51 protein-coding genes are annotated in these 57671 nt (G+C 41.7%); 22 read left to right on the top strand and 29 right to left on the bottom strand.

Going from position 1 to position 57671, the window contains the following annotated elements:
- Positions 1-126 precede the first annotated feature (126 nt).
- The 4 genes from crtO to F8R90_RS22390 form a co-directional block, all read right to left on the bottom strand.
- Positions 127-1821 (bottom strand): beta-carotene ketolase CrtO, encoded by a 1695-nt coding sequence (gene crtO, locus F8R90_RS22405; protein ID WP_196512514.1) that lies wholly within the window; start codon positions 1819-1821, stop codon positions 127-129.
- Between the two features lie 108 nt (positions 1822-1929).
- On the bottom strand, positions 1930-2688 hold the full coding sequence (locus F8R90_RS22400; RefSeq protein WP_196512513.1) for an LmeA family phospholipid-binding protein: 759 nt from the start codon (positions 2686-2688) through the stop codon (positions 1930-1932).
- 102 nt (positions 2689-2790) lie between these two features.
- Complete coding sequence (locus F8R90_RS22395; RefSeq protein WP_196512512.1) at positions 2791-4167, bottom strand: cytochrome P450; 1377 nt, start codon at positions 4165-4167, stop codon at positions 2791-2793.
- 489 nt (positions 4168-4656) lie between these two features.
- A complete protein-coding gene (locus tag F8R90_RS22390) occupies positions 4657-6039 on the bottom strand; it encodes a cytochrome P450 (protein ID WP_196512511.1) in 1383 nt (460 codons plus the stop codon).
- A 187-nt stretch (positions 6040-6226) separates the two neighbouring features.
- Between F8R90_RS22390 and F8R90_RS22385 the strand changes: the two genes are divergently transcribed.
- Positions 6227-8440, top strand: a complete 2214-nt coding sequence (locus F8R90_RS22385; protein WP_196512510.1) for a phosphoketolase — start codon at positions 6227-6229, stop codon at positions 8438-8440.
- A 440-nt stretch (positions 8441-8880) separates the two neighbouring features.
- On the opposite strand, the gene F8R90_RS22380 is transcribed toward F8R90_RS22385, so the two are convergent.
- A complete protein-coding gene (locus F8R90_RS22380; protein ID WP_196512509.1) occupies positions 8881-9717 on the bottom strand; it encodes a hypothetical protein in 837 nt (278 codons plus the stop codon).
- A gap of 69 nt (positions 9718-9786) precedes the next feature.
- Entirely contained in the window at positions 9787-10761 is a 975-nt protein-coding gene (locus F8R90_RS22375; RefSeq protein ID WP_196512508.1) for a hypothetical protein, read from the bottom strand.
- A gap of 271 nt (positions 10762-11032) precedes the next feature.
- Between F8R90_RS22375 and F8R90_RS22370 the strand changes: the two genes are divergently transcribed.
- The 8 genes from F8R90_RS22370 to F8R90_RS22335 all read left to right on the top strand — a co-directional run bounded on the left by F8R90_RS22370 (position 11033) and on the right by F8R90_RS22335 (position 18211).
- Entirely contained in the window at positions 11033-11392 is a 360-nt protein-coding gene (locus F8R90_RS22370) for a CopG family transcriptional regulator (RefSeq protein ID WP_196512507.1), read from the top strand.
- The gene (locus tag F8R90_RS22365) at positions 11389-11790 is read left to right on the top strand and encodes a type II toxin-antitoxin system VapC family toxin (RefSeq protein WP_196512506.1); all 402 of its coding nucleotides are present in this window, start codon (positions 11389-11391) and stop codon (positions 11788-11790) included. The genes F8R90_RS22370 and F8R90_RS22365 overlap by 4 nt, the downstream gene beginning before the upstream one ends.
- Positions 11791-11846: 56 nt before the next feature.
- Entirely contained in the window at positions 11847-12089 is a 243-nt protein-coding gene (locus tag F8R90_RS22360; RefSeq protein WP_196512505.1) for a hypothetical protein, read from the top strand.
- 285 nt (positions 12090-12374) lie between these two features.
- Positions 12375-12962 (top strand): LemA family protein, encoded by a 588-nt coding sequence (locus F8R90_RS22355; RefSeq protein WP_196512504.1) that lies wholly within the window; start codon positions 12375-12377, stop codon positions 12960-12962.
- Between the two features lie 6 nt (positions 12963-12968).
- A complete protein-coding gene (locus tag F8R90_RS22350; protein WP_196512503.1) occupies positions 12969-14900 on the top strand; it encodes a M48 family metallopeptidase in 1932 nt (643 codons plus the stop codon).
- A 336-nt stretch (positions 14901-15236) separates the two neighbouring features.
- Positions 15237-15956, top strand: a complete 720-nt coding sequence (locus F8R90_RS22345) for a hypothetical protein (RefSeq protein WP_196512502.1) — start codon at positions 15237-15239, stop codon at positions 15954-15956.
- Between the two features lie 179 nt (positions 15957-16135).
- Positions 16136-16903 (top strand): DUF1350 family protein, encoded by a 768-nt coding sequence (locus F8R90_RS22340; protein ID WP_190890694.1) that lies wholly within the window; start codon positions 16136-16138, stop codon positions 16901-16903.
- A 153-nt stretch (positions 16904-17056) separates the two neighbouring features.
- Entirely contained in the window at positions 17057-18211 is a 1155-nt protein-coding gene (locus tag F8R90_RS22335; protein WP_190890691.1) for a SpoIIE family protein phosphatase, read from the top strand.
- Here F8R90_RS22335 and F8R90_RS22330 read toward each other — a convergent pair.
- The 4 genes from F8R90_RS22330 to F8R90_RS22315 form a co-directional block, all read right to left on the bottom strand.
- The gene (locus F8R90_RS22330) at positions 18194-18520 is read right to left on the bottom strand and encodes an STAS domain-containing protein (RefSeq protein ID WP_196512501.1); all 327 of its coding nucleotides are present in this window, start codon (positions 18518-18520) and stop codon (positions 18194-18196) included. The genes F8R90_RS22335 and F8R90_RS22330 overlap by 18 nt on opposite strands.
- A 534-nt stretch (positions 18521-19054) precedes the next feature.
- The gene (grpE, locus tag F8R90_RS22325; protein ID WP_196512500.1) at positions 19055-19708 is read right to left on the bottom strand and encodes a nucleotide exchange factor GrpE; all 654 of its coding nucleotides are present in this window, start codon (positions 19706-19708) and stop codon (positions 19055-19057) included.
- Between the two features lie 88 nt (positions 19709-19796).
- Positions 19797-20288, bottom strand: a complete 492-nt coding sequence (locus tag F8R90_RS22320; protein WP_190890685.1) for a Dps family protein — start codon at positions 20286-20288, stop codon at positions 19797-19799.
- 86 nt (positions 20289-20374) lie between these two features.
- Complete coding sequence (locus F8R90_RS22315; protein WP_012410090.1) at positions 20375-20638, bottom strand: ParB N-terminal domain-containing protein; 264 nt, start codon at positions 20636-20638, stop codon at positions 20375-20377.
- 115 nt (positions 20639-20753) lie between these two features.
- Between F8R90_RS22315 and F8R90_RS22310 the strand changes: the two genes are divergently transcribed.
- The gene (locus tag F8R90_RS22310) at positions 20754-22421 is read left to right on the top strand and encodes a SpoIID/LytB domain-containing protein (protein ID WP_196512499.1); all 1668 of its coding nucleotides are present in this window, start codon (positions 20754-20756) and stop codon (positions 22419-22421) included.
- Positions 22422-22693: 272 nt separating this feature from the next.
- Here F8R90_RS22310 and F8R90_RS22305 read toward each other — a convergent pair whose 3' ends face one another.
- Positions 22694-22993 carry a ferredoxin gene (locus tag F8R90_RS22305; RefSeq protein WP_190890680.1) on the bottom strand — a complete coding sequence of 100 codons (300 nt, stop codon included), beginning with the start codon at positions 22991-22993 and terminating at the stop codon, positions 22694-22696.
- Between the two features lie 773 nt (positions 22994-23766).
- On the opposite strand from F8R90_RS22305, the gene F8R90_RS22300 reads away from it, so the two are divergent.
- Positions 23767-24777: a Gfo/Idh/MocA family protein gene (locus tag F8R90_RS22300; RefSeq protein WP_196512498.1), complete on the top strand. Its 1011-nt coding sequence runs from the start codon at positions 23767-23769 to the stop codon at positions 24775-24777.
- 10 nt (positions 24778-24787) lie between these two features.
- Positions 24788-25573, top strand: coding sequence for a type I methionyl aminopeptidase (map, locus tag F8R90_RS22295; RefSeq protein ID WP_196512497.1), 786 nt, complete (start codon positions 24788-24790; stop codon positions 25571-25573).
- 457 nt (positions 25574-26030) lie between these two features.
- Here map and F8R90_RS22290 read toward each other — a convergent pair whose 3' ends face one another.
- Positions 26031-26462: a hypothetical protein gene (locus F8R90_RS22290; protein WP_196512496.1), complete on the bottom strand. Its 432-nt coding sequence runs from the start codon at positions 26460-26462 to the stop codon at positions 26031-26033.
- Positions 26463-26818: 356 nt separating this feature from the next.
- The gene (locus F8R90_RS22285; RefSeq protein ID WP_196512495.1) at positions 26819-28171 is read right to left on the bottom strand and encodes a pentapeptide repeat-containing protein; all 1353 of its coding nucleotides are present in this window, start codon (positions 28169-28171) and stop codon (positions 26819-26821) included.
- A 93-nt stretch (positions 28172-28264) separates the two neighbouring features.
- Here F8R90_RS22285 and F8R90_RS22280 point away from each other — a divergent pair, with 93 nt between their 5' ends.
- Complete coding sequence (locus F8R90_RS22280; protein ID WP_196512494.1) at positions 28265-29716, top strand: FAD-binding oxidoreductase; 1452 nt, start codon at positions 28265-28267, stop codon at positions 29714-29716.
- 105 nt (positions 29717-29821) lie between these two features.
- On the opposite strand, the gene chlP is transcribed toward F8R90_RS22280, so the two are convergent.
- A complete protein-coding gene (chlP, locus tag F8R90_RS22275; protein ID WP_196512493.1) occupies positions 29822-31042 on the bottom strand; it encodes a geranylgeranyl reductase in 1221 nt (406 codons plus the stop codon).
- A 182-nt stretch (positions 31043-31224) separates the two neighbouring features.
- Here chlP and yidD point away from each other — a divergent pair, with 182 nt between their 5' ends.
- Entirely contained in the window at positions 31225-31749 is a 525-nt protein-coding gene (gene yidD / locus F8R90_RS22270; protein WP_196512492.1) for a membrane protein insertion efficiency factor YidD, read from the top strand.
- Between the two features lie 94 nt (positions 31750-31843).
- Positions 31844-32860, top strand: coding sequence for a sulfate/molybdate ABC transporter ATP-binding protein (locus F8R90_RS22265; protein WP_190890660.1), 1017 nt, complete (start codon positions 31844-31846; stop codon positions 32858-32860).
- A gap of 188 nt (positions 32861-33048) precedes the next feature.
- Here the strand turns inward: F8R90_RS22265 and F8R90_RS22260 are convergent, their stop codons facing one another.
- The 6 genes from F8R90_RS22260 to F8R90_RS33040 form a co-directional block, all read right to left on the bottom strand.
- Positions 33049-33783, bottom strand: a complete 735-nt coding sequence (locus tag F8R90_RS22260) for an HAD family hydrolase (protein ID WP_196512491.1) — start codon at positions 33781-33783, stop codon at positions 33049-33051.
- Positions 33784-33950: 167 nt separating this feature from the next.
- A complete protein-coding gene (locus F8R90_RS22255; RefSeq protein WP_196512490.1) occupies positions 33951-35078 on the bottom strand; it encodes a 30S ribosomal protein S1 in 1128 nt (375 codons plus the stop codon).
- Between the two features lie 295 nt (positions 35079-35373).
- Positions 35374-35481: a photosystem II reaction center protein T gene (locus F8R90_RS22250; RefSeq protein ID WP_012409025.1), complete on the bottom strand. Its 108-nt coding sequence runs from the start codon at positions 35479-35481 to the stop codon at positions 35374-35376.
- A 112-nt stretch (positions 35482-35593) separates the two neighbouring features.
- Complete coding sequence (gene psbB / locus F8R90_RS22245; RefSeq protein ID WP_196512489.1) at positions 35594-37123, bottom strand: photosystem II chlorophyll-binding protein CP47; 1530 nt, start codon at positions 37121-37123, stop codon at positions 35594-35596.
- A 475-nt stretch (positions 37124-37598) separates the two neighbouring features.
- A complete protein-coding gene (locus tag F8R90_RS22240; protein WP_196512488.1) occupies positions 37599-37925 on the bottom strand; it encodes a hypothetical protein in 327 nt (108 codons plus the stop codon).
- The gene (locus F8R90_RS33040) at positions 37922-38098 is read right to left on the bottom strand and encodes a hypothetical protein (RefSeq protein WP_230966611.1); all 177 of its coding nucleotides are present in this window, start codon (positions 38096-38098) and stop codon (positions 37922-37924) included. Before F8R90_RS33040 ends, F8R90_RS22240 begins: the two co-directional genes overlap by 4 nt.
- Before the next feature lie 406 nt (positions 38099-38504).
- Here F8R90_RS33040 and F8R90_RS22235 point away from each other — a divergent pair, with 406 nt between their 5' ends.
- Both F8R90_RS22235 and F8R90_RS22230 read left to right on the top strand, forming a co-directional pair.
- On the top strand, positions 38505-40157 hold the full coding sequence (locus F8R90_RS22235) for an ABC transporter substrate-binding protein (protein ID WP_196512487.1): 1653 nt from the start codon (positions 38505-38507) through the stop codon (positions 40155-40157).
- Between the two features lie 136 nt (positions 40158-40293).
- Positions 40294-41319, top strand: coding sequence for an ABC transporter permease (locus F8R90_RS22230; RefSeq protein ID WP_196512486.1), 1026 nt, complete (start codon positions 40294-40296; stop codon positions 41317-41319).
- Between the two features lie 131 nt (positions 41320-41450).
- On the opposite strand, the gene F8R90_RS22225 is transcribed toward F8R90_RS22230, so the two are convergent.
- Complete coding sequence (locus tag F8R90_RS22225) at positions 41451-42566, bottom strand: ABC transporter permease (RefSeq protein ID WP_196512485.1); 1116 nt, start codon at positions 42564-42566, stop codon at positions 41451-41453.
- A 98-nt stretch (positions 42567-42664) separates the two neighbouring features.
- Complete coding sequence (locus F8R90_RS22220) at positions 42665-43546, bottom strand: Npun_R2479 family HD domain-containing metalloprotein (protein ID WP_196512484.1); 882 nt, start codon at positions 43544-43546, stop codon at positions 42665-42667.
- Between the two features lie 570 nt (positions 43547-44116).
- Between F8R90_RS22220 and F8R90_RS22215 the strand changes: the two genes are divergently transcribed.
- From F8R90_RS22215 to F8R90_RS22205, 3 genes are all read left to right on the top strand, one after another.
- Entirely contained in the window at positions 44117-45574 is a 1458-nt protein-coding gene (locus tag F8R90_RS22215) for an efflux RND transporter periplasmic adaptor subunit (RefSeq protein WP_196512483.1), read from the top strand.
- 145 nt (positions 45575-45719) lie between these two features.
- Positions 45720-48848: an efflux RND transporter permease subunit gene (locus F8R90_RS22210; protein WP_196512482.1), complete on the top strand. Its 3129-nt coding sequence runs from the start codon at positions 45720-45722 to the stop codon at positions 48846-48848.
- A 112-nt stretch (positions 48849-48960) separates the two neighbouring features.
- The gene (locus tag F8R90_RS22205) at positions 48961-49437 is read left to right on the top strand and encodes a hypothetical protein (protein ID WP_196512519.1); all 477 of its coding nucleotides are present in this window, start codon (positions 48961-48963) and stop codon (positions 49435-49437) included.
- Positions 49438-49857: 420 nt separating this feature from the next.
- Here F8R90_RS22205 and F8R90_RS22200 read toward each other — a convergent pair whose 3' ends face one another.
- Positions 49858-50274 (bottom strand): cupin domain-containing protein, encoded by a 417-nt coding sequence (locus F8R90_RS22200; protein WP_196512481.1) that lies wholly within the window; start codon positions 50272-50274, stop codon positions 49858-49860.
- 382 nt (positions 50275-50656) lie between these two features.
- Positions 50657-51250, bottom strand: coding sequence for an EF-hand domain-containing protein (locus F8R90_RS22195; RefSeq protein ID WP_196512480.1), 594 nt, complete (start codon positions 51248-51250; stop codon positions 50657-50659).
- A 574-nt stretch (positions 51251-51824) separates the two neighbouring features.
- Between F8R90_RS22195 and F8R90_RS22190 the strand changes: the two genes are divergently transcribed.
- Both F8R90_RS22190 and F8R90_RS22185 read left to right on the top strand, forming a co-directional pair.
- Positions 51825-52292 carry a DUF29 domain-containing protein gene (locus F8R90_RS22190; protein ID WP_196512479.1) on the top strand — a complete coding sequence of 156 codons (468 nt, stop codon included), beginning with the start codon at positions 51825-51827 and terminating at the stop codon, positions 52290-52292.
- A 622-nt stretch (positions 52293-52914) separates the two neighbouring features.
- Complete coding sequence (locus F8R90_RS22185) at positions 52915-54582, top strand: MBL fold metallo-hydrolase (RefSeq protein ID WP_196512478.1); 1668 nt, start codon at positions 52915-52917, stop codon at positions 54580-54582.
- Between the two features lie 77 nt (positions 54583-54659).
- Here F8R90_RS22185 and F8R90_RS22180 read toward each other — a convergent pair whose 3' ends face one another.
- From F8R90_RS22180 to F8R90_RS22160, 5 genes are all read right to left on the bottom strand, one after another.
- Positions 54660-54971 carry a DUF6679 family protein gene (locus tag F8R90_RS22180; RefSeq protein WP_012408115.1) on the bottom strand — a complete coding sequence of 104 codons (312 nt, stop codon included), beginning with the start codon at positions 54969-54971 and terminating at the stop codon, positions 54660-54662.
- A 218-nt stretch (positions 54972-55189) separates the two neighbouring features.
- A complete protein-coding gene (locus tag F8R90_RS22175; RefSeq protein WP_196512520.1) occupies positions 55190-55342 on the bottom strand; it encodes a hypothetical protein in 153 nt (50 codons plus the stop codon).
- Positions 55343-55579: 237 nt separating this feature from the next.
- On the bottom strand, positions 55580-55798 hold the full coding sequence (locus F8R90_RS22170; RefSeq protein WP_190890622.1) for a hypothetical protein: 219 nt from the start codon (positions 55796-55798) through the stop codon (positions 55580-55582).
- A 233-nt stretch (positions 55799-56031) separates the two neighbouring features.
- Positions 56032-56820, bottom strand: a complete 789-nt coding sequence (locus tag F8R90_RS22165; RefSeq protein WP_196512518.1) for a Nif3-like dinuclear metal center hexameric protein — start codon at positions 56818-56820, stop codon at positions 56032-56034.
- Between the two features lie 32 nt (positions 56821-56852).
- Positions 56853-57602 carry a hypothetical protein gene (locus tag F8R90_RS22160; RefSeq protein WP_196512477.1) on the bottom strand — a complete coding sequence of 250 codons (750 nt, stop codon included), beginning with the start codon at positions 57600-57602 and terminating at the stop codon, positions 56853-56855.
- Positions 57603-57671: the final 69 nt, after the last annotated feature.

The raw sequence follows: 57671 nt of genomic DNA, 5'->3' as shown, positions 1-57671 counted from the left end.
CTTCAGCCAACTCAAACACAACTTTCAACTGCACGTTGGGCATGATGCAACAAAGAAACTGATGTAAAAACACAAAGAGGCAAAGCCTTACTTCGCGCCTTTGCCTCTTTCCTCTTTACATAAAACCTAATTAATGCCAAATACCGACTCTACAGTTGATTTAATCGAATCCCGCGCATCCTTTAAAGTTTGGCTAATAGGATGTTTTGCCTGCAAAAACACGCGGGCACAATTACGTCCCGGCATTCCCGAAATGGAACCACCTGGATGAGTTCCTGCACCAGTCAAAAATAGATTCTCAATTGGCGTTTTGTAGTTGGCTATTTCTGGCAAGGGACGGAAAAATACCATCTGATCTAGGGTCATGTCAACATGGTAATAATTCCCTTTATACGCACCTAATCTTTCTCCTAGTTCTGCTGGACTTTCTACACGCCGGGCGATCGTTGCATTCTTGACATTCGGTGCATAATCTGCCAATTTCTCAACCACCCTATCTGCAACTTTGTTTTTCAATTCATCTGTCCAACCAGTACCTTTTAAACCAGTGCCTTCTGCACCTGCAATTTGATAAGGGGCAAAATATTCAATCCATACAGTGTGCTTACCTGGTGGTGCTAATGTGGGGTCTAAGTAGCTAGGCATCACCACATACATTGATGGGTCAGCATCAGGAATTTCTCCTAAGCTACATTTACTATGAGCCTGTTCTACATGAGCCACGGAATCGGCAATCAAGATGGAACCAACGAGGTATTCGTCTTTGTGCGCATGGTATGGAAAACGCAGTGGTTCGTCTAAAGCCAAATCTATCTTGAGGATGGTTTCGTTGTTGTTAACGATACGGCGTTCTAATCTTTCCCATAAGTCAGGATCGGCTCCATCGATATCACTTTTATCAGTCATTTGTAAAAATAACCGCTTGGCATCAATATTAGAAATAACGCCGTATTTAGCGCGATATTCGGTGTTACCAGCCACTCGTACACCAACGGCTTTTCCATCATCAATTAAAACTTTTTCAACATGCTGGTCTGTGAGAATAACGCCACCTTTGCTTGTGACTAAATTCACCAAAGCTTGCACAAGTGCGCCAGTTCCGCCGCGCGGTCTTGCCATTCCAGGGTTGTGACGCATCGCCATCATAATTGCACCAATGGCAAGGGTTTTTTGCGATGGCGGTGCACCAAGTTCTGATGCTAGTCTAGCTAGTGGCGCTTTCAGAAATTCCTCATCAAACCACTCGTTAAGTAAATCCTCGGCGCTGGTTAACATGGTGCGAATAAAGTCCAGCGTTTTGTTTGGCGAACCAATAACCGAAAATAAATCTTTGAATTTTTTGATATCGTAGTTGCCAACGATATCTATAATTGACTTTGGCGGTGCATTAAACATAGGAATCATTGCACCGATCGCTCGCTGCCAATAGTCTACAAATTCTGCGTATTTTTTGGCATCACGTTCATTGTAACGGGCGATTTCTGCACAAGTCTTTTCCACTGACTTATGTCCTAAAAAATACTTACCATCAGGGTGAGGGCAGAAAACAACTGGATCACATTCCAGATAATGTAAGCCGTATTTTTCTAGTTCTAATTCTTCAACAACTGGCCCCAAGTGAATAAATTCATGGTCAATTGCACACAAGTTAAATTTAAATCCAGGAGCCTCTTGCGGTAAACATTCTTCAGTTGTTGCTGCGCCACCTGGAACAGAACGCTTTTCCAGTAACAGGACGCTATAACCAGCTTTTAGCAAATAAGCTGCACAAACTAACCCATTGTGTCCAGCACCGATAAGGACAACATCATACTCTTGCATAGTTGGAATTTAGAAATAAGTAGCTTTCTAAATAGTAGAAACATTTTACTACTTTTACATCATCCTCTAGTAACAAAAATTATCTTTAATTACTGCCAATACTACTAACTAAAGAGATGCTAAATTTGACGATGATGGTATTTGCTTTACTTGAGTTTCTATCATCAGGATTAAACTACCAGTTTCTACTTTGATATCTTTAATATGAAACACCATATCTTCCCATTTAAAATATGGTATATTCATCAATTCTTTGGCTTTCTGCATTATAGCTGTAACTACTTCTATGGAAATTCCCCCTCCCTCAGTGCAGTTAAAACTTTCCAGCATCGCGGGTTGTGAATGAGTCCGTGGACGTGCGATCGCAGTGTAAGCCAAAGGGCGAGTATTTCCCATTTCCTTTAAAAACACTCTTCCCCTACATTCTATTTTGCCATCACCAGGTAAAAATACCTCAATTTTTTGTGCCTCAAAACTCACAATTTTACCATCTACATCCAAATCAAAATCTTGCATCTGGCTGCTAACAAAATCTGATGCCAAGGCGCGGTTCATATCTACTTCTGTGAGTACAATGCGAGCAATGGCATTTACTGGGTCATTGAGTTCTATTTGACCAAAAATAGCGCTTAATGGATTGATAGCAATACTATCTGTTTGTAGTTTTATTTCCTGTATGCGGATGTCTTCTTGGATTACTAATCCTTTTCCTGCAACCGAAACTCCATCCGCTTGTCCCTGAACTATTTTTAACAGATCGGTTTGTACATCTATTTCTATTTTTTCTGCTTCATCTAGCTTTTCAGATATTCTTCTTTCAGCTTCCTGGGATAGAAATTGTTCCTCCAACCGATGCTCATCAGGCATGAATTAGTAAGCTCCTAAATGTCGTCTTACTAGTTACTGTAAAGGCTAGATGCTAAGGAGCGGATCTACATTACGGTATATGCAAATTGGAGGATTGAGTAATCAAGTAGAAAGTATTGTTTGTCTTTTAAGTTTTGCTTTTTCGGTAACAACCATTTTTACACCACCGCTAGGGACAATCGTAATACCACGACGGACTGGATGCACTGGACGTTTATCAGTAAGGGTTAGTTGAAAATTCGATAATATTATGGCTGTTACTAATTTTAGTTCATACATGGAAAAGGCTGCACCAATGCAACCGCGATAACCTCCACCAAAGGGTAAATATTCATAAGGTGAAAATTTGTGGTTGAGGAATCTTTCTGGACGAAACTGTTCTGGTTCTGGGTAAGTATCGGCTCGGCGATGTGCTAAATAAATACAAGGAACTAAAACTGTTTCTGATGTAAATTTCTGTCCCATAATTTCCACTCTATCTTTTACCATTCGCGGTGTGCAAATTAAAGCAATAGGATGAATTCGCAGTGTTTCTTGACAGACGGCGGTGAGATAAGGTAATTGTGTAATTGCTTCAGGGTTTGTGAGACCATTTAAAGTGTTTAGTTCTTGCATTAGCCGATGTTTCACCTCTGGGTGAGAGTGAATTAGATAAAATATCCAGGCTAATACGCCAGATGTAGTTTCATAACCCAACAGCAATAATGAAACTAGTTGGTCGCGTAATTCTTCATCTGTCATCTGTTGTCCATTTACGTCACGCGCTGACATCAGCATAGTGAGAATATCTGTACGCGTAGCATCATTTTGCGAACGTCTTTCAGAAATTTCTGCATAGATGAGTTTGTCAATTTGCTCTCGTCTCTTGAGGAATATTCCCCAAGGACTCCATGTACCTAAATCTTGTTGAAGCGAAGGAAAGAAAAACAAGCTGGAATACCAAGGTTTAGTTATATCTTCTAACAAAGAACTCAATTTTTCTTTTAATTCTTGGTAACGCGCACCATGAGTAATACCAAATACTACCTGTAAAATAATGTCTAATGTGATATTTGACATTAAATTGTGTATACAAATATCTGTACCTGATGTCCAGGTTTGTGTAATTTCTTCAGTTATTTTACAAATGGCTTGTCCATAAGATTTTAAATTATCGCCATGAAAGGCTGGTAGTAATAACTGTCTCTGTTGTTGGTGCGATCGCGCTTCTTGAAATACAATAGAATTTTCTCCAAACAAAGGTTTAAATACATGGGTTGCTTTCTTAAAATCTAACTTTTGTGCAGGTATAGCAAAACAATCACTAATTGCTTGGGGATGGCTAAAAAATACTATTGGTGGTGACTTTAAACCCATTACCCGCATTGTAAAAACGTCACCATACTTGGCAGAATGCTTTTCTAGAGTTTTTGTGGGTTGAGCAATTAATTGCAGAGTTTGTAGCAATTCTAGTGTGCTTATCTTCTCAAGTACTTTCATTGTTTCTTCGATACTTTTATAATTTACTAAGCTGCGATTAATCCAATATGCTTGGTATAAGAATTAATCATCCCTAGCCCTCCTTAAAAACTAGGGAATTAGAGCAAGCTTGGAAAAGTGTTTTTGGTATTTTTCTAGAGTAGAATACCACTAGTTAAATCGTCTTAATAAATAAACGCCATTAGCTTTTACAATGATAATAATAATATTCTTGCTGAATATTTGGACGCATTTATGGAAAAGTTCCCTAAAAATATTTAGAGTGCACACCCACTGAAATTACGTCTTTTGGTGATGTAAAAGTGCCCTATATTGGTATACGTATTCAGTTTTAAAAGCCATTCTTTTTACAGTTGCAATATATTAAAATCCCCTATAGTCCTGATTAAAAGAGGACTATAGGGGATTATGTAAAAACATTGAAAATCTATCTAAATGTATAGATGGAAGTTTAAAATTTGCTCAACGCAACCATTAAACCCCCCAGCATCAAGCAGTGGTTGTCTGGAGAATGGGAGACTTCACCTGACGTTGACTCGTGACAACCATCTCAATAGGACGATCTGGCCCTGTCACCAAACCACGGCGTTTAGGTCGCACTTCACCATTATCAATTAGCTCTAATTCTAGGCTAGAAAGGATTTCGGCAAGTGCTAGCTTCATTTCCAACTGGGCAAATGCTAGACCAATACAACGCCTAGCACCACCTCCAAATGGCAAATATTCATAGGCAGAAAATTGCCGTTCTAAAAAACGTTCTGGCTTAAACTGCTTAGGTTCTGGATAAATATCTTCCCTTTGGTGGGTCAGGTAAATAGAACCAAGTAGGACTGTACCCGGTTCTAGTTCATAACCGCCCAGCGATATCGGGGTTCTTACTTTTCTGGGAAAAGTTAGCATAGCAACTGGGTAAATCCGCAATGTCTCAGAACAAACAGCGTTGAGATAAGGTAATTTGAAAACGGTGCTGGGGTCTGGGTCATCGCCCAAGCCATCTAATTCTTGGAGTAGCTTTTGGCGTACTGATGGTACTTTGTGAATCCAATAGAATGCCCATGCTAAGGCTGTCGCTGTGGTTTCGTGACCGGCGACTAACAGAGTCATCAATTCATCGCGCAACTCTTCATCAGTCATGGGTTGGCCTGCTTCATCTCTAGCAGCCATGAGTAAGCTAAGAATATCTGTGCGTGATGAATCTGGTTGTTCTCGACGTTCCCGAATTTCCTCATAGATAAGTTCGTCAGCTTCTTGCTGAAGGCGCATCTGGTTTCCCCAGACGTTAATCGGGCCAAAATCTCTTTGCAAAGCGGGGAAATAAAGCAAAGCCACACTTAACCGAGAACTAGCTTTTTCTAAAAGATCGCCCAAAAATTTCTGTAGTTTTTCGGCGCGAGACCCTTCATATAGCCCAAACACAGCTTGCATAATCACTCGCAGGGTAATAGCTTGAGTAGCAGACCGAATATTAAAGGGCTTACCTATCTGGTATTGGCTGATAACTTGCTTGGTGACATCGGTAATTACTTGGCTATAATTCCGCATTCTTTCGCCGTGAAAGGGAGGCATTAACAACTGGCGTTGACGCTGGTGTTCTGCGCCGCTAATGCTAATCACAGAACGCTTGCCCAGCAAAGGTTCAAACACCTTATTCAGATCGCCAGGGGCTTCTAATTCCTTGGTATCAGTTGTCAAAATTTGCTGTTGCGCTTGGGGGTTGCTGACAATCACCAAAGGAGGAAGATTTTTATCTAATCTGAGAGTAAAAATCTCGCCATAGCTTTTGGCGCAATCTTCCATGAATGACATTGGACTAGCAATCCAACGCAGTATCTGTAAAAAAGCTGGGATTTGTGGCCCATTTGGTAATTTCATAATTTTTTTTGCTACTTAATATTTTTTTGCTACTTAAACGAACTGAAATTTCGATTGGGTAACCATTTAAAGTACTTATTCTAACGTTGCAAAAAAGCAATAAACTGTTACAACCTCGAAGATGTAAAATTTTTGTTAAATTCAACGAGCATCTACAGTTTCACCTAATCGTCAAAAGGTACTCAGCATGACTGCAATCTCCGCAAAGGCATCTTCAGCGCTTCCCAATTTTTCTGAAGGGATTCAATATTTTGGTGAAGCGTTACCAGATTTTGAAACTCATGGTGCAAAACCTGCTATTGAGTCGGGAAAAATAGCGATCGCATCTACCACAGACAAAGCAGCTGTATATCAAACTTTACTGGCTGCCGATGCCTTACGCTACCTGACTTTACAAGTTACTGGTAGTAAAGCCTCTGGGCATCCCGGCGGCTTCGCCAGCCAAGCAGAAGCTTACGCATCTCTTGTCATGCTGGGATACAAGAACATTATTACCGAAGTCGGACACCACGCCCCTGGATTTTATAGTGCCATGTTCTTGGATCGTTCGCTAGAGGACATGGGAATTTTTACAGTCCAACAATTGCGCGATCGCTTTCGAGAAAAGCACGGACTTTTAGGACATCTTTCTGGTTACATTCCCGGTATTCTCGCACCTGCGGGGCCTTTGGGACAAGGGCAACACTTTGCAATGGCGGCTGCACTGTTGCACAAAGATAAGTTATTCCCCTTTACAGTTGGGGATGGTGGATTGGGTGAGCCTTATATTGTAAGTGCGATCGCACACTTCCATACAGCTTATCCTGCTGTCACCAACTTCTTACCAGTTTTGGTATGGAACGGTTACAGCCAAGAACATCACAGTATGGTTTCTCTAAAAACCAATGAACAGATGCAAGCATATTGGCAAGGTAACGGTTTTGATGAAGTCGTGTTAGTGGATGCCAAAGATTTCGACGATCAAAACCAGCCAGGGGATTACGTTGATAGCACTGCCTTTTCTTTTGAGAAACGCCTAGCATTTACTCAAGCAGTACTTTCGGGTGTAGATAAAGCAGCGCGTTCTGCACTCGGCGGTAAACTTACCGTCTTCATTATTAAACAACTAAAAGGTGCAGGAGTCCATGCGCGGGGTGCAAAATCTCACAACTTGTATCCTAAAGATACGCTGGATGCGCCGCATATTGTCAGTGCATTGCAAACCCGTGCTTTGTCTGCGGAAGCTTGGCAATTAGTCAGAACAAATGCCGAACGCGCCGGTGGTGGCCCAGCAGCAAAAACTGTGGTGACAGAATTTGAATTCCCATTACCAGAATTAGGCGAATTACCTTTAGAAGAATATGCAGTTGGTGGTGAACCCAAAGTTTCCACAACTGCGATGGGACGATTGGTAGGAATAGTTGGAAAGAAAGATCAGAATTTCCTTGTCACCAACGCTGACGGTAACGAAGCATCGGGAATTGCCAACATCAACCAAGCATTAAAAATTATCCACCCCACAACTGACGACTTATATAACCAAGCACCAAATGGACAAGTTTATGAACCATTGAGTGAAGATGCTTGTGCCGGTTTAGCTGCGGGTTTAGCGTTAATGGGTGCGAGAACTTTGTGGTGTTCTTACGAATCTTTTGCCATCAACGGATTACCAATTTGGCAAACTGTAACCCAAGCAATGGCAGAATTGCGCCGTCAAACTCCTTCGACTATTACTTTATTCACAGCAGGCGCATTAGAGCAAGGGCGCAACGGTTGGACTCACCAACGTCCCGAAATTGAAGCTTACTTTGCTTCGTTGATGCGAAATGGAAATGTTTTCCCATTATTTCCGCCTGATGCTAATAGTATTCAAGCTTGTTATGACTGGGCGTTGAAAACTAAGAATAAGGGAGTTGTGATTACAGCTAGTAAATCGCCGTTACCAATTCGCACAACTTTAGAACAAACTCGTCAAGGGTTGCGCGATGGTGCAGTGCTATTACATGAAATTGCTGGTGATAAACAAGTTGTGTTTGCTGTAATTGGCGACTTAACATTAATACCAGTATTTGAAGCTGCTGCTTTCTTGGAAACTGAAGGTATTGGCGTGAAGATAGTTTCTGTGATCAATCCTCGGCAATTGTACCGTAGCCATGATACCGCATGGGATACTTGTTCTGAACCCGAAGGCGGTTTCTTAGATGATGCTAAATTTGCCGAATTATTTGATGGTGATGCGTTAATTGCTGTTACTGGTGGTGCTGCGGGGATGCTAGAACCGATTCTGTTACGGAGTACAGCCAAGCGCGACACCTTTGCTTGGAAGCGTGGCGAAACTACCGCCAGTGCTGGTGAGTTGATGGCGTTTAATGGATTGACTGCTGAAGCGTTAACAAAACGTGCGATCGCATTAGTACATTAAATGATGTTGCATAAATGCGGGATGATTTTATTGAATTTTCCTTTGCGTGAGACATTCATCCTTAGATTCAGCAACGCCTATTAAATAAAGCTGGAATTGTTTCTACTTTTATCGCATTTATACGTATAGAAACGCTGAAATTGCGTCGGAATGCGTATATTTGCGTTTTTTTATTGAAGAGAACTTAGCAAGCAGGAAAAATGGAAGTAGATTTGCTGAAATTCTTTGACAAAAGCTAGTTTTGAAGTCAGAAACTTAGTTTACAAGTCACAAAACTTAATTTTTGAGCTAGAACGAAGGGTGATATTTTTATCTGGAAGCGTGGGGAATGTGGAGACTTGAGGAAAAGTGCGATCGGGTTAGTGTATTAAAGATTTTTAAACCACATATGTATACTCCTATCAATTAATTGTTATGGTGTATATATGTAGCCTTAATTATTATGTATTAATTTTTTCTACTAGCCAGTAATTTCTAATATATTGAACAATTTTATTAGCAATTAGTTCTAAATTATTAAATTTTTTATTATATTTTATTTGAATTAGTATAAATAAGCTCGATCTTTCTCCAATTATTTCTTGTATAAAATAATCATTTGGTAATTGTTTAGTACATTCATTTAATATTTCAATAACTAAATTTAACTTTTGATTCATTGCTTCTATAAATTCTTCAATTAATACTAAAAGTTCCTTTGGTAATAGTGGTGATGACTTTACATCTATGAGTTTTTTACGTAATTCAATATATTCAGTAGGGATTTTTAATTCTTCATAGTTATAGCTCATCCAAAATTCTAAATTATTTATATCAATCAATTCTTCTTTTAAACTATTGACTTCCCTTTTTTTCTTAATCGCTACTAACTCATTAAATTTATTTCTAAACTGTTCATATTTTTCTATACCTTTCATTGAATATACATTCCATATAATCTTTTCAATCTCTTCTGTGTTGTATGGTCTTGTATTTCTGTTTAATTCAATATCAAAAAATAACTCTGCATAATCATCGCAAAGTGAACAAGCATTAATAAATAGAATTTTTTCAAAGCATTTTTTTATCTGTACATAGCCTTGTTTATCAAATATATCTAAAATCGATGAAAATTTTGTTACCTGCAATTTGAATACTTCAGTTTTTATTGGTTGAAGAATTGTTCGTTTTGCATTAATGTATGTCAGTATTGTAATCACAAGACCCACTATAAAAAATACATCTTGCAGAAATTGATTACTAATCTTACTAAAAAATTCCATTTCTTCTTTATTCATATTTTCTCTATAAATTAGAAATTTAGACAAAAATCACAAGAAAATTAAATTAATAAAATTAACAACCAGTTAATATAACAGACATTTCCAAGGAAAATCAACTAGATAATTTATAATATACTGAAATACCGCATTATGAATTTTTTGTGCTTCATTAAAAATAACTGCATTGCTGTCCAAAAATTCCTTTTTGTACATTTGGGCAAAAAAATTATTTATTAATTTATCATTTGACAAAATTTTATCTGCTTGCTTTACGATGCTTAATTGAAAACCTAATATTTTTTCAATTTCACCAAAACTCAAATTACCTATACTAAGATTATTTATTTCATATTTTAGTTCTATACCCTTGATTTCTTGATTATCAACATACTTCCCAAAGATATAATCTAATGTTTCTTGTATAAAATCATCACTAGCTTCATAAATTAAAAACTCTAGCCCCCAAATCAAACTATTGGATTTTTGGGTTGCTAAATCCAACTCGCTTTCTAGAGAAGCAAGTAGTATCTTTCTATGTATTGATTCTGGTTCATAAGAATTAATTCTGGTATATATTTTATTTTGCAAAATTTTTTCAATACTTTGTGATTCTGTGAGTTCTAAAATATATCGAGAATTTTGGGGTGCTGCAATTATCTTATTATTTAAATTTATAAAAATGCGTACAGATTCTAATGCTAATTTATTTGTTGAGTAATTTTCTGTAATGCTAACTTTACTATGCTTCTTTAAGCATTTTAAAAAATTCTTTTTCAGGATTTTAAAACATTGCTTACGAGAATGAGGTAAGTTTATTTGTGAATTTGTATTACCAAAATTTATATTTATTCGATATGGACATTTTTTTTCCAATTCTGTTTTACCTGGAGGATGAATAAAAGCAGCAGTTATTGTTGTTCCATCTGAACGAGTATATTCTTTTCTTAGTCGCAATGCTACTTTACAATGTGGGCACTGAAAAATTCCATGATATTCTGGATAATCTACTTCAGATGCCTGGACTATTCTCCCAGTAGCTATATGACGAGCTTCTTTCATATTGAACTTTTAACTTAAAAATAATTTCAATAATATATTTTAATGCAATTGATCGAGAACTGCTCTATTTAGTTGTATCCCTCTAGCCGAGAGTTTAGTCATAAAGACACTCACCACGAAAGAGCAAAACAATCTTTAAAACCTCTCTTCTAAACTATGTTCTGGGAGATCGCTAGTCTAAATAACCCGATCAAGTTCTTGAATCATCGCTATCAATCTTGCAGCCTCAGCCGACTATAATGTACTTAAGATTTTACACAAGGATAGAACCATGACTGATGCCCAAAAAATAGTTCGCTTAAACTTAGATTTGTCACCTGAACTAAATCAGATATTAGACGAACTAGCAAATAAAATAGGCACGAGTAAAAGTGATGTTCTGCGTCAGGCTATAACCTTGATGCAAATCATGGTTACAGCTAAAGAGGAAACCAAAAAATTAGGAGTCCCAGAAGCAAATCAATTGATAGTGAATGAAATAATTGTCTCATCTGAACAGCAGCCAAAACCCAATGCATCAGAAGGTTTTTTAGAAACCTTTGGAAGCTGGAAAGATACACGCACCGCAGAAGAAATTGTTGATGAAATATATTCAAGTCGTACTGTAAGCGATCGCAATTATAGCTTGTGAATTATTTACTCGACACTGATACATGTATTTATTGGCTTAAGGGTCGTCAGCCAGTCAGAGATAAATTATTAGCAGTCGGATGGGATGAAGTATGCATTTGTGTTATCACTGCTGCTGAATTGTATTATGGTGCATACAATTCTAATCGAGTTTCAGAAAACTTAAGTAATGCAGAAGACTTTATTCAAAACTTACCCGTCGTACCTTTAACTGATCCTGCTCTCAAAAAGTATGGTGAATTAAAGGCACAACTCCGTAGAATAGGGCAAACAATTGCTGAATTTGATTTACTAATTGCTAGTGTTGCACTTGCAGAGAACTACACTTTAGTAACAAACAATACTCGTCACTACGAACGCATCAACGGATTAAAACTAGAAAACTGGACTCTGCCTTAAAAACTTAGCAAAAATAAGCATATTAACACTGTGAAATTATTGCTATCTAAAACACCATGACAGATTTATCAAAAATAATTGCCCACAAAGGCGACAATCCACTAATTACCTCACCTGAAAATTTGCAGTCGCAAGAAGACGTAGAACTTGAGCGAAAACTGAGAGAACTTAAGTTTAAACAAGAACTAAGAAAAGATTGGATTTTATTTATTGTTAGGGATGTAATAATTTTTCCTACCGCCATCCTTTTTATTTTTGCTGCCAGTGGTTATTCCCTATTTCTTCATATTCATGGGTAACTTACTCTGACTACAATTTTTAATCAACTACAGAGGCGCAGAGTACACAGAGAAAAGACAGATGATAAAGTTCACAAAAGTTTGGAATTATTAGAAATTATTTATCTTGTTTTTGTGTTTCTTTCTGTGGTTATTTAAAAAATCTTATAACCTATCTAGATCAGTGCAATTGCGTAACTAATTTTACAGACGACGAAGCCAACTTGCTACAAGTAGACTCATCTTTATATCCACACAAATTTTGCTGGATATAAAGTAAGTAGCTAATGGAAATAATCTAAAAATATGGGGCTTTTAATATTTTCTGTTGCTTTAGTTGCCATTGTTGCTGTAATTATCATTAATAGCTACAACGATTTAGTCAAGTATCGCAATCGGTACAAAAATGCTTACTCTCAAATCGATGTTCAATTACAGCGCCGCTATGATTTAATTCCCAACTTGGTGGAAACTGCCAAAGGGTACATGAAACATGAGCGGGAAACCTTAGAAGCAGTTATTGTGGCTCGGAATTCTGCAATTAATGCTAGCAGTCGTGCTGTGCAAAATCCTGGCGATCCGCAAGCGATGCAACAATTGGGCAATGCTGAAGGAGCGCTGACGGGTGCTTTAAGTCGGTTGATGGTAATTTCAGAATCTTATCCAGAATTGAAAGCCGATCGCGCCATGACTCAGGTAATGGAAGAATTATCTTCGACTGAAAACCGGATTGCTTTTGCCCGTCAGGCTTTTAATGACGCGGTGACACTTTACAACACCAAGAGCGAATCTTTCCCCAGCAACCTTGTGGCCAATACTTTTAACTTTACTGTCGCAGAATTGCTTGCCGAAGCTACTCCAGAAATTAGAAATGCCCCACGCGTGTCTTTTTAGGTGTCTATGAATTTCTTTGAACATCAGGATCGGGCACGCCAAAATACGCAACAATTAATCGGGTTATTTTCCCTGTCGATCGCAGTCATGATTATGGCGATTTATATTGCCACTTTATTTATGTTCGGCATGGCTCCCCGTGTTTGGTGGCATCCAGGGATATTTCTCTACGTGGCTGGGATTACAATAATTGCGATCGCAGTTGGAAGTCTCTATAAAATTGCCTGTCTCCGTCAAGGAGGAAGCGTAATCGCTCAGGAGTTGGGAGGAAGACTCTTACTCCCAGATACAGCCGATGAACAAGGGCGACAACTATTAAATATTGTCGAGGAAATGGCGATCGCTTCTGGTATTTCTGTCCCACAAGTTTATCTCCTTGAGAGAGAAACCGGGATTAATGCCTTTGCTGCTGGATTTACGCCCAATGATGCTGTAATTGGAGTTACCCGTGGAACTTTGGAACACCTGAGCCGGGATGAACTACAAGGAGTCATCGGCCACGAATTCAGTCATATTCTCAATGGAGATATGCGGCTAAATTTGCGTTTAGTGGGACTACTCCACGGGATTTTGTTCATTTACATAACCGGGGAATTTCTGTGGCGAATTCGTGATACTTTCCGTTCAGACAAGGAAGGCAAGGGTTTACCTATCTGGGCTTTTGGCTTGGCACTGATGGCAATTGGCGGTATCGGCTTACTCTGCGGACGCTTGATTAAAGCCGCAGTCTCTCGCCAACGTGAATTTCTCGCCGATGCTTCGGCTGTACAGTTCACTCGCAATCCTAACGGACTTACCGGAGTCTTCCAAAAACTCCAACAAATGGATTCACGTTTGATCGCGCCGGGTGCAGAAGCCGCCAGCCACATGTTTTTTGGCAACGCCCTCAATCCCTCTTTCTGGGAAGATATGTTTTCTACCCACCCACCCTTAGCAGAACGTATCCGCCGGGTTGGGGGTTTGAATGTCAGCAATTTAGCAGCAATGCCATCTCGCAATCAGATGCGTTCCCCTTCCCAAGAATCCCTAACAATGGGCTTTGCTGGTAGTTCCAACGCCACGCCAGAACAGGTTGTAAACCAAGTTGGAAGCGTTACACCAGAGCATTTTGCCCATGCTCAAGCGCTGTTATCGCAGTTACCGGAATCCCTGCGCTTGGGTGTACGGGAGCAGGAAAGTGCAATGGCGATCGCTTTTGCGCTGGCGTTAGATACGGAAAATCTCCAGATCCAAGAACGTCAAATTGCTTGGTTACGAGAGGTGCAGCCTGCTGAGTTGGTAGAAAAAACCCTGGAATTTAGTAGCGAAATTAGCCAGTTAGATCCCAGCATTCGCTTACCACTTGTGGATTTGGCAGTACCCATATTACGCCAAAATTCTGCCAAAGAATGCCAAAGGCTTTGCAAATGTGTCCACGGTTTAGCTGTAGCCACCGGAAGTTTATCACTATGGCATTTTGTGTTGCAGTTAATACTGTGGCATCGGCTCCAACCTAGTATAAATCCCACCTCGCCTACAACGGTAGAATTCACCGCCATCGAACAGATTTGGCCAGATAGTCTATTAGTACTGTCCGTAATTGCCCGCGTTGGACATTCCCAACCCGATGCCCACACCGAAGACATCGCCTATGCTTTTCGTTCTGGAGTTTTTCGACTTCCCAAAGCTGGAGAGCAAGAAAAACCGGAAATACCACTTACTTGTAATTTCACTGAACTCAAGAAAAGTATTGAGCACCTCCGCCTTGCCAGTCCCAAACTCAAGCAAGCTATTGTTGATGCCTGCGCCCACACAGTACTATTAGATAACAAAGTTACTTCATCAGAAGCAGATTTACTAAGAGCGATCGCTATGACGCTAGACTGTCCCATCCCCCCATTTTTAAACCCTCAGCGTAGCATTTCCAAACAGAAACAATCTTCTCCAAAGCGAAGTTAATGTAACAAGTGAGACGCGATTATTGATAAATAAACAAGTAATGTCCGTTTTTGCGGACTTTTCCATTATTCTTTCTTAAAGTTGTAAATAGCTGTTTATCAGGACAATAACCTGTTGCATTTTCACTACATTTACAGGCAATAGATTTATTTTCGTTCTGATTACTCTTATAGTATAAATAGTTATCTTGGCAAAATAGTATAATATTGTACAAAAAAATATTTAGTTCACTAGAAGTATTAACTTGCCTGAAAAACTTTAGACAAAATGCCCGCATTCCAGAAATTTGATTGCTATATTAGATTAAATAACTATTCTGGCAAGGATTGAAAAGCTGTGCGGGATGATTTACAGGGCTTGGAAATTAGTCAGAATGAACTGCAAAATCTGACTAATTTACCTGTCAATAATCAACTTTTAATCATCACTAATCCTCTCAAAAAATTAGCAAACTTATACATTAATAAAATTAAAAGCTCGGAAGGAGCAACTGTAATTTTTATTGGGTTTGCTACATTTGTTTTTGGATATCTTTTATTTGATATTTTTCTGAAAATATTTGTATCATGGATAGCAATTCCATCCTGGATAGCATTAATTATCTTAGGTCTTTGGATTGGCGGTCTTACGCAAACTATTTTATATTTAATATGGAAAAATAGAAGCAAAATTGTCAAAAATAACATGACAACTTCTCTACAAATCTTGTTAAGTGATGTTGAAAGATATAATACTGTTATTAGAGCAATAGATATCAATGACCAAATAGAAGAAGCCGGCAATCCAGAAGTGCTTATAAAGCAAAGAGAAAGTGTTATCGAAGCGCTTAACCTCACCAAAGCTGATTTAATTCGTGCTTTGAAGACAGAAAGAATTTTGAGAGAAAATAAGAGCTTTATCCTTAGTAATACAGAACTATTCGTCAACAATTTAGCAACTTTAACAGCCATGCAAGTAAATGAACAGGCTACTGAGCATGGAAGGTTACTCAATGAAGCATTACAGATTGCATTAGATGTACAACACGAAATGAAAAGATTACAGACTCAGGGTTAAAACCAATACTCAGGGTAACGTGCGTAAAAGAAGTAAGTTTGAGAAAGCGTAGATGTTCCCGATAAGTCCATAGACGCTGCTAGATGGAGACATCCTCAATGGCTTTTTCTATAATCCTTCCCACGGTCGCGATCCCCGGTCTAACATAAAGAATATCAAGAAAGCGATCGCTTATCGGCATGGACTGGAAAGAAGTCAGAGGTAACTGGGTAATCATTCCCCGAAATCCCATAGGTATCATCCATTTTTTAGGAGGTGCATTTGTCGCCACTGCACCGCACATCACTTATCGCTGGTTACTCGAACAACTGGCAAGTAAAGGTTATGTTGTAATTGCTACGCCTTTCGTCAATACACTGGATCATACTGCGATCGCAAAATCTGTGCTGTTAAACTTTGACCGCACCATCGAACGCTTACACGATTCTGGGGCATTACGCAAGCTTTACTACCCCATCTACGGCGTTGGACACAGTATGGGCTGTAAACTTCACTTGCTGATTGGTAGCCTCTTTAAAGTTGAACGTGCAGGCAATATTTTAATATCTTTCAACAACTACGCCGCTAAAGAAGCTATCCCCTTAGTAGAACAGTTCAATTCTACTTTTGCGATCGAGTTTACCCCTTCACCATTGGAAACCAACAAGCTTGTCCAAGAGCGCTACAATATCCGGCGCAATTTATTAATAAAATTTAGCAATGACACCATTGATCAATCAGCAGCTTTAACCAAAATTTTACAAGAACGCTTTGATGACATGGTGACAACACAAACGTTACCAGGAACTCATACAACACCTTTAGGTCAAGATATTAAATGGCAAACTGGAACATCTTTCACCCCCTTTGATGCCTTAGGGCAATGGTTCAAGCAAGAAGCATACCGCGATTTAAACCAGCTAAAAAATACCATCCTCTTGTGGGTGAATCCTCTTGCGCCACCATAATATTTTATGACGTTAAAAAGTCATGAATTCGACTGGAAAATAGAATGAGTTAGTAGTATCTCTGTAAGGGGACTACTAACTCATTAGCCCATATGATATTTTTATTCTCTATTTTTACAGCAAATTTTTAATTAGTGTTTACTGCAATCTTATATGTTTCAAATACTAATAATTGATGATGATTATTCAATAAAAATACTCCTGAAAAGGATGTTGGAAAAACAGGGTTATGAGGTAGTTACTGCCAGTAGTGGCGAAGAAGGAATAGAAAAGGCACTGGCTTGCCGTCCAGCACTAATTATTTGTGATTGGATCATGCCAGGGTTGACTGGACTAGAAGTTTGCCATCGCATTAAGACAGACCCCAAATTTTCTACCACATTCTTTATTTTATTAACATCTTTAGATTCCGTTGCCGATTGTGTCAAAGGTCTAGATGCTGGTGCTGATGATTTTATCTCCAAACCTATCGAGCACAATGAATTACAAGCACGGGTAAGAGCGGGTTTACGCCTGCATCAGTTAAGTAGAGATTTGCAGGCTCAAAAGTTGCTTTTAGAATCAGAAATGTCAGAAGCCGCAGAATATGTGCGATCGCTGCTGCCTTTTTCTATGACTGAACCTTTCAATATAAATTTCCGATTCATTCCCTCACGGCAACTCGGCGGTGACTGTTTCGATTACTATTGGCTCGATGATGATTATCTGGCAATTTACTTACTCGATACTGCCGGACATGGACTCAAAGCCACTCTTCCCTCTGTTTCAGTGCTGAATCTGCTGCGTTCACGTGCACTCAAAAGCCTAAATTATTATCAACCTAGTGATGTATTGAAGGCTTTGAATGATACCTTCCAGATGAATTATCAAAATGATAAATACTTTACGATTTGGTACGGAGTTTACAACCGAATCAACCACCAGTTAATTTACTCTAGTGCAGGTCATCCACCAGCCGTTTTAGTAACCGGCACATCTCCAAGGAAGTCTGAAGTTAAACTCTTGAAAACACCCGGTATGCCTGTTGGGATGTTTCCAGAGGCAAAATATGTTGATGGGTTTTGCAATATTGAAAAATTCAGTACCCTTTACATTTTTAGTGACGGTGCTTATGAAATCACCAAATCAGATGGCACACTTTGGAGTTTAGATGCTTTTATTCAGCTACTAGTTAGCTTACAACATCCTGTTGATTGCCAACTTGATCGCGTACTGAGTTATTTAATCGCTCTGAACTCCAAAGATGCTTTTGATGATGATTTATCTATTTTGCAAATTAACTTTGATGAATTAAGTTTTGGAGACTAAAACCTGATTAAATGCGTCTTGGCTGGGAAATATTTCAAATACTTTATCCATATTAGTGAGTTCAAATAGTATCCTAACTTGCTCATTAATTGAGCAGAGAACAAGTTTTGTATCCGCCGCTCGCAAGGTTTTAAAAGCTAATACTAAAGCTCCCAATCCTGAACTATCCATAAACGTTACATCTTGAAAATCAACTAACACAATTTTCGCACCAGTTACTAAAATTTCGGTAATATTTTGTCGAAATTCTTGTGAGGTTGTGGCGTTTAAATTACCATTGAGCTTAATAACTTTTACTTGTTCTCTCATAATTATGTCACGCTGATTTGTGTAAATGATGGTCTGATTTCGCTATTATATAACATTTAAAAATGCTGGCAACATAAAATCTAAGATGCAAGATTGAGTAATTATTGATAATTACTCCGGTTGGATAAACATTAATTATAATTATTTCAATCTGTTCTTTTGTAATGACAAAAACATTATTAGCTTAATTAAGTATAGTTTTCTTACTAGTAAAGACCAATTATAAATAAACAAGGGAAGTAAGTCGTCACGGTAAAAAACATGTATATTTAGTTTTGTAAAAAGGTTGGCATGACCGATTTATAGGCTGTTTGCTGATTTGGTGTTTCATCACATAGTTTAATTTTTTAATGTTGCTTACCTACATCAATGAGATGTAAATATATACTGATCTACAATCTGAAGTTATTGCTTTTAAAATTATTGATTAAATATTATTTTTGCAAAACTGAGATTTTCCAATAGGCTTCATGATGATAGCCATCATTAAAGAGTTATGGATTTGTAATTTCTCACTCCTCATTCCTAACTCTCTTAAACAGGACTCACCTTGGCTCTGTAAAGCAGCTTCTCACCTTGAAGGTACCCAGTGTAACGCACCTTGACTGTTTCTCCAGGTTGTGCAGTTCCCTCCATCAATTGGTGCAGGTGGGGATCATAAGGTAACTCTGCTCCTACAAGTGCGATCGCTTCCACTCCCCACGCCTGTAAAAGCTTTTCTAGAGGTTTCTGCACCAACGGGACTATTTTGACTGCTGCTAACTGGGGATTCTCCTGCGCTTTCTGTGCTGCTGTTGGCCATTGTAATAATAAAGACTCCAGCAGTTGCAAACTTGACTGCTGGAGTTCTTGTAGTAATATCTCTCGCTGCTGTTCTATTTGTTGCTGCGATCGCTGGTACTCTTTTCTTAAATCTACAATTTCTTCTAATAATTCCTGAGTGGGCGCTGCTTTCTCTGGTAACAACTCTATGGTTGAAAAATTTGCGATTAATTCATTCAATGGCATCTGTAGCACTGACGACAGCTTGAGCAGCACATCTATTCGCATTTGCTCTAGCTTTCCTTGACGTAACCGCAAAAGTTGACGTTCGGAGACACCAGCAGCGCGACTCAGCGCTTTAAAACTAGAAATACCCACCTGTTGCATTAAATATTGCAACTTTTGGGTGAAATTAATATTGTTCATTGAGTATTAGGCATGGGGCATTGGGCATGGGGCATTGGCGATTAAGTTTTTTTCTATCCCCTATTCCCTATGCCCTATTCCCTATTCCCTATTCTTCCAGCAAACTTCTCAACATCCAAGCTGTCTTTTCATGTACTTGCATCCTCTGAGTCAATAAATCGGCAGTAGGTTCATCGTTAACTTCCTCTATCACGGGGAAAATAGACCGTGCAGTTCGGACTACGGCTTCTTGTCCTTCCACTAGCAAACCGATCATTTCCACAGCTTTCGGAACTCCGGGAGTTTCTGGAATCGAACTCAGTTTGGCATATTCGCTGTATGTTCCTGGCGCAGGATAGCCAAGCGCTCTAATTCTCTCGGCTATTAAATCAACTGCTAAGGCTAATTCTGTATACTGGGTCTCAAACATCAAATGCAATGTTTGAAACATCGGCCCTGTTACATTCCAATGGAAGTTATGAGTTTTCAGATAAAGTGTATAAGTGTCAGCCAACAGGCGAGATAAACCCTCGGCAATTTTAGCCCTACTCACCTCGTCAATGCCGATATTTACATTTTTGACTGTTGCTTTCGATGACATAATTTTCTCCTAATTAGGTTATATGTAATTGGGGGTTGAGAATTGGGCATGGGGCATGGGTTATTCTCCTTGTATCCCCACATTCTCTATGCCAAGTGCATCTTTAAAACGCTGCGGGGTGCTTTACGGACTCTAGCTAAAACGGTTTCTTTGCCTAAACGCTGGCAAGCTTCATACCGATGGCAACCAGAAAAGCCATAATATTGTCCATCTACTTCTAGGACATCAATAGGTTCTTGCTGCCCAATCTCCGCAATCGATTCCATTAACGCTTGGACTTTATTAGGATCGTTTGCACGGGGCAATGGCCGTTTTATCTGATTTAATGGAATTTCTTGGACTCTAACCATAAAGAGTTTATCCAACTAGTTCTGTTTTATGCCTCTGAATAAATCATAGTCGTTATGACTTTGTTTTGCAACTAGTATTTGGGGTAAGACTGGTAATGGTATCATTGGAGCACTCATGCGACAAAAAAAACGCGCTACAAAGCAATTAGAAAATCAGCTCCAACGCCGCATTAAGAGGCAGAAACAGGTAGCCATGAAATTTTCGTTTTGGCGTTTTTCCCACAGTGTGATGGCCACATTTTGTCTATTGGGGCTGACTGCTGCATCAGGGCCTAAGAGCAGCATCCAGGATATAGAACTGAAAATTGGGATTGTGCAGCGATTTGGCTCACAACCGACAGCCAAGCTGCAATTAGAACCCACAAAAGGCGATCGCTTAAAGCTAAAATTTAAAGCAGGCAACAAGCAGCAAACCCTGGTTACCAAGAACCCTGTAAAGCTGGAAACAGTCATGCAGGCTTTACCCCAGTCAGCAGTCGAAGAAGTGGTAATTTTGGGCACATATCGCACTTTTGAAACTGCGGAAGACAGTGCTAATAAATGGCGTTCTCAGGGAATGGAAGTGGAAATAGCCCAGCCAGAACGCTGGCAGGTTTGGGCGAAACGAGATGTTTACAGCACTCCTTTGCTGCGGCGCTTGCTATTGCAAAACATCCAAGCTACTACTAAAGAAAAAGTATATCTTGATACTAGAGTTTTGAAACAAGTGCCACGAGTTAGTTGGGTAGTGGATGGTAATCGCTATAGCCCGAATGATTTGGAAATCAGCACTGATAAAAACTTGATTCGGGTGAATAAAAGCGAAAAACCAGAAAATGCTCGTCTTTACGCTGGGCGACTGAATTTGCAGCCAAATGCTTACGGCACATACACCCTCGTTAACCAAGTACCCTTAGAAACTTATTTGCGTGGGGTTGTGCCTTACGAAATAGGTATAAATGCACCAACAGCAGCGCTGGAGGCCCAAGCAATTCTTGCGCGGACTTATGCTTTAAGAAATTTACGCAGGTTTGCCGCAGATAACTATCAGTTGTGTGCTGATACTCACTGCCAAGTTTATTATGGGCTGAATGGAGCAGCTGCTAAAACAGACCAAGCGATCGCTTCCACCAGAGGTAAGGTAGTAACTTATAAAAACGAACTAGTAGATGCTCTATATTCTTCCACCACAGGTGGCGTTACCGCTTCCTTCAGCGATGTCTGGAATGGCGATGATCGTCCCTATCTGCGACCTGTACTGGATGCCGCGACTAATTTTTGGAACTTGTCTAAGCAGAGTTTAGCAGATGAAAAGAACTTCCAAAAATTTATTAATACCCAACAAGGATTTAATGAAAGCCAGTGGAATATGTTTCGTTGGCACAAGGAAACCCCTTTAGAGGATATTACCAAGGACTTGCAGAAATTTTTGCAGGTGAAAAATAGTCCCCATGCCAAATTTAAAACAATTCAGGCTATGGCAGTAGTGAAGCGAAGCAAGAGTGGACGCATCCTTGAACTCGCGGTTAAAACTGACAACAGTACCTTTATTCTCCACAAAGACGAAGTTCGCAGTGCCTTTGCTGCTCCTACGAGTACGCTTTTTTACATAGAACCTCTGAACAAAGGCAAACCAGAACTGTGGGGATACGCTTTTATTGGTGGTGGATTGGGACATGGAGTCGGCTTGAGTCAAACTGGCGCTCAAAATTTAGCTAAATTAGGTTGGTCGAGTCCAAAAATTCTCCAATTCTACTATCCTGGTACTCAGATTCAAATTCTCAGCAAAGAGACTAAGCTTTAAGCGAGTCGGTATTTAAGTTGCATCTATCTTTAGATAGGAATCTGGAGTAAACAAAAGGTAAATGGGAGGCAGCGCGGTTTTCTCCCTACTGAGAAATTAAGCAGGAACACAGTAAATTTTGTGTTCCTGCTTAAAACAAAATTAGGCTTTTTGTCAAAGTCGCTTTAAGAAGTACACGCGGCATTGGGAGGGTTTTTACCCTAAATGCGGTGTTTTTATTTTTTCAACATCAGTAACTCTTGCAAGAGGTTTATTGTTGAGGTTCTTAGCTCTTAATAGAGTTCTTCCTCTTTGTGAGTTTCGATTGTCACGTCAGAGGTTGGGTAAGCCACACAGGTTAGTACATATCCAGCTTCTATTTGATCGTCATCTAGGAATGACTGGTCACCCTGATCAACGGTACCCTTAACGAGTTTACCTGCACAAGTCGAGCAAGCACCAGCGCGGCAAGAGTAGGGCAAGTCAAGACCAGCTTCTTCGGCAGCATCTAGAATATAGGTATCGTCCTCAACCTCAAGTGTTTGGTTCAGCCCTTCGGCCTCGTTGATTAGTGTCACTTTATAAGTTGGCATTGAGTAATCCTCTCTTTTGCAAACGGCAGTATAAGTTATCTTAAGGCAAAGGTCACGGCTGTTCTCTGGGATGAGCCGCTAGTTTAAATTTGCTTCAATTCTGATACTACGAGAAAAATTAAACGATGTAACTGGAAATTGAAGCCGATTAGTAATGAAATTTAGTTGCTTAATCCCGATAAGTTTTATTTATGTATTTACTGCCACAGTCAGGTTGTGATTAGAAAAAATTATCTTATAAATGAGAAAAAATGAGTGAAATTAATGTCACTTGTATTTTATAGGACTTACGCAGGAGAGATTTCCCAACTCCCTTAAAAAGCAGGGCTGTTTCATTTCCTAGAAGACCTTGATTTACAAGTGCTATTAGCAAAAAATTAGGTGATTAAAAAATCTGATTAGACAATTATCATAGTGATGCCTTTGGCAAGGCTTCTCTACCAGACGCACTCGCGTTCGGTAACGCACTAAAATTTACTGAATTGAATTGGTAATTTTTTTCCCAATTTCCTAAAATTTTTCGCTCATTATATTGACAAAGATCCTATTTTATGGGGGGGGACAACCTTGCCCTCAAAAAAAGGGCTTTTCTTTTGAAGTCTCCCTTTTGAGCATACGTACTTCTGCCTAGGTTCAAATAAATTCTTATGCGTCCTTGAGGGGGTAGGACGAATGTTGTAGAGTCTAGACTGGTGAATTCATTGGATTCCCCATGAAGAGAGAATCTCACCGCTAGAAGCGTGAGAAGCTCGAAAATAGAACTAGTGAGGATCATGTATAATTCAGAAGCAGCTTTGGAAAAAGCAAGAGTGCGTGTAGGTTTGGTGGGTACTGGGTATGCAGCAAAGTTTCGAACTGAGGCATTGCTCAATAATGAGCGATCGCGATCGCAGTTAATCGCAGTTGTTGGTCATACCGCAGAGAAAACAGAAAACTTTGCCAAAGAGTACCAGATTGAAACGTTGAGTTCTTGGCAAGAGCTAGTAAAGCGTGAAGATATAGACCTGGTGGTGATCTCAACTATTAATCGAGATCATGGTGCGATCGCTCGTGCAGCACTTACCAACGGCAAACATGTGATTGTAGAGTATCCTCTTTCGTTAGATGTAGTCGAAGCAGAGGAACTGATTGCCTTAGCCAAAGCACAACAAAAACTCCTGCACGTTGAACACCTGGAACTTTTGGGTGGTTTACATCAAGCCTTGAAGAAAAACTTAGCCAAAATTGGTGAAGTGTTTTATGTTCGCTACAGCACCATCAATCCTCAGAAACCTGCACCCCGCAAATGGACTTATAACCACGAGTTGTTCGGTTTTCCATTAATTGGTGCGCTGTCTCGCCTACATCGTCTCACCGATTTATTTGGTAAAGTATTTACTGTTAACTGTCACCAGCGATATTGGGAAATAGAACCGGAATATTACCAAAGCTGTTTCTGTACTAGTGAAGTATCGTTTAATAGTGGACTTTTAGCTCAAGTAGTCTACGGCAAAGGTGAAAGTATTTGGCAATCAGAACGCAAGTTTGAAGTTCACGGGGAAAAAGGTGGTTTAATTTTTGATGGTGACACAGGAATTTTCATTCAGCCAGGGGAAACAACACCTATAGAAGTTGGCCCTCGCCGGGGTTTATTCGCCAAAGACACGAGTATGGTGTTAGACCATCTTTTTAATGGCACTCCTTTGTACGTTACCCCAGAGGAGAGCTTGTATACCCTAAAAGTTGCTGATGCTGCACAGAGAGCTGCACAAACAGGGTTAACTATGTTTATGAAAGATATCTAGATAAAAGTTAATGAAAACCGAACTAATTGTTATTTTATCCCAACGAGAATTAGACAAAATGCGTCAAGCTGGGCGTTTAGCAGCTAAACTTCTCCAGCATCTTGAACCGTTCGTGAAGCCAGGGGTTAGCACTCTTGAACTAAATGATGAAGCCGAACGTTGGACGCAAGCACATGGAGCAAAAAGCGCACCTCTTGGTTATAAGGGCTATCCTAAATCGATTTGCACCAGTGTAAATGAGGTAATTTGTCACGGCATTCCCAATGCCAAGCAAATCCTCAAGGATGGTGACATTATTAATATTGATGTAACGCCGATTGTTGAAGGTTACCACGGCGATACATCTAAGACATTCTTTGTGGGCACTCCTTCGCCAAAAACGAGAAAGCTGGTAGAGGTGACAGAGGAGTGTTTGCGCTTAGGTATTGCTGAAGTTAAACCTGGGGCACGGATTGGCGACATTGGTGCAGCCATTCAAGAGTATGCTGAAGCACAAGGCTTTTCTGTAGTGCGAGATTTCGTTGGACACGGCATCAGTAACATTTTCCATACTGCGCCAGATGTTCCCCACTATGGTACACGCGGTAAGGGCAAGCGCCTCAGACCAGGGATGGTTTTTACTATTGAGCCAATGATTAATGAAGGCACTTACGAAGTTGAGGTTCTCAGCGATAAGTGGACTGCTGTAACGCGCGATCGCAAGCTTTCTGCTCAATGTGAGCATACCTTAGCTGTAACTGAAGATGGTGTTGAAATCCTTACCCTACCTGAAGGCGAGAATTACTGGGCTGTATGATTAATAATTCATAATTATGGGATTTGCAACTTGATTAATACTACTTGATTAACTTATGGTTTAAACTCTTGCTGTAGGAAACGTCAAGCTTGACCAATTAATATTACTCTATGGATTAGAGTTAGTGAATTCGGAAGAATTATTCGAGAGTGGCAAGATAACCTACCAGAACTGAAAAACTTAGAAAAGCAGTTGTTGGATCAAATAAAGGCTGTTTACATCAACTTGTGAAATTATCCGCCTTTACTAGAAAATACAGTTAACACAATTCTTCTATCGCCACTACTATTGATTGGCAAGTTTTATTTTTGAATTGTTAATGACCTCCTTTTTACCTCAAATTATAGAAATCTATCGAGATTGAAACACAAGACATTTTTACACCTAATACCCCACTAATGCCTGATGCACAAGCAATAGCAGTATTTTAATTAGCAGTTAAAAATTGTGAAACTGATTACAGAGGACGACCCTTCATAGCCCAATATATTTTTTCAAGGCTTATTCTTGTGTTTTTCCACCAATCTTTTGTGACCAACTCATCTCGACTTGCGTCTTCTAGGTTGTTCGCTACATAATTGCATTCTCTAGCTGCTCTTTCTTTATCATTAGATACTTCAGCTTCTGCAATAAATCTTAAATGATTAGGTAATTCTGTTCTCATTTGTTGTGATAGTTGGGAAGCAACTTTCTCAACCCGATTAGTAACATTTTTAATTTCAGCACGTACTTCTTCCTGGGTTAGTTCCTCAAATGATAAATCACCCGGTGGATAGCTTTTACTATCCCCGTTATCTAAACTAACTTCCACCTTTGTTATTATTATTCCTTTATCAATATTTATTACTTTACCGTGTTCTTTCTTTGCAAGGAAAGGTTGTGCGATCACTCGTTGACCTGGTTGAAATTTGCACATAGTTGGTAGCATACTTAGGTTTTATTACCATGTTAGAGATACACCATCACCTTGCGTTATTCCAGATTAAAGTCACTATCACTGCATTGTAAGAACAAATCTTTATGGTCTCAGCCACTATTAATACAGGCACTCTTAGCTTTGTTGCGGGTCGCTAGAGTTAGAGATTGGGGTAACAGGTAGCGCTCTATGGAGAGAAGTATTTAAACTGTTTAAAGGTAATCCAAAATTGGTATACAGCAGATTTCAAGTTGGTAAGGTACACAACTATTCGTCTGTTACCCAGGGATAAAGGGTGTTTTACTCCTGAATTCTAAATTCTGCTGTAACTATCTTCCCAACTTATTGGAAATACCTTCACAACCACCAGGAATAGTACCTCTAGTTTTTTCGCCACCCCAAGTGCAACAGTAGTTACGTGTAGACTCAGACATCCGTTGCACATTACTGAAATCGGCATTTTCCACCACAGCGCCAGTTTGTTCGCCGGTTTCATAATCTGGTGGTTCAGTGCGACTGCGGGGTGATGCTTTATCTACTACGCCATAGAATAGGCGAATCCCGTTGATATCAGCACCATTGAGATTAGCACCGTATAAAATTGTGCGGGAGAGGTTGGCTTTTACTAAATCACAACCGCTCAGATTAGCGCGGACAAGATTAGCTTCGCTGAGGTCAGTCCAACGTAAATCAGTACCAGAAAGGTCTGCTGCGGCTAGCATTACGCCTAAATCGATGACGCGCACACCTTCCAGGCGGTCTTCTGCGTATCCGCCAGTTCCATCGAGAATGGCTCGACCTAATAGGCGATCGCGTTTTAGGGGTGAGAGCAACTTGGAACGTGAGAGAAAGCGGAGAATTTTAGCTTTACCACTGCCATCGACACTACTTAAAATTGCCGCAGTGCGTCCTTCAGCGATCGCTCTTTCTTGGGGCCAATCTTCTAATAATCCTTCTTCATCTAATACCAAGTCTGAAACACCTTGGAAATAGGAATCAATTGTCTGCTGCTGGGTGATAATATTTTGCTGAACTGTTAGCAGGTTTTGCTGAATTGTCAAGTCTTTGGAAATGACATATTGTCGCCACGCCACGTAAACGGCGATGATGGCGATGAGAATTTGCCCCAAAGCACCAAACCATTCTGCTAGGCTACCAGCAGTTTCCCAGTTAATCTGACGTCCTAAAAGTAGCAAGCGATCGCCTATACCTGTGAACCTGATCAAGCCGATGATCGCTACTATTAGTCCTAAAAAGGCAACAAACAGGGTGCGTTCTTGGGGTGAAAACCACTCGTCTAAAACTTCTTGCAACCAAGGCAATAATATCGCTAGGGATAACAGCAAAGTCATCAGCGTTCCGATAATGCCGATGATCCAGTTATTGAGAATAACTCCAATAAAGGTGATGGCGATCGCTATAAAAGTAATCAGCAATGCCCTTGGCTTAACTATGAATTGCTTGGCGGTGGGTTGCTGAAAGTCAGAACGGGCTTGTTTGAGAGCAGTTGTATGTTGCGGAGATTGCAAAGATGTGATCGCTGCTAGGGCTTGTTGTGTCGCTAGTGCTTCTGAGGTGAGGTTATTCTCAGTTGCACTACCGTCAAAGTCATCCGGTTGCAAGTCATTTTCGGGAATGGGTTCTGGGGTTGGTAGATTAGAGGAATTGGATTCAATCGTCATGTTTTCTATTTTGCCCCCTCATTCCAGGTTATGCAGCGTTTCTACCGGAGTAAATTGTTAAAAAACAGGCTGAAGATTATTTTGCTTGTCTTTGTGGCAACTACCACTATTGCCCTGACAGTCATTGCTAGGCCTGTTGCTCACCTGACTTTAACAGCCTGGAGCGATCGCGATGACCGTCAACCCCTGCCTGTTGGCACGGTCGATGATGCCAGTCACCTGAATCAGACACAGGTGACAATTAGGCAGGTTAAAAGTCAGCCTGGAGTTGCTGAGGTGCTACTACAGTCTGTACTTAGAGATGCCTTACGTCAAGGTAAAAAGGTAGCGATCGCGGGTTCGCACCACACTATGGGTGGTCACACTCTGTATGCTAAAGGCATCTCGCTGGGGATGCTCCACTTCAACCGGATGCAATTGAACCCGGCAACTAAAATCCTAACGGTGCAATCAGGAGCTAAATGGTCTGATATTATTCCCTATCTAAATGAACGTGGCTATTCTGTCGCCGTTATGCAGTCCAACAACGATTTTTCTGTTGGCGGCACGATGAGTGCCAATGCTCATGGCTGGCAACATAATAGCCCTCCCTTTGCTAGCACGGTTGAAGGTTTCCGGTTAATGCTGGCAAGTGGCAAGGTTGTGGAATGTTCCAGACAGGAAAACTCAGATTTATTTTCTCTAGTTTTAGGCGGTTACGGGCTATTCGGGATCATTCTTGATGTGGACTTGAGAGTAGTACCTAATGAGACGTATATAGCTGAACGGCTCGTGATTAAGAGCGAGAAATATATTGATACCTATCGGCAACAGGTAGATGGTGCAGCCATTATTGGTATGGCATACGGTAGACTTTCTGTTGCACCGGAAAGCTTTTTACAAGAAGCTATTCTTACCACCTATCGCCAAGTCCCACAAGCAACTCAGGCTATTGTCTCTTTAGAAAAACAAGCAGATTCTAGAGTCCCTCGAACGGTTTTCCGTGGCAGCATTGGCAGTGACTATGGCAAAAACTTGCGCTGGCAACTAGAAAAGATCGTTGGGGGAGAAGCCGGAAACCGGGTTTTGAGAAACCAGATTCTCAACCGTCCCTCCACCTTATTTGAGAATCGTCACCAGGCTTCAACTGACATCCTGCATGAGTACTTTATTCCCCCTAAATCTCTGGAAGCGTTTTTAGAGCAGTGTCGCGTCATTATTACCCAGTACGAAGGGGATTTGCTCAATGTCACGGTGCGAAATGTTCACCAAGATAACGACAGTTTTCTCAGATATGCCGATCAGGAAGTTTTTGGACTGGTGATGCTGTTTCATCAGCAACGCACTCAAGAGGGGGAGGCAAAGATGCAGGTAATGACCCAGAAACTGATTGAGGCAGCCTTAGCGGTCGGTGGTAGGCACTATCTGCCCTATCGTCTTCATGCCACACCTGAACAATTTCGTAGAGCTTATCCACAAGCTGCTAAATTTTTCGCTCTCAAGCGCAAGTATGACCCCAATGGGATTTTCCAGAATTATTTTTACCAAAAATACGGCAGCTATTGATATATGTTGTGGGGTGGGCATCTCGCCCGCCCTGATTAATAAGCGTGCAAAGATGTCCACCCCACAAAATTGAGTAATTTATAAGTTCCAGTCCTTTGCACTCACCTAAGGTGCAAGGGCATTGCCCCGAATTAGGCTACCAATGGTTTTGGCAGTAATCTTCAATTGGGTGATGGGATTAGCTGGGACAACGGTCTTATACAGATAGCTATCGAATGTTAGCCGCTGCACATCGAGGTCATCACACATTTCCACAAAAGCCTCGCGGGTAGCATCGGAACGATAGAACACGGTTTGCAGAATGTCCAACACCTTGTAGGTGAGTCCGTATCTTTTATCCCAACGCTTTAGGTAAATCTTGAGGTCGCCTTCTGTAGGAATACGGCTACCACTATTAGATGCTTCTACAATGGTTTCGGCACACATCCGTCCAGATTTAGCGGCAAAATAAATACCTTCACCAGAGGACTTGGTAACGTAACCAGCAGCATCTCCCACCAAAGCGATGCGACCGACAACACGACGGGGACGGGGATGTTCAGGAATGGGGTGGGCTTCGACTTTGATGATTTTACCGCCTGCTAGCTTCTCGGAAGCACGGGCGCGGATACCAGCTTGTAACTGTTTGATGCTGGCTTTATTGATGTGCATCGTACCAGTACCGACAGCTACGTGATCATATTTGGGGAAAACCCAAGCGTAGAAATCGGTAGAAACGTCATCACCGACATACATTTCGGCGAGGTCGTTGTAGTAAGCCATTTTGTCTTCGGGTAAGCGAATTCGCTCTTGGAAAGCGATCGCATAATTGTAATCCCCAGCGTCCATTTCTTTAGCAACGCGAGAATTAGCCCCATCTGCCCCAATAATTAGATCTACCTTCAGGGTTTTAGCAATACCCTGTGATATACCGTCTGTATGGTCAATGTAATGGATGGTATAGGGATCAGTATTGTTTCCTGGTATATCAAGTTTATGAACAGTGGCATTAATTAAATTTGCGCCTAGTTTTGCCGCGCGATCGCGCAAGAAGCCGTCTAGCACTTCCCGGCGGCACATTCCTATATATTCATCTTCATTTATCAGATTGATATCAACCTCGCGATTGGAAGGCGAAATCATTTTCATCTTCCGTACCCGGCGATCGATAATCTCTGGTGGTAAGTCAAATTCACTCACCATACATAGGGGAATTGCACCCCCACAAGGCTTTGCATTGTCTAGCTTTCGCTCAAACAGGTAGGTTTCAATCCCAGAGGCTGCCAGTGTTTCAGCGGCAGATGAACCAGCAGGGCCTGACCCAATAACAGCAACCCGTAGTGTCAAAGGTCTTTCTCCCAATCTTCACATTTACCGAGAGCATACTACCACGGTATTTCTGGTGATTTGGCGCTTTCCCTTCATGTTTCTGCTGAAATGCAATATTCCTTAATGTTTCGATACGAATTGGGGATTGGGAATTGGGCATTAGGACTGGGAAGAATGAAGAAAATTGCCTAGTCCCGAATATGCAGCATTCTTTGTTCGATTCTCTTAGCAGACAAGTCAGCATTGCCGCAATTACTGGCTATCAAAAGCATATTTCCCCACACAAAGGCTTTGCTTGCGCTCATCGCTTGTTATATGGCGGTGAATCTTGCTCTGGATACTTCAAGCGGGTAATTGCTAAAGAAGGGTTAAAAGAAGCTTTTATCAATACCCGTGAACGATTTCAAGCTTGCAAGCAAGCTAATCAAATTTTGCGATGCCTTGCAGCAAGCCGCTACGTCTCTACGCAAATTGAGAATTCAGAAGAACCCACAGAGGAAGAAAAAGCAGGTAAGCAGCCACGACAAAAAGCATCTGGTAAAGTTGCTCAAAAATCTTCATTTATTAGCAACAGCAATATCTACTGTTTTGATTGTGCCGATTTGGGATGCAATTGTGCCGAGATGGTTAGCATGATTCCTGATTGTGGCGTTGCTGATTGTGATTCTCTAGATTGTAGTGGTGCTGATTGTAACTTCCTCGATTGCGGCAGTTGCGGTAGCTAAATCTTGTTCATCTACAAATAATTATGTATGGTATATGTAAGACACAGTAATCCTATCAAGGATCTGTAGATTTAGTTGCAGAGGTACAGAGGCAGTGGGCATAGTAGTTGAGAATGTCTCCAAACAATTCGGGAGTTTCAAAGCAGTTGATCAGGTCAGCCTGGAAATTAAGAGTGGTTCGCTAGTTGCGTTGCTCGGACCATCGGGATCAGGTAAATCTACGCTACTACGGCTAATTTCAGGTTTAGAAATGCCAGATAGCGGTAAAATCCTGCTTACTGGTAAGGACGCTACGTACCAAAGCGTGCAACAGCGGAATATTGGGTTTGTGTTTCAGCACTATGCCCTATTCAAGCATCTGACTGTCAAGCAGAATATTGCCTTTGGCTTAGAAATTCGTAAAGCACAGCCAAAGAAAATTAAGGGGCGGGTAGAACAGTTACTAGAATTGGTGCAATTGAGCGGATTAGGCGATCGCTATCCATCACAACTTTCTGGTGGTCAAAGACAACGGGTCGCATTAGCAAGGGCACTGGCAGTAGAACCTGAAGTATTACTGCTAGATGAACCCTTTGGCGCACTTGATGCTAAAGTCCGCAAAGACTTACGGGCATGGTTACGCCGCCTCCATGATGAGGTTCATGTTACCACGGTTTTCGTCACCCACGACCAAGAGGAAGCAATGGAAGTCTCCGATGAGGTTGTGGTCATGAATAAAGGGCGTGTGGAACAGGTGGGTACACCAGCAGAAATTTACGATAATCCTGCCACGGCATTTGTGATGAGCTTCATAGGCCCAGTGAACGTATTACCCAGCAACTCAAAGATTTTTCAAAGTAGCGGATATGATGCGCCACACCCACAAGTATTTTTACGTCCGCAAGATGTAATTTTGGAAAAGGTTGCCAACGGTGCCACTACGGCTGCTACAGTTAGCCGATTAATACATTTGGGTTGGGAAATTCAGGTGGAATTAACTTTCGATGACGGGCAAGTGTTGATGGCGCATTTAACACGCGATCGCTTCAACCAATTAGAGTTAGAACCTCAACAGCGAGTGTATGTGAAGCCAAAGGATGCAAAGTCCTTTCCAGTGTCTTATTCAATTTAGACTTTTGTCAGTTTCGCAAGGGTCAAAACCCCTAGTTAATCGCTGTGTAATTCAGCTATTTGCTGGGGATTTTAATCTCAAGTAGGCTAGAGCGATCATCACATCAGAATACTAAAATCATGATGGAATGCGATCGTCATTTGTTGCTTGTGACGCTCCTACTTCACGTAATTGAAAACTGCTATAAATTAATCTTCTAAAATCTGGATTTCATCAAGTTGATTAATCACCACATTCGCACCTCGGACATTATCCGACTTACCCACCCAAGTGATACCAATACAGCCTGCGGCTTTAGCATCACGCGCCATTTGCATATCACCCACTGAATCACCCACCATCAATGTAGCGCCTGGTTCGACTCCCAAAGCTTGGCAAGCTTGTAAAAATAACATTGGATCTGGTTTACTTGGCCCCTCATCTACTCCCATTTCCAACTGGATATAATCATTTAATTGGTGATTCTTTACAAAGTTATGTACTTCATAGCTTGTTGCCGCTGAGAGGATACCAAGTTTTAACCCACCTTCCTGTAGATATTTCAACAAGTCTAAGCTACCTACAAACAGCGGTGAAGGAGTTTGTTCAATGTATTTTTCTGCTTCATCCAAAGCTTGACGGGCTATTCTTAAGGACTCAAACCATCCTCTTCCTGTTTCGGCAATATATGCCGCAGCCGCAACTTCTGTTTCACGGCGACTCGCTACTGATATCAAACCCGCCGGATCTAGAATATTCCCATTGATGCCAAATGCCATTAATAGCGGTTCCCCAATACCGGGAACTTGAGCATCTATTAACCTTGCTGCTCTTTGTGCAAGCGATCGCAAGTACGTTTCTGAATCTTCTAGAGTACCATTTTTGTCAAACAAAATTGCCTGAATATTAGCAAAAGTGATGTTTCTACATTTAATAGTTGCCACAATATTTCACCCCACTTATTTAGTTAGAAATGAAGAGTTATGAGTTTTTATTATTAACTATTAACTCCTAACTATTACCAATTCTCCACATAAAAAAAGAGGGAAAAACCCTCTTTATCCAATTATTTAATACTCTTACTTAAAAACAAGTAAAACTATAAAATGTATTATTCTTCAATAGCTGCTGGAATTTCCTCTTCAGTTTCCGTCGCTGCTGGAATCTCTTCTTCAATTTCCGCAACTACTGGAGTTACTTCCTCAAGTTCTGCTGCTGGTGGAATTTCTTCTTCAAGTTCCACTGCTGGTGGAATCTCCTCTTCAAGTTCCGCTGCTGGTGGAATATCTTCTTCTGCTACAACTTCCACAGGTGCAGCAGCCGCAGCAGTAGCACCTTGTTGCTTGGCTAGTAGCTGTTCACGATACTTAGCAGCCATTTCTTCTGCCTTATCGTAGACCAAATCCCGGTTTTTAATCATGTCACCGGGTTCGGGTTCTAGCTGCTTGGTAGATAGCGAAATCCGACCTCTTTCTGCATCCAAGTCAATGATCATAACTTTCACTTCATCATTGACATTGAACACGCTATGAGGTGTATCAATATGTTCGTGGGAAATTTCAGAAATGTGCAGTAGACCACTGACGCCGCCAATATCGATGAAAGCACCGTAGGGTTTGATGCCACGAACTGTACCAATTACTACTTCGCCGACTTCTAAGCGGTTCATCTTGCGCTCAACCAGTGCCCGACGGTGAGATAGAACTAAGCGGTTACGTTCTTCATCCACCTCTAGGAATTTCAATGGTAAATCTTCGCCTACCAATTCTTCTTTAGGTTTGCGAGTACTGATATGGGAACCGGGGATAAAGCCACGTAATCCCTCAATCCGTACCAATGCTCCACCGCGATTGGTTGCAAATACGCCAGAACGGACAGTAGCATCTTCTGCTTGCAACTGTCGCACACGCTCCCAAGCCCGCATATATTCAATACGGCGGATGGAAAGGGTTAATTGACCATCTTCGTTTTCATCGGTAAGGATGAAAAATTCTCGCGTTTCGTTCGACTGTAATACTTCTTCCGGGCTATCTACCCGGTTAATAGACATTTCTTGTATAGGAATATATGCTGCGGTTTTAGCACCAATGTCAATCAGAGCGCCGCGCGGCTCTATACTGAAAACTGTTCCTGGGACAACATCACCAGGGCTAAAATGATAATCGTATTTGTCAAGTAGAGCAGCGAAATCTTCGTGAGTGAATCCAATTTCTGTAGCGGTTAAATTCTGATTGACCATGCTGATTTGTTCCTGGTTCTAGTCTCCGTAAAGGTTGTGCGACAAGCGCGATGTGCTATGCAAACAGTTTTATGGCAGCTTACATTAACATCCATTTTCATCCTAGCGCAGAAAAGCTAGTATTAACACATATCTACTCCCAAGATTGGAAATTATATCACAATATTAAAAATGATTGGTTATTTACTTAGTAGTTAAAACCAACAAAGGACATACACGATAATATCCGTTGCTACTAAGGATCGTAGCAACGGATACTAACATTAAATCCGCTTAAAGGTCTGGTATATGGGATCTACTTATCTTTTGGTTTCTCAAAGCGAGGGGGTTCGCGAAATGCGATCGCAAAGAAAATAGTACCTATACACAGAGTAAAAATCAAGATGTACGCAACGCTTTCCATATTACGATTTCCTGCCTATCGAGCCAGTAATTAAAGTTTTTAATGCTGAGCCATTTGAGTGCTAAATTAGAGCCTCAACTCGGAACTCAGCACTCATAACTCAGCACTGAAATTAGAGGGCTTCCTTCCGGCGGGTTGACTTGTCACCCACTTTCTGGAACAGACCCCACTCAACTTGCTCTTCTAGATCCGCATCAACACCAGCAAATACATCTCGGTAAATTGTCCGAGAGCCATGCCAGAGGTGGCCAAAGAAGAACAGCAAAGCAAATACTGCATGTCCAAAGGTAAACCAACCTCTAGGACTGGTGCGGAATACACCATCAGAGTTCAAGGTTTCCCGGTCAAATTCAAAGATTTCACCGCCTTGAGCTTTACGGGCATACTTCTTCACATCAGCTGGCTCTGTAAAGGTCTTACCATTCAGATCGCCACCATAGAAGCTGACGGTGACACCAGATTGCTCGAAGCTATACTTAGATTCTGCCCGACGGAAGGGAATGTCAGCGCGGACAATTCCATCTGCATCGGTCAAAATTACTGGGAAGGTTTCAAAGAAGTTGGGGAGACGACGCACGGTCAATTCCCGTCCTTCAGAATCTTTGAATACGGCGTGACCTTGCCAAGACTGAGCAATACCATCACCCTTAACCATCGGCCCTGTACGGAATAGACCGCCTTTAGCGGGGCTATTACCTACGTAATCATAGAAAGCCAGCTTTTCGGGAATCTGCGACCAAGCTTGTTCAAGGGTTGCACCTTGGGCAACACTTGTTTGGACGCGTTGCTGAATTTCTTGACGGAAGTAGCCTTGATCCCATTGATAGCGGGTTGGGCCAAACAATTCGATGGGGGTGGCGGCATTACCGTACCACATGGTACCAGCAACAACGAAAGCAGCAAAGAAAACTGCTGCAATACTGCTAGAAAGTACTGTTTCAATGTTCCCCATCCGTAGGGCTTTGTAGAGCCGTTCGGGGGGTCTGACTGTGAGGTGGAATAAGCCTGCAATAATACCAACAACGCCGGCGGCAATGTGGTGAGCCACAATGCCACCAGGGTTATATGGGTTAAAACCATCTGGGCCCCATTCTGGTGCGACTGCTTGCGCGGCTCCAGTTATACCGTAGGGGTCAGTAACCCACATGCCTGGGCCAAATAGTCCGGTGAGGTGAAAAGCACCAAATCCAAAACAAAGTAGACCAGATAAGAACAGGTGAATGCCAAACATTTTTGGCAAGTCTAGGGCAGGTTCACCAGTACGAGGATCTCTAAAGAGTTCCAAATCCCAGTAAACCCAGTGCCAAACGGCAGCTAGGAACAAAAGACCGGAAAGAACGATGTGAGCCGCTGCAACGCCTTCAAATGACCAGAAGCCAGGATCAGTTGCTGCGCCACCAGTAACGCTCCAACCACCCCAAGATTGGGTAACGCCCAAACGCGACATGAAGGGCAGGACGAACATCCCTTGACGCCACATTGGATTGAGAACCGGATCGCTAGGGTCATAAACAGCCAGTTCGTAGAGTGCCATCGAACCAGCCCAGCCTGCTACTAAGGCTGTGTGCATCAGGTGTACAGAAATCAGCCGCCCTGGATCATTCAGAACGACTGTATGTACTCGGTACCAGGGTAGTCCCATCGACTACGCTCCTCCTCGATGAGTTAGTTTACAAAGCAATTTTCTTACTGAGATTCTGAGAAACGAAACTCGCCACTCAGAAAACTCTCTCTTGTTTTTTGTTATTGCCACAGCCAGAACCTTACCACAGCTTAGTCTTATTAAGTCAGACAGCGTGGGTGCTTTGGCAATGCTTACTCGCTTCGGGAGATTTACCCTGTAGGGTAGCCATCACTAAGCAAAAATGAGAATGTTTTAAAAAGTGTAACTATTGATGGAATTGTTTGCAAGCGTGTAAATTGATGCGATCGCGTAGCATCTCAAAGTTTTTTCGCTACCAATCCCTGTCGGGGATTAAATTTGCTTATCTTTTCTTTATGAGGGGAGTGGGGGAACAAGAGGAGGGAACAAGAATGATTATGTTGTTATGTTAATTGGTCTACTCCCTACTTCTTACCTCCTACTCCCCACTATCTACTGAACCACCAACCACTATCTACTGAACCACCAATTGGATGTTTTGCAGGTGACACTTCGCCTCAGCTGTACCTAGGCGTTCGATTACCTGTTCGGCGCTCATCAGACGCTTGAGTACTACTTGGCCTATGGTCTTACTGGCAATTACTGGTGTTGTTGGCTTCACTTCCACTGTTAAAACGGCTTCTTCGACTCGATAAAGCCATAGCAATTCGTTTTGTTCCACTAAACAAATATTCATTCGCTGAATATCTGGTTGACGTCGCCATGCAGTTATTTGCCAGAGTCCATCAGATGCCCAGACTCTAGCAACTGCCCATCCCTCAGATAGAAAGAAATACTTCACGCTCTTAGTCTCACTTTTAGACTTTCAATCTGTTGTTTACGATATTGCGATCGCTTTATTCGCTGATGTATAAACACTAGATTTGTAAGTAAAACCATGTAGCCGTTCTCTACGAAAAACAACTTCACGGGTGTTTGTACCCCAGTAGCAACATGCAAAGTTTCAATGTACACTACTTGGCCTACCGTCAAAGCTTAACAAATCTATTCACTAGTAATTATGAATTTACGACAAATTTAGTCAATGTTTAAAATCTTAATTAAATAAAAGCTTTTTATTACTTAACGAATACCAAAGTTTATCTATTTGTTACTGTTTTTTGGTAACAAATAGTGCGATTGCACAAAAGCAATAAACTTAACTATGAAGTTGAGTAGCCGGCATAAATTTTAGAGTTAGTTGCCAACTCAGTCATAATATCTAGAAAATTTTTTCATATCTGGCTGCAAGTTATGTTTGTCTATATACGTAATACGTATACTTAGCCACAGGCATTGCTGTAATTAATTGTAAAAATCAAGCACAATATTCACAAATGTAGTAAAATTGCTGACCGCTGATATTAAATATTTTATTGCTATGACCTGGTTTTCCTTGTCCGTGAAACGGTGGGGTAGGATTACACAATTCCTATCTTTGTTCTGTCTATGTTTATGTTTAGTTGTTAGTTGCACTCCTCGCCCACAGCCAACTACGCCACCATCGGGTTCTGTGAATAGTCCTACAGGTGATGGTCGTATTACTATAGGTACAACAGCGAAACCGAGAACCCTTGATCCGGCTGATACTTATGAGTTAGCATCCTTAGGTTTGGTGTTTAATATGAGTGATCGCCTCTACACCTACGAACCAGGAAGCACAGAAATTAAACCCCAGCTAGCTACAGCATTACCTAAAGTTAGTCAAGATGGCTTAACTTATACCATCCCCTTACGTCAGGGTGTAGTTTTTCACGATGGAACTCCCTTCAATGCCCAAGCAATGGCGTTTACCATCAACCGCTTTATTCAAAATAAAGGAAAACCCTCTTTTTTACTAGGTGATATAGTAGATTCGGTAAAAACTACAGGCGAGTATGAGTTAAGCATTCAGCTGAAAAAGCCCTTTGCAGCGTTTCCCTCACTGTTGGCGTTTCCTGGGGTATGTGCAGTTTCGCCAAAAGCTTACGAATTAGGTGCAGGTAAATTCAAGCCGAATATTTTTGTGGGGACTGGTCCTTACAAGTTAGCGCAGTATGGTACTGATTCCATACGATTTGACCCATTTGATAAGTATTGGGGAGAAAAACCAGCTAACAAGGGTGTTAACCTCCAAATTCAAACTAGTCCGGTTAATTTGTTTAATGCTTTCCGTACAGGCGCAATCGATGTAGCTTACCTGTCGCTACAGCCAGATCAAAATCGTAGCTTAGAAGAAGGTGCTAAAAAAGGAGATTGGCAAGCGATCGCAGCTCAAGGTAGCGTAGTAAGTTATATGGTATTAAACCGGAATCAGCAGCCTTTAGATAAACCAGAGGTAAGACAAGCGATCGCGTCAATCATTGACCGTCCACTTTTAAATCAGCGAGCCTTACTTGGTCAAGCAGATCCGCTTTATAGCATGATTCCCACGACATTCAATGTTTCCCAGCCATTATTTAAAGATAGATATGGCGATGCTAACTTTGAGCAAGCTAAAAAATTATTAACTACTGCTGGTTTCTCCAAAGAAAATCCCGCAAAAGTACAAGTTTGGTATCCTTCGAGTTCGCCTACTCGGAGTTTGGCAGCACAGACACTCAAATCCCTTGTTGATGCCAAGATGGATGGAATTCTGCAATTTGAAGTCACCCAAGCGGAAGGGCCAGCCTTTTTTAAAGACATTTCCAAGGGATTATATCCAGCAGCTTTACTTGATTGGTATCCAGATTTTTTAGACCCAGATAATTACGTTCAACCGTTTTTGTCTTGTGACAAAGGTTCAATTGCTAAAGGATGCGAAGATGGAGGCAGTCAAACTCAGGGTTCGTTTTACTATAGCGAAGCCATGAATAAACTGATTGATCAGCAACGCAAAGAACTAAATCCCGAAGGGCGTCAGAAAATTTTTACCGAAATTCAAACGCAAGTAGCGACTGATGTACCTTATGTTCCTTTATGGCAAAGCAAAGACTATGTATTTGCCCGAAATGGTGTGAGCAGCGTACAACTTAATCCTACCCAAATTCTGGTTTATCAAAGAATTAAAAAGTAGTCATTGGTCATTGGTCATTAGTAATAACTGTTGACCATTGACTTTTGACTATTAAATAAAATATTTTATGCTCAATGTATTTCTAGTTAATAGCTAAGATAATTCTAAAAACTGCATTTTAAATTTTGAATTGCTTATGTCTCGTTCTAAAGCTTTACAGTATTACATTGTTTCTCGGTTACTTCTCGCGCCACTTCAGCTATTAACAATCATCACGATTGTATTTCTTTTACTAAGAGCAACACCAGGAGATCCAGCAGATGCAATTCTCGGTGGACGTGCGCCAGAAGCTGCTAAAGAGGAATTGCGAAAACAACTTGGTTTAAACCTTCCCCTGTGGCTACAGTACCTAAACTATTTAGGAAGCATACTACGCTTTGACTTGGGAACTTCTTTAATGAGTCGCGGACAGAATGTTTGGGACATAATTGGGCAATATTTCCCGGCGACGGTGGAGTTAGCAGTATCTAGTATGGCAGTTGCACTCATCGTTGGAATTGCAGTTGGGACTCTTTCCGCATCTCGTCCTGGGACATATTTTGATGTCGGTGGGCGCTTATTTGGGATCATCACCTACGCACTCCCCATGTTTTGGGCGGGAATGCTTTTGCAGTTGATTTTCTCAGTCCAATTGGGTTGGTTTCCCAATTCCAACCGCTTTCCACCCAATCTTCCGGCTCCCACTACTGTCACTGGATTGTATACAATTGATAGCTTACTCGGTGGAAACTTCACTCAGTTTTTCACATCTTTGCACCATCTTGCCCTACCGAGTCTCACACTAGGAATTTTGCTCAGTGGGATTTTTGAGCGAATTGTGCGAGTGAATTTAAAGCAAACCTTGCAAGCAGATTATGTAGAAGCGGCTAGAGCCAGAGGTATTGGTGAAAATAAGATTTTAGCCTCTCATGCTTTAAAAAATGCCCTAATCCCAGTAATTACAGTCTTAGGATTAACCTTTGCGTCTCTGTTGGGTGGAGCAATTTTGACAGAGGTAACATTTTCTTGGCCTGGGTTAGCTAATCGACTGTATCAAGCGATCGCTGATCGCGATTATCCCACAGTCCAGGGAGTGCTGGTATTTTTTGGTGCGATCGTTGTGAGTGCCAGCATTTTAATTGACATTTTAAATGCTTATGTAGATCCCCGAATTCGATATTAATCAAGAGTTATTTATTTAGACCTTTTGCAAAAATCCTTAATACCAATTCACGAAAACCCTGATACATATAGATTTATAATAAGGGCATGGCAATGCCATGCCCCTACAAATGTATTTGCTATTCTGAGGGCTTATCTTCTTAAACTACGAGGATCAAGTGCATCTCTCAGCCCATCACCGAGTAAGTTGAATGCTAGCACTGTCAGGATAATCAGCACAGCAGGCGGCCAAATTAACCAAGGTTGCAACACCAAAATTGAAGCATTACTTGCTAGAGAAAGCATATTTCCCCAAGAGGGGTCTGGTTGTTGAATTCCCAAACCGATGAGACTCAATATCGCTTCTGCGCCAATAAAGCTGGGAATTGCAAGAGTCGCAGAGATAATTACATAACTAGCCGTTTGCGGCAAAACGTGGCGGAGGATGATATAAATTGGGTTCCCGCCCATCGCGCGTGACGCTTGGACAAATTCTCGCTCTTTAATTGATAGTACCTGTCCTCGAATGACCCGTGCTAAACCAGCCCAGCTAATAACCGAAGTAATCACCACAATTAGCAAAAAGCGCTGGGTACTGCTTAAACCAGCTGGTAAAACTGCTCCCAAAGTCACCAAAAGATAAATACTAGGGAAAGTCATTAGCACTTCTGCCAAGCGCATAATGAGGCTATCAGTGACACCGCCGAAATAGCCGGAAATCCCCCCGATGAGCAAACCGAGGGGATAGGTAATGATAATGCCAAAAATACCGATAAACATACTGATGCGACCGCCATGTAGAAGGCGACTAAATTGGTCGCGGCCTTGGTCATCAGTCCCCAATATATTGACTTTTGCGCCGCTTGTTGTGCCAAATAAATGCCAATTTAAAGGGATACCAGGAAAGATTGTGACTTCATCCCAATTTGGGGGTAGCGGCAAACTCATCTGCAACAAGCGGTATTCTGGCCCAGAGACAAATAGACGCAGGGGTGAGGGCTTTGTCAAGTCTACAATGAGTTTGCGATCGCCTGTTTCTAAATTAGTGTCTCCCTGAGTCGTCGGATAAACATGGGGCCCGATAAATTGCCCTGACTGAGAAACCCAGTGTATCTTAGTTGGTGGCAGCAGTGAACCATTCGGCTGTGAAGCATAGGGATCATAAGGAGCCACGAAATCAGCCGCAATTACTGCTATGTAGAAAATTAAAAGCAAAATTGCCCCAAATCGTGCCAAAGGATTTTTCTTTAGTCGTCGCCACCAATCCATAGTAGTTAGGAGTTATAAATTATGACTTATGAGTTATTAAACTTTTATCTTAATTCATAACTCATGATTAATAATTCTTAACTCCAAACTCCCGACTCCTAACTCCCAACTTCTAACTTTTCTAAATACCGCTGCTGTTCTTGCTGTTGTTTTTCGTGTTCTACAACAAACACATTTGAGTAGAGATTAGCGAGAATTTGTTTTCCCTGTTGTGTCAGTGACAGATAGTGCAGTCCCTCTTGGATATAGGGATAGACACCATTCCAGTAAAACTTCGCGTAGTTATTACGTAAATCGGCAGGGGTTTTATAGCCCAAAACTTTATTTACACCAGTTTCTTCAAACTCGTAAAATAAAGAAGTAATTTTCTTCAGGTAACGCGGGTCGCTTAGTTGACCAATTAAATCAGCAGCACGTACTAATCCTGCAAAGCACTTTGTATCTTGATGATCTTCTGCCGCAGGTACGGGAAATCGAGTTAATTCAATATTGCTCTTAATTGCCTCAGCATCTATTAACTTGTGACCTCCAAAACGCTCATCAATAAAAAGCTTGGCTCTATCAACATGATACGGCGTGAGACTGGCATCAGAAGCGCCAGCAGCTACAGAAATCATTCTGCCATTTTTACCTGTGGCATATAAGTCTGCTGCTTCTCGATCTTGTCGGCAAACTCCCTTAACGTAGCCAATATCATGACACACTAAGGAGATAATACAATGCAACCAGTCTTCGCTGGAAACACCGCCTTCTCTAATGTGTTTGCCACGTAAGATTTCTTGCCCCACTAGGGTGACAAGGACAGTGTGTTCGACATTGTGATAAAGGGCATCGCTATTGGCAATGTTTTCCAAAGCCATGTTACCAGCCCAGGCGATAATGTCCTGATAATCATTTTTGAAGCAGCCATAGGTGCGACGGTAGCCTTCTCGAATTTCATTTACAAAGGCATCAATTAAAATTTCAGTGGCATTGAACATATTTGGTTACTCTGGTAAATACCAATTATTTATTGATTTCATTGATTGATTTCAAAATTCCATTATCAGGGCCACCCTTGCTGGAATTTAAGGCAATGGAGTTTGCTCCTTTGTAACTCACGTGGAGGTGTGGACGCTAGCTTGACCTATGCCTAGATATTGGCTTTCTAGCAGCACAAAGGCTTTAGAGGGATTATGATTTGCGTATAAAATAATTTTTAGTGTAAAAAAGCATATTATAAATAGTTCAGATTTTAATTAGATAAATCTAGATTATATTCATCAGTTTTTCATATCTAACCATTGGTTGACAGTGATCTAAATACATATGGTGTGTGACCTAGAGTATCTAAATAAGATGAGATAATTTTTTGTATTATAATTTACATAAAATTTGTAAGTATACTTTGTTAGTAATTTCTCTTAGTTAAAAAGTTGTATTATATACTGTTTTACGAGAAAGACATTTACGATGAAATGCGTCATAGTTTATATGAAGTAAATAAATTTCAAGTTTTCTTAAGAAAATACCAAGATTGGTATGCATAGACAGAAAGTGGAGGTAGGACTGTGAGCGATGAAAGTGTTTCAGAGGTCGAGGTGGAACAACCTGTAACATCTGAAGATGCTGGCTTTTTGAGCAAATCAGATCAAAAACCAACCAGGGCATGGTTGAAGCCATTATTCTTAGGTGCTGGTTTAGGAATCGCGATCGCCTTTGGTGGGATGGGTGTAATCAGCCGTCTTCCATCCCGTCAACAAAGCGCGGTAGCGGATAAAAAAGTTAACCCAGCGATGACAGTTACCATCGCCACAGTAGAAACCGCCCGTGTTTTCCGTACCCTCAAAACTACTGGAACTGTAGCAGCACACGATTTAATTCCAGTCTTACCGCAGGCAAACGGCTTACAAATCAAAAGCATTCCTGAAGATGTAAAAGAAGGGGCTTTTGTCAAAAAAGGTCAAGTGTTGGCGGTGTTGGATGGTTCCATACTGCAAAACCAAATTAGCCAAGCCAAAGCAGATGTAGAATCAAAACAAGCAGATGTGGAATCAAAACAAGCAGATTTAGCAGCCAAACAGGCAGATTTAGCATCGAATAAAGCCATAGTGCAGCAAAAACAAGCAGATTTAGCTCAAGCTAAGGCGAAGTTAGAAGAAGCAGCCAAGAATTATCAGCGCTATCAACAACTGGCTGACTCTGGAACGATTAGTAAGCAAGAACTCGATACTCGTTCCTACGCTGTGAAAACTGCCATAGAAGTTGTGAATCTGTCCGAAGAAAATGTGCGTAGTGCCCAGGCCAATATCGGCAGCGCCCAGGCTAATATTGGCAACGCCCAAGCTATCATCAACAAAGCCAAAGCCGATGTCCGCAGCAGTGCTGCTAAGGTGCAACAACTACAAACTCAGTTGGGACAAACTGTGGTGCGATCGCCGGCTTCTGGAGTAATCGCTGAGAAACTGGCTAGAGTCGGTGATGTCACTGGTGTACCGCCGCAAACCCAGGTGGGAACTGTGATTGGTGGTACGCAAAAGCTATTTTCGATTATCCGAGATCAAAAACTAGAACTTCAAGCTAAGGTGCCCGAAATTCAACTAACTCAAGTGAAAATTGGCGCATCCGTGCAAATTACTTCTGATGTCGATCAGCGCGTGCGATCGCAAGGACGAGTCAGAGACATACAGCCACAGGTGAACGATCAAAGACGGGAAGCTACAGTCAAAATTGACTTACCGCCAACAACTTTACTTAAACCAGGGATGTTTGCTAGTGCTGCAATTACTACTAACTCAGGGATGAGAATGGTAGTACCACAAAAAGCAGTGCAATCCCAAGCCGATGGAAGTGTAATTGTATTTACCTTATCGAGTGGAGATATAGTCCGCAGCCAAAAAGTAGAGTTAGGAGATCCCACCAATGGCGACAAAGTGGAAATCAAGAGTGGGTTGCAATTAGGCGATCGCGTCGTAGTTGATGGTGCAGGATATCTCAAAGATGGCGACAAGGTTCGAGTCGCAAATTGAAGAAGAAGTCAGAATTTTGAATGCAATCAGTGGGGGATTCAGACTCTTTGATGTGAGATGTCTAATCCAAAATCGTTCGACTGAGCGTTCGCGTAGCGTCTCGTAGAGAAGCCGAAGTCCAAAATCCAAAATCTAAAATTTCCTAATGTCCTTTAATATCTCAGCTTGGTCGATCAAAAAACCTGTTCCCACGATAGTTTTATTTTTAATTTTGACGATTGTGGGTTGGTTCTCCTTCATATCCTTGGGGATTGATACTAACCCAAATATTGATGTGCCAACAGTTTCGATAAAAGTCAGCCAACCGGGTGCAGGCCCAACAGAACTAGAATCCCAAGTGACGAAAAAAATTGAAGATGCCGTCGCCGGGTTGGGCAATATCGATTTTATGATTTCCACAGTCAGCGATGGGAATTCTAATACGACAATCAATTTTGTTTTGGGAACAGATAGCGATCGCGCCACTAATGATGTTCGCAATGCGATCGCTCAAATTCGCCAAGATTTACCCCAAGATATCAACGATCCAATTGTGGAACGCCTGGAATTTTCCGGCGGCCCGGTGATTACTTACGCAGTTAAATCAGATCAGCGTTCTGTAGAAGAATTAAGCAACCTCGTAGATCAAACCATTAGCCGCGCCTTATTAGGAGTCCGTGGTGTGGCACAAATTCAGCGCGTGGGTGGAGTTGATCGAGAAATTCGGATTAACCTCAATCCAAACCGCTTACAATCTCTAGCTATTACCGCCACCCAGGTAAACGACCAAATCCGCGCTTTGAATATTAACTTACCCGGCGGACGGGCCGAAGTTGGTGGTAGCGAACAAAGTATCCGCACCTTAGGAAGTGCCGACAGTGTGGATATGTTGAAAACCTACGAAATCCTCCTACCACAAGGTGGTTCCGTACCTTTATCAACCTTGGGAACCGTAGAAGATAAATTTGGCGATGTGCGTCAAGCCGCCCGCTTGAATAATCAACCTGTGGTAGCTTTCCAAGTGTTGCGTAGTACTGGCAGCGTTCTGGTGAGTGTCGAAGAAGGAGTGAAAGCAGCAGTCAAAGAACTGGAAAAAACCCTTCCCGCAGATGTCAAACTGGATTTAATTTTTACTAGAGCCGATATTGTTCGCCAATCCTACCAAAGCACCATTGATGAATTGATTCAAGCTTCGGTGCTAGCGGTCATCGTCATTTTAGTATTTTTGCGGGACTGGCGAGCAACATTAATTACGGCTGTTGCCTTACCCTTGTCAATAATTCCCACCTTCGCAGTGCAGCAAGCCCTTGGTTACACCCTCAACAACATGACTTTGTTGGCATTAGCGCTGGCGGTGGGCAACTTGGTAGATGATGCCGTTGTAGAAATTGAAAACATGGAACGGCACATGGCTATGGGTAAATCATCTTGGGAAGCTGCTTTTGATTCTTCTAACGAAGTAGGATTAGCAGTAATAGCAAGTGCCGCGACGATCATTGCGGTGTTTCTACCCGTTGCCTTTATGGGTGGGATTCCGGGGCAGTTTTTTCAACCATTTGGTGTTACCGTTGCCGTTTCCACAATTTTTTCTACTCTTGTAGCGCGGATGGTTACGCCGATGATGGGGGCGTATCTTTTGAAAGAGAAGGAGGGGAATGGGGGAGCAGGGAGAGTAATAAAATTCTTCAATTTCAAATTTACCCTTCCAGGTAGCAATAACGAAAGTAGAAAACTCATCACCGAAAAGCGTCAGGGTTTTCAACCTTATAGATCACTTCTCCAGTGGGCGTTACGTCATAGATTGACAACAATGGCGATCGCCTTAGCTTTCTTCATTGCCAGTGCGATGCTGGTTCCCTTAATTCCCAAGGGTTTCGTTGATGATGGTGACTTCGGAATTTCCAACGTATCTATAGAACTCCCTCCTGGTTCCACTTTGTCAGACGTTAATAAGGTAGCCACACAAGCAACTGATATTATTCGGCAAAACCCAGTAGTTGAACGTGTACTAGCAATAGAAGAGATCAATTCTGCAACCCTTGCCATTAATCTCAAACCCAGAGAAGAACGAAATATTTCCCAAAAACAGTTTGAGGAAGAAGTACGCCCTTCCTTTGAGGAAATACCGGGAGCTAGAATTAGTTTCCAAAGTCAGTCACCAGGTGACAGTCGGAAAGGTTTATCAATTGTTCTGAGGAGTGAAAATCCCGAAGCATTGAGTCAAGCTGCTGATGCTCTAGAAAAGCAGATGCGATCGCTAGCCGGATTAGTAGAAGTATCTTCTACCGCGAGTTTAGTTAAACCAGAGATTTTGGTAATTCCCAACCCACAACGAGCCGCAGATTTGGGAGTGACAGTGCAAGCGATCGCTCGGACAGCTTCCCTTGCCACCATCGGCGACAATGATGCAAACTTGGCAAAATTTAATTTGAGCGATCGTCAAATTCCTATTCGTGTGCAAATCGATCCGAAAGCGCGCGCTGACATCAATACAATCACAAATCTGCAAGTCCCCAGTCAAAATGGCAGCTTGATTCCCCTCGTCGCAGTTGCAGACATCCGCTTTGGTAGTGGCCCTGCTACCATCAACCGTTACGATCGCGCCCGTCAAGTTGCCGTAGAAGCCAATTTGCAAGGAATTTCTTTAGGACAGGCAGTCCAAACAATCAACGAACTACCTGCAATGCAAAACTTACCGCCAGGAGTAGTACAGCAACCTTCAGGTAGCGCCAAAATTATGCAAGATATTTTCGGTCGCTTGGGCGGTGCATTAGGACTGGCATTAATGTGTATCTATGCGATTCTGGTGCTGCTGTATAACAACTTCCTCCATCCATTGTCGATTATGGCAGCCTTGCCCTTTTGTTTAGGTGGCGTATTGGTAGCGTTGATGGTTGCACAAAAGCCCTTGGGACTTTATGCCCTGATTGGTGTCGTGTTGCTGTTGGGGATTGTCACCAAAAACTCGATTCTGTTAGTTGACTATACAATCATCAACATGCAGGAAGGTAAAACCCAACGTCAGGCACTCGTTGAATCGGGCGTGTCCCGTCTGCGCCCAATTATGATGACTTCTTTAGCAACGATCGCAGGTACTCTCCCCTTAGCATTAGGAATTGGCGCAGGTTCTGAAGTTCGCCAACCAATGGGAATTGCTATTATGGGCGGTTTCACAACTTCCACCCTACTGACACTGCTGGTAGTGCCAGTGATATTTAGCTACATTGACAACTTCCAAACTTGGATTATGCATACATTGCGCTATGGCTTTGGTAAAAAACCATCGCGCCAATAATTATTCATTGTAGAGACGGCGATTTATGGCGTCTTCCGCCTCGTGCCCAATTTGTGCGATCGCATTTACCAATGGGAATCATAACAAACAGATTCATTACGGTAAATATCCAATGGCTTACCAAAACATTACAGGCTCCCTTTCCCCAGAAGATATCCAAGAAATTAAAGCAGCCTTTGCGACTATCCAAGCAAAGATGCCTTTTCTCGTGACTCTGAGTGTCGAAGAACGACGCAAGTTATTTAAAATGGGCGATAAAAGCCTAGCCTTTGTCAACACTAGCCTGACTGCTGCCCAGTCTAACCGAGACATTTTACCAGCCAGCTTTGATGTAGACGAATTTGTGCGCGATTATCAATTAGCCGCCACCCTCACCGAACTGTTGATTAAACTGCAACAACTGACAGAACAGGTAGATGATACCCTAATGGCAGTCGGCAGCGAAGCAATGGGCAGCAGCTTGACAGTTTACGACTACGTAAAGACAGCTGCTAAGAAAACTCCAGGGTTAAAAACGATTGCCGAACAGTTAGGCGAACGGTTTAAAGCTATAAAAAGTAAACCTGCTAAAGCTACTTCTGATTTATAGGCAAATATTGCCATTCGGTTTATAGCCGTTCTCGCTTGCATCAAATACAAGCATTCGTAGGGGCACAGCATGCTGTGCCCCTACCGCGTATCGTGGTGTACTGCATTCAAACAATAAGTGCTGTAGTCTTTGAACTCCGCGAATGAGTAGTTAAACCTCATTAATGAGTCTTTAATACTCATGGACGAGTCTTTAATACTCTTGGACGAGCCTTTAATACTCGTGAGCGAGCCTTTAATACTCGCGGGAGAGTCTTTGATACTCGTGAGCGAGTCTTTAATATTCGCGGGAGAGTCTTTGATACTCGTCGGCGAGTCTTTGATACTCGTGGACGAGTTTTTGATCCTCATTGGCGAGTCTTTGATACTCGTGGGCGATTATTAAAGACTCTCAATCAGGAATTAGGAATTGCAAGGTTGTTCAACATTTTTGGTCAGGATAAAGACAAATTTCTTGTGGCGAACTTCGGGCAACGATATATTCCATCACTTCTTGCCCGCAATTAACCGGACAATGCACGACACCAGTTTTAATATATAGGAAATCGCCTGCTTTGATATCTACAAATGTATCATTCTCAACACCTAGCAAAACTCTGCACGTTCCCGTAATAATGTATATCGCAGTCTCAAAAGGATGGTAGTGTGGGGTTGCACCTGCTCCTGGAGGAATTATGCCGTGAGCCATACTAAGATGCTTCGATCCGACAGTTTCTTCAGTTACACCCCAGCCTCGAACATAGCCATGATCTGTATCACAAATTCTTTCTGGCTCCTGAACAACTACAACACTACTCACTTGCTGTGAGATGCAAGTATCTAAATTTTCAGAACTCATAAACTATCACCCTAAAGACTATACTATTCAAAATAAATTAGTTCTTAACATCTCAGACTCTAAATAAGAATACAAGGACAGTTAAGACAGTTAAAAAAATATTTATTTAGGAGCGATATTCTAGTTATTCATTGCCTAAAAGGGAAGCTGATACCTCATCAGAGAAATGCCCAAAACCCTGATAATTGCAAAGAATAGTTATTAAACATTGTCTAAATTGGCTCAAACTAGGCAATGTTGATTCATAACTAATAAGTACCGTATATCTAAAAGCTGAAAACCTTTTCAGGTAAAGATTTTCAGCTATATGGTAGAATTTTTTGTGAATCGTTGCACTACCCAAGCTTGGGTCGCGTCAGTCTGGCAACGAGGCTTGAGTAGGTCATCTTGTCTTGCTGCCGACAACCACCGTTTTGTCCCAAACGTCGCCGTACAGCCAGTTGCCTCCCGCATTTTGGTCGCTACTGGTGTAGTATTCCTGCCACGCGATCAGGAGTTCATCGACCGTAAGCTGCCCGTTGCCGTTGCTGTCGAGCTTCTGGAAAGCTAGCTGGCTGTTCGCCGCCTTACAGCCAAAAGCTTGGTGGAATTTGGCGAACTCACTTTGTTCGAGGAAACCGTTGTCGTCTCGATCGCAGATTGTGAAAATCGCTTTTGCAAGGGGATGGAAGGCTGATTTATAGGCTTCTGAATCTTCGGCAAAGGACTTTAAGCCATTGCGCCATTCCTCCGGAGTCACTTGGCCATCGTTATCAACATCCATCTTGGCTTGTACATGAGTCCAAAAGTGTTCAAACGTTTGGAACAGTTTCTGTGTTTTGGGACTGCCCATAGGCTCGCCGAGATAAGTAGCAACACGAGCGGCGAGAGCGAGTACATCGGCTTGTTCTAGAACGCCGTTACCGTTCACATCAGCATGAGTAAAACAAACATCGAATTTTCGATCCAAGAAATCTTGAGTTTCAACAAGAGGCATATTTAATCTCCGTTATATGAAATTTTCTATTAACTTTGCTGTTCAACTATTCCGCGCGGATGAACTTATTTGAGAGTATTTCACAATATTTTATTTAAAACAAGGACAGTTAAGACAGTTAAGACAGTTAAGAAGAAATATAAAATAAATCGTCAAGAACTGCGGGAAAAATTGATTCAATACGCGGCGGATACTAAAGACAATACGGTGAGTAATACCTTTGTGCAGTTGTTGCGAACTAGATAATTCGTAATTCGTAATGACGCTCCTAGGTCGCTCTAAGCGTTCGCGGTAGCGTCTCGTAGAGAAGCCATGCCGTTGGCGCAGCCTCTCGTAGAGAAGGCTTTACGCTGCGCTAACGTTTCGTAATTTAAGAGGGGAGTTAAATCGGGGATTATAAACTGGACATCACGAGGAAAAACGCATTTCTGTGAGTTATAAAGTCCATATTTTTCATTAGCCCACGGAGGAAGAGCTTCATTGTTTGTATAGCCACGAATTCCATTGCCTTGGCTCTAAGTGCGATCGCTTTCATCGCTATGATCAAGTGAGTAACTAGGAGTTGATCTGAGAAATGCCTAACCCGCTATACGATCAAGATTTGCAATTATGGATTGAGCAAACCATTCAACAGTTACAAAATCATGAATTTGAGGCGTTGGATATTGAGCATTTGATTGAGGAACTAGTTGATTTGGGTAAGGCAGAGAAAAATGCGCTCAAAAGCAATCTGACAATTTTGTTGGCGCATTTACTCAAATTAAGGGTTCAGTATGATGTACCTGATAGCATGAAAGGAAGCTGGTATAGCTCAATACTTGAACATCGTCAGCGAGTTCTGAATAATTTAGCAGATACTCCTTCTCTAAAAAGTTTTCTGGTAGAGGCGGTGGAAAAAGCCTACCCAGATGCTCGCAAGCTAGGGATTAAGCAAGGTAAGCTGGCTAAGTTTGGAATTCCCATACCCCAGGAAAGTGAGTACCCTACGGTTTGTCCCTTTTCGATTGACCAGATTTTAGATGAGGATTTTTACGGGCTGTAGAGGATTGCTTGTGCTGTCATATTGCTTCACATCTAGATCGATAGACAGGTGAACCGAAAGGTTCTACAATCTGACTGATTGTGGTAAATTTACCTATTGCCCAATCCACATATGCATAGTAAAGATTTTCTAGTGATTGCGTTTGATTGCGGAAGCACTAAATTAATATAAGAAAGTCTTGATTAAAGGGCAGCAAACAAATGGATGTAAAGCTGATTCTAGCTGGATTAACAGTTATATTCACGATTTCGTGCTTATTTTTTGGCACGAAAAATGGATTCTATGATTCAGATAACTATCACGGAAATGGCTCGGCACATTGAGATAAATCTGTAGACGCTTAGGCGACTTGCCGTAGGGTGAGTTGGCTAAGAGCGCTCAGAACTTGCAAAGAGAAAATAAACAAGAGGCATCCTTTACCTCCTAGTTTGATGGCTTCTCGTTAGCCCACTTTTCCGAACCAGTGCGGGTTCGGTGGAGGCGTCCTCCCCAATCAAAAATCTGTATTCTCAGGGTGTAGGGGCGCACGATAAAACTTACCCCTAAGTCACAAAACCAAAATTTGTGTAACTTTTGGCTTTTGGGATATGTCCATGATGATGAGGTTTGAGGGGAGGAGAGCATGAGGGATAATCTGTCGGCATCTTCTCGCGTAGATGCTGCGGAAGTGGGTAGTGAATTAGAATGTTTGCCCTATAGCGTCCAGCATTACGATGAGGGCGTGTGTTTATTGGTAAAGATGGGGCCACACCGCATCCTATTGGACTGTGGTATGGAGGATATCTCATTGCTGGCTAAGGGGCTTACTAAGTCGATACGTGGAGCTAGTTCGCCCCTACCAGCAGATTTAGTTTTGATTAGTCACGCCCACCCAGATCACGCCAGAGGCTTACTGGCACTGCATAAAGCTTATCCTAAGTTACCTATTTATGGCAGCGAAGTAACCAGCAAGTTACTGCCACTGAATTGGCTAGACCAAGACGCTGAGAAAATTTCCCAATTTTGTCATGCCTTGCCGTTGCGATCGCCTGTGGAATTCCAAGAGGGTTTGGTGGCAGAATTATTTCCCGCAGGGCATCTACCAGGGGCAGTGGCAATTCTCCTTACCTACACCACCAAGCAACGTACTTACAAGCTACTGTATACGGGTGATTTTTTCCTGTCAAACTCCCGGCTGGTAGAAGGTTTGCGTTTAGAGGAACTGCGGGGCTTAGACTTGGATGTGCTGATTATTGAAGGCAGTTATGGCACATCCCGTCATCCCCATCGCCGCAACCAAGAAAATCAACTAGCAGAACGAATTAATCGCGCGATCGCTGACCACTGTTCTGTAATCCTTCCCACCCCGGCTTTAGGATTGGGTCAAGAACTGCTAATGCTCTTGCGGTCACATCACCACTTCACCGGACGAGATTTAGATATCTGGGTAGATGGTGCTGTCGCTACTGGCTGTGATGCTTACCTAGAACTGCTTCCCCACCTTCCCCCATCTGTACAGAACTTCGCCCGCCATCAACCCTTGTTTTGGGATGAACGGGTGCGCCCCCGCGTGCGTCGTTTGCAATCAGAACATCGTCCCACTGTGGGCAAGTCACCTTGTATAGTCCTTACCGATTCTACGGATGATTTAGGTAAGCACTGCCAACTAGACACAGGCCCTTGGCTAATCCTCCTACCAGAAAAAATTGATATAAAAGTTAACAAAGAATATTTAGCACCTACAACTGTCGAAACCTATCTCCTGGCTCAACATAGTGATGGCCCTGGTACTACGCAGCTAATTCATAATTTGCGACCCCAGCACGTCATTTTTGTCCACGGTTCTCCTGCCTACTTGGCAGACCTGACTAGCTTAGAGGAGTTGCAAAACCGCTACCATGTACATTCCCCGGCGGCTGACACCTTAGTAGAACTGCCTATCGGCGATACATTTTTACAACCGGCAGCACCAGAAACTAACTACGAAGGTGAACTGACAGAGATGGGAACAGTAATCACAATCACCCTAGCAGATGTGATTACTACTGATCCTCGTTGGCGACAATTTGCCGATACTGGTTTAATCGAAGCTCGTTGGCAAGGGGAAGAACTAGTATTAAGGGGATTGTCTCAACGAGAATTGCTCAATCAAAATAGCGATCGCTATACATGGACAGATGTAGACTGTTGTGGTACCTGCCGACATCAAAGGGGGCAGCGGTGTTGGAACCCAGCTTCCCCGTTGTATAACTTTAAGGTAACTCTAGAAGGTTACTGTCCTGCCTTTGAAGGTTTGAATGATAGTCAATAGTCATTAATCCGCTGCCCTTTATCATTTTTAATTAATGACTAATGACTAATGACTAATGACTATTGACTAATGACTAATTATTCTGGATTCGAGTCAGTGTAACGGTTGTGGATGCGTTCAGCTTCGGGACAGTCTTCTGTCATTAGAGGTTCCACATTCCCGCGCGGTACTGAAGCCAATTTTTGCGTTACAGCACCAATGCTCTCGAGGCGAACCATTTCTTCCCAAGAACAAACTTCGTCCTCTTCTTCTGTTTCATAGCGTAGGGTCACTAAATCTCCCTCTATGTCGATGATGCGGGCGCGTTCAATCCAGCGTTGCTGGTCCCGCAAGAAAACACATACCTCGCGCCCATCGCAACAGAGTTGATAAATCTTGCGGTGTAGCATGTACTGTTTCTGCCTTTTTAAACAACGTAGTTAAACCTGTCAAATCTGGGTTCTACCCCATTACATTACACCTTTAAGAGGTTAATTTCACTGTTCGGAACAACTACGCTTCATGACCCAATCCCAAGACTTGCTTATATTTGTCAAAATCTTAGGAAATATTGGGTAATAAATCAATGATTGCTCTAGCAATGAACTCAATCTCCTTCTGGCTCATTCTACGGAATGTCTGCTTCATAGAAGTCAAACAATTCGGAACCTGTCCTAACCAGGTTCATATCTGTTGATGAGTCATTCTTACCATTATGTAATAAAGAATACTCCAAAACAATCGTTGATTGCGGTTGTTTAACTTGCCTACTTTTACTCATTGGCATTACTGGGAAGTCCGGGGACTTAGCTTTACTTTTACCCATGTGTATCTGATCTTAACTCATTCTCTTGCTGACCTTGATGGTTTTCAACAACAACATCCAAAGAGTTTTGAGTTTTTGAGATTTTCGCCGGATTCAGCACTCAGGAAAAACGAAAGGAGATAAGAGTAGGGGCATAGAAGAGAAAGATTTCCTTACACAAAGTTCCAGATCCCTTGCTTGCCTGTGGAAGTATCAGCAAGATTTATATGGTATTGGAAATTCTATAAGCGCATTCGACGAGGATGCTTCCCGTTTAATTTGACCGGCGCGAACTGCATCGTATAGGGCTGCAATGACTGGCAAATCCTCTGACTGATAGCATTTAGTTACCAGCACTTGATGGAGTAAACCCTCAGATTCAACACTAAGATATCCAGTTTGGAAAGCAGATTCAATGATTGTGCGAATCATCTCGGTTAGGGCAGAGTAAACAATTTGTTACCTCAAGTGTGGAACATTTTCCTGTATTACTAATTGATATGGAACATTGGTATCATGTGATTATAGTTACAAGTAATTAGTGATTCATATCACAAGAATGCTTCATAATAAGAGTTTTTGATGTGACTGCTACATAGTTTGGCAATATTAAACTATAGAAAAAATTTTAGACAAGCACAAAAAATATAGTGAAACATAAGCAATCAAGCCAAAAACTGGCGGAAATCTTCATCCTTTTTACTTAATTGCACCCAGTCTAGGTTTAAAGACTGGAATTTTTGCACCAAGCGATCGCAAGCCGGACGTTCGGTAGCGTAATGTCCAGCATCGATTAAAATGAGATTGCGATCGCGGCTTTCTTGAAACTGATGAAATTTACAGTCAGAAGTCAGATAAGCTTGAGCACCACTTTTGGCGACGGCTGAAATAAAACTAGCCCCCGAACCACCCAAAACGGCAACTCGTGAAATTGTTTGCTGTAAATCAGCACTTGGGGAAAAAATCAAATTAGGAGGAGCAAGTCGCGTTTGAATGGCTGCGAGTAACTCCTGTAATGTCATAAATGGCTCTAGCGAACCAATACGACCATATCCTAACCCTGCTTGTGTAGATTCTATGGGAGTGACTTCTTTAAGTTCTAAAATCTGAGCTAAAACATCAGCAGTCCCATCTTGCACTTGGTCGAAATTCGTGTGGGCAGTGTAAACACCAATATTGTGCGTAAAAGCTAACCGTACCATTTCTGCGATCGCTTCACCACTGCGTAAAGATTTGGGAGGAGTAAAAATTAAGGGATGATGGGCAAATATCAGATTAGCATTTTCTGCGATCGCTTCTTGCATTACTGCCAAAGTCGGTGTCAAACATACTAAAACCCGTGCTTTTTCCTGCAACAATCCTGGTTCAATCTGCCAGCCGCAATTATCCCAGCTTTCACACCAAGCGGGATTTGCCCATGTTTCAAACCAAGTAATTAAGTCAGCAATTTTCATAATTATGTTCTTCAGCAATTTTTTATTGCTAATCAGTGTCTCTGTGGTTGAATATTTAATTTTAATGCTAATTGCTGGCGCATCTCCTGGAAGGGTTTGTTCCATACAGGGCTATCATCCCAGTTCCACACTGCCACTGGAATCAGTTGTTCTTCAGCAAGATAAGTTAGTAGACGGTATTCATCTTCTGGTTCACGAGAAAATGTGAATGGATTGCGGTAGCCGCTATCACATAGTTTATAAGATGTTATTTGTCCGTGATTAATCCGTTGTAAAATCTCCTTACCTTTGACGAGCAAATAATCCAAAAAAACCAGACTAAAAGGCTCTATATGTTCGCGCTTTTGTGGGTCTTTTTGTACCCATCTTGCCCACTCAAATCCATACATAAAATCGTGAACGTAACGGAAGCGTATTTCCGTTTTATTTCCGAACATCTCTGTCAGAGAGACCATCCTTTTACCAAAAAGCTTTAAAAAAGGAACAGCACCCTCTTCTGCTATTAAAGCTTGTCTGAGCATACTACTCACCATAAAATCAAAATCCCAGAAGATATTTTCTGGGAAGTTTTGCAACTGAGTACGGACTATGCTTTCAAGAGTTTCTCGAAGCGCTGTGAAAATTTCAATGTCGATATTTTCTTCAGTAATCAAATCCCCCAACTCTGCAAAACTGGTAATTAATGTCTTTTGGGGATTAAGTGATAATAGGGTAAGAGACTGTTGGGCAAGTATTTCATCAATAAATTGGAAAGTATGAGTTGGTGCCAGTTCTTGCTTCATAGTAATTGAAATAGCCCAAACAGCTTATATTAAATATTATTTTATATTAAAATAATTAGAACATTAAAT

The organism is Nostoc sp. NZL, from assembly GCF_015714705.1.
Classification (GTDB): Bacteria; Cyanobacteriota; Cyanobacteriia; order Cyanobacteriales; family Nostocaceae; genus Nostoc; species Nostoc foliaceum_A.
This window is presented reverse-complemented; position numbering and strand designations above follow the sequence as displayed.

Bases quoted from the DNA above. Each gene is read 5' to 3' on its own strand.
- F8R90_RS22225 (WP_196512485.1), bottom strand. From the start codon at position 42,566: ATGGATTGGTGGCGACGACTAAAGAAAAATCCTTTGGCACGATTTGGG.
- F8R90_RS22195 (WP_196512480.1), bottom strand. From the start codon at position 51,250: ATGCCTCTTGTTGAAACTCAAGATTTCTTGGATCGAAAATTCGATGTT.
- F8R90_RS22385 (WP_196512510.1), top strand. From the start codon at position 6,227: ATGACTGCAATCTCCGCAAAGGCATCTTCAGCGCTTCCCAATTTTTCT.
- F8R90_RS22315 (WP_012410090.1), bottom strand. From the start codon at position 20,638: ATGGTTAGAGTCCAAGAAATTCCATTAAATCAGATAAAACGGCCATTG.
- F8R90_RS22180 (WP_012408115.1), bottom strand. From the start codon at position 54,971: ATGCTACACCGCAAGATTTATCAACTCTGTTGCGATGGGCGCGAGGTA.
- F8R90_RS22190 (WP_196512479.1), top strand. From the start codon at position 51,825: ATGCCTAACCCGCTATACGATCAAGATTTGCAATTATGGATTGAGCAA.
- F8R90_RS22185 (WP_196512478.1), top strand. From the start codon at position 52,915: ATGAGGGATAATCTGTCGGCATCTTCTCGCGTAGATGCTGCGGAAGTG.
- F8R90_RS22235 (WP_196512487.1), top strand. From the start codon at position 38,505: ATGACCTGGTTTTCCTTGTCCGTGAAACGGTGGGGTAGGATTACACAA.
- psbB (WP_196512489.1), bottom strand. From the start codon at position 37,123: ATGGGACTACCCTGGTACCGAGTACATACAGTCGTTCTGAATGATCCA.
- F8R90_RS22310 (WP_196512499.1), top strand. From the start codon at position 20,754: ATGCGACAAAAAAAACGCGCTACAAAGCAATTAGAAAATCAGCTCCAA.
- F8R90_RS22305 (WP_190890680.1), bottom strand. From the start codon at position 22,993: ATGCCAACTTATAAAGTGACACTAATCAACGAGGCCGAAGGGCTGAAC.
- F8R90_RS22355 (WP_196512504.1), top strand. From the start codon at position 12,375: ATGGGGCTTTTAATATTTTCTGTTGCTTTAGTTGCCATTGTTGCTGTA.
- F8R90_RS22255 (WP_196512490.1), bottom strand. From the start codon at position 35,078: ATGGTCAATCAGAATTTAACCGCTACAGAAATTGGATTCACTCACGAA.
- F8R90_RS22380 (WP_196512509.1), bottom strand. From the start codon at position 9,717: ATGAATAAAGAAGAAATGGAATTTTTTAGTAAGATTAGTAATCAATTT.
- F8R90_RS22335 (WP_190890691.1), top strand. From the start codon at position 17,057: ATGTTTCAAATACTAATAATTGATGATGATTATTCAATAAAAATACTC.
- F8R90_RS22390 (WP_196512511.1), bottom strand. From the start codon at position 6,039: ATGAAATTACCAAATGGGCCACAAATCCCAGCTTTTTTACAGATACTG.
- F8R90_RS22230 (WP_196512486.1), top strand. From the start codon at position 40,294: ATGTCTCGTTCTAAAGCTTTACAGTATTACATTGTTTCTCGGTTACTT.
- F8R90_RS22330 (WP_196512501.1), bottom strand. From the start codon at position 18,520: ATGAGAGAACAAGTAAAAGTTATTAAGCTCAATGGTAATTTAAACGCC.
- F8R90_RS22220 (WP_196512484.1), bottom strand. From the start codon at position 43,546: ATGTTCAATGCCACTGAAATTTTAATTGATGCCTTTGTAAATGAAATT.
- crtO (WP_196512514.1), bottom strand. From the start codon at position 1,821: ATGCAAGAGTATGATGTTGTCCTTATCGGTGCTGGACACAATGGGTTA.
- F8R90_RS22320 (WP_190890685.1), bottom strand. From the start codon at position 20,288: ATGTCATCGAAAGCAACAGTCAAAAATGTAAATATCGGCATTGACGAG.
- F8R90_RS22395 (WP_196512512.1), bottom strand. From the start codon at position 4,167: ATGAAAGTACTTGAGAAGATAAGCACACTAGAATTGCTACAAACTCTG.
- F8R90_RS22200 (WP_196512481.1), bottom strand. From the start codon at position 50,274: ATGAGTTCTGAAAATTTAGATACTTGCATCTCACAGCAAGTGAGTAGT.
- F8R90_RS22400 (WP_196512513.1), bottom strand. From the start codon at position 2,688: ATGCCTGATGAGCATCGGTTGGAGGAACAATTTCTATCCCAGGAAGCT.
- F8R90_RS22340 (WP_190890694.1), top strand. From the start codon at position 16,136: ATGGACTGGAAAGAAGTCAGAGGTAACTGGGTAATCATTCCCCGAAAT.
- F8R90_RS22360 (WP_196512505.1), top strand. From the start codon at position 11,847: ATGACAGATTTATCAAAAATAATTGCCCACAAAGGCGACAATCCACTA.
- F8R90_RS22210 (WP_196512482.1), top strand. From the start codon at position 45,720: ATGTCCTTTAATATCTCAGCTTGGTCGATCAAAAAACCTGTTCCCACG.
- map (WP_196512497.1), top strand. From the start codon at position 24,788: ATGAAAACCGAACTAATTGTTATTTTATCCCAACGAGAATTAGACAAA.
- F8R90_RS22175 (WP_196512520.1), bottom strand. From the start codon at position 55,342: ATGAGTAAAAGTAGGCAAGTTAAACAACCGCAATCAACGATTGTTTTG.
- F8R90_RS22160 (WP_196512477.1), bottom strand. From the start codon at position 57,602: ATGAAGCAAGAACTGGCACCAACTCATACTTTCCAATTTATTGATGAA.
- F8R90_RS22350 (WP_196512503.1), top strand. From the start codon at position 12,969: ATGAATTTCTTTGAACATCAGGATCGGGCACGCCAAAATACGCAACAA.
- F8R90_RS22285 (WP_196512495.1), bottom strand. From the start codon at position 28,171: ATGACGATTGAATCCAATTCCTCTAATCTACCAACCCCAGAACCCATT.
- F8R90_RS22250 (WP_012409025.1), bottom strand. From the start codon at position 35,481: ATGGAAAGCGTTGCGTACATCTTGATTTTTACTCTGTGTATAGGTACT.
- F8R90_RS22370 (WP_196512507.1), top strand. From the start codon at position 11,033: ATGACTGATGCCCAAAAAATAGTTCGCTTAAACTTAGATTTGTCACCT.
- F8R90_RS22375 (WP_196512508.1), bottom strand. From the start codon at position 10,761: ATGAAAGAAGCTCGTCATATAGCTACTGGGAGAATAGTCCAGGCATCT.
- F8R90_RS22205 (WP_196512519.1), top strand. From the start codon at position 48,961: ATGGCTTACCAAAACATTACAGGCTCCCTTTCCCCAGAAGATATCCAA.
- F8R90_RS22165 (WP_196512518.1), bottom strand. From the start codon at position 56,820: ATGAAAATTGCTGACTTAATTACTTGGTTTGAAACATGGGCAAATCCC.
- yidD (WP_196512492.1), top strand. From the start codon at position 31,225: ATGCAGCATTCTTTGTTCGATTCTCTTAGCAGACAAGTCAGCATTGCC.
- F8R90_RS22300 (WP_196512498.1), top strand. From the start codon at position 23,767: ATGTATAATTCAGAAGCAGCTTTGGAAAAAGCAAGAGTGCGTGTAGGT.
- grpE (WP_196512500.1), bottom strand. From the start codon at position 19,708: ATGAACAATATTAATTTCACCCAAAAGTTGCAATATTTAATGCAACAG.
- F8R90_RS22170 (WP_190890622.1), bottom strand. From the start codon at position 55,798: ATGATTCGCACAATCATTGAATCTGCTTTCCAAACTGGATATCTTAGT.